This is a genomic window from Spiroplasma endosymbiont of Nephrotoma flavescens (assembly GCF_964030835.1).
GTDB lineage: Bacteria > Bacillota_I > Bacilli_A > Mycoplasmatales > Nriv7 > Nriv7.
In genome coordinates this window covers 576,714-634,384 of record NZ_OZ034982.1, presented here as the reverse complement: position 1 = coordinate 634,384, position 57,671 = coordinate 576,714, and the positions used below count along the sequence as shown (strand labels likewise).

Annotated in this window: 72 protein-coding genes, 1 pseudogene and 1 other annotated feature (2 of these 74 cut by a window edge); of the genes and pseudogenes, 42 read left to right on the top strand and 31 right to left on the bottom strand. The window is 25.9% G+C overall.

Translation table 4 applies throughout. The features are described 5' to 3' along the window. On the bottom strand, positions 1–333 hold the 5' portion of the coding sequence (locus AAHN02_RS03805; RefSeq protein WP_342277351.1) for an IS30 family transposase. 162 nt of this gene lie to the left of the window's left edge; 333 of the gene's 495 nt are visible here — the first part of the coding sequence; its start codon is at positions 331–333; its stop codon lies off the left edge, out of view. A 161-nt stretch (positions 334–494) separates the two neighbouring features. On the opposite strand from AAHN02_RS03805, the gene AAHN02_RS03800 reads away from it, so the two are divergent. The 5 genes from AAHN02_RS03800 to AAHN02_RS03780 all read left to right on the top strand — a co-directional run bounded on the left by AAHN02_RS03800 (position 495) and on the right by AAHN02_RS03780 (position 4,761). Next, the gene (locus AAHN02_RS03800) at positions 495–776 is read left to right on the top strand and encodes a hypothetical protein (protein WP_342190156.1); all 282 of its coding nucleotides are present in this window, start codon (positions 495–497) and stop codon (positions 774–776) included. A 145-nt stretch (positions 777–921) separates the two neighbouring features. Continuing rightward, the gene (locus tag AAHN02_RS03795; protein ID WP_342190155.1) at positions 922–1,554 is read left to right on the top strand and encodes a hypothetical protein; all 633 of its coding nucleotides are present in this window, start codon (positions 922–924) and stop codon (positions 1,552–1,554) included. 18 nt (positions 1,555–1,572) lie between these two features. Next, on the top strand, positions 1,573–2,814 hold the full coding sequence (locus AAHN02_RS03790) for an alkaline phosphatase family protein (RefSeq protein WP_342277350.1): 1,242 nt from the start codon (positions 1,573–1,575) through the stop codon (positions 2,812–2,814). Further along, positions 2,804–3,976 (top strand): hypothetical protein, encoded by a 1,173-nt coding sequence (locus AAHN02_RS03785; protein WP_342277349.1) that lies wholly within the window; start codon positions 2,804–2,806, stop codon positions 3,974–3,976. The genes AAHN02_RS03790 and AAHN02_RS03785 overlap by 11 nt, the downstream gene beginning before the upstream one ends. A 2-nt stretch (positions 3,977–3,978) precedes the next feature. After that, complete coding sequence (locus AAHN02_RS03780) at positions 3,979–4,761, top strand: hypothetical protein (RefSeq protein ID WP_342277348.1); 783 nt, start codon at positions 3,979–3,981, stop codon at positions 4,759–4,761. Positions 4,762–4,828: 67 nt separating this feature from the next. On the opposite strand, the gene AAHN02_RS03775 is transcribed toward AAHN02_RS03780, so the two are convergent. The 8 genes from AAHN02_RS03775 to AAHN02_RS03740 all read right to left on the bottom strand — a co-directional run bounded on the left by AAHN02_RS03775 (position 4,829) and on the right by AAHN02_RS03740 (position 11,606). Further along, positions 4,829–5,773 carry an IS30 family transposase gene (locus AAHN02_RS03775; protein WP_342277347.1) on the bottom strand — a complete coding sequence of 315 codons (945 nt, stop codon included), beginning with the start codon at positions 5,771–5,773 and terminating at the stop codon, positions 4,829–4,831. A 76-nt stretch (positions 5,774–5,849) separates the two neighbouring features. Further along, positions 5,850–6,077: a hypothetical protein gene (locus AAHN02_RS03770; RefSeq protein WP_342277346.1), complete on the bottom strand. Its 228-nt coding sequence runs from the start codon at positions 6,075–6,077 to the stop codon at positions 5,850–5,852. Positions 6,078–6,476: 399 nt separating this feature from the next. Continuing rightward, positions 6,477–6,638, bottom strand: a complete 162-nt coding sequence (locus AAHN02_RS03765; protein WP_342277345.1) for a hypothetical protein — start codon at positions 6,636–6,638, stop codon at positions 6,477–6,479. A gap of 44 nt (positions 6,639–6,682) precedes the next feature. After that, on the bottom strand, positions 6,683–6,859 hold the full coding sequence (locus tag AAHN02_RS03760; RefSeq protein ID WP_342277344.1) for a hypothetical protein: 177 nt from the start codon (positions 6,857–6,859) through the stop codon (positions 6,683–6,685). A 2-nt stretch (positions 6,860–6,861) separates the two neighbouring features. Beyond that, positions 6,862–7,188 (bottom strand): hypothetical protein, encoded by a 327-nt coding sequence (locus AAHN02_RS03755; protein ID WP_342224312.1) that lies wholly within the window; start codon positions 7,186–7,188, stop codon positions 6,862–6,864. A 568-nt stretch (positions 7,189–7,756) separates the two neighbouring features. Continuing rightward, on the bottom strand, positions 7,757–8,920 hold the full coding sequence (gene metK / locus AAHN02_RS03750) for a methionine adenosyltransferase (RefSeq protein ID WP_375315612.1): 1,164 nt from the start codon (positions 8,918–8,920) through the stop codon (positions 7,757–7,759). 407 nt (positions 8,921–9,327) lie between these two features. Next, positions 9,328–10,272 (bottom strand): IS30 family transposase, encoded by a 945-nt coding sequence (locus AAHN02_RS03745; protein ID WP_342277343.1) that lies wholly within the window; start codon positions 10,270–10,272, stop codon positions 9,328–9,330. 170 nt (positions 10,273–10,442) lie between these two features. Next, positions 10,443–11,606: an Mbov_0401 family ICE element transposase-like protein gene (locus AAHN02_RS03740; protein WP_425289508.1), complete on the bottom strand. Its 1,164-nt coding sequence runs from the start codon at positions 11,604–11,606 to the stop codon at positions 10,443–10,445. Between AAHN02_RS03740 and AAHN02_RS03735 the strand changes: the two genes are divergently transcribed. The 3 genes and pseudogenes from AAHN02_RS03735 to AAHN02_RS06420 form a co-directional block, all read left to right on the top strand. Further along, a complete protein-coding gene (locus tag AAHN02_RS03735) occupies positions 11,503–11,967 on the top strand; it encodes a PQQ-binding-like beta-propeller repeat protein (RefSeq protein ID WP_342277341.1) in 465 nt (154 codons plus the stop codon). The two genes, AAHN02_RS03740 and AAHN02_RS03735, sit on opposite strands and share 104 nt — an antisense overlap. An 18-nt stretch (positions 11,968–11,985) precedes the next feature. Then, positions 11,986–13,398, top strand: coding sequence for an ETX/MTX2 family pore-forming toxin (locus tag AAHN02_RS03730; RefSeq protein ID WP_342277340.1), 1,413 nt, complete (start codon positions 11,986–11,988; stop codon positions 13,396–13,398). 371 nt (positions 13,399–13,769) lie between these two features. Beyond that, positions 13,770–13,934: pseudogene (locus AAHN02_RS06420) on the top strand (IS256 family transposase); the annotation flags it as partial. Between the two features lie 43 nt (positions 13,935–13,977). Here the strand turns inward: AAHN02_RS06420 and AAHN02_RS03725 are convergent. The 8 genes from AAHN02_RS03725 to AAHN02_RS03690 all read right to left on the bottom strand — a co-directional run bounded on the left by AAHN02_RS03725 (position 13,978) and on the right by AAHN02_RS03690 (position 18,825). Beyond that, positions 13,978–14,367: a hypothetical protein gene (locus AAHN02_RS03725; protein WP_342277339.1), complete on the bottom strand. Its 390-nt coding sequence runs from the start codon at positions 14,365–14,367 to the stop codon at positions 13,978–13,980. A 136-nt stretch (positions 14,368–14,503) separates the two neighbouring features. Further along, the gene (locus AAHN02_RS03720) at positions 14,504–14,695 is read right to left on the bottom strand and encodes a hypothetical protein (RefSeq protein WP_342277338.1); all 192 of its coding nucleotides are present in this window, start codon (positions 14,693–14,695) and stop codon (positions 14,504–14,506) included. Positions 14,696–14,702: 7 nt separating this feature from the next. After that, the gene (locus tag AAHN02_RS03715; RefSeq protein WP_342277337.1) at positions 14,703–16,352 is read right to left on the bottom strand and encodes a hypothetical protein; all 1,650 of its coding nucleotides are present in this window, start codon (positions 16,350–16,352) and stop codon (positions 14,703–14,705) included. 271 nt (positions 16,353–16,623) lie between these two features. Then, positions 16,624–17,016 carry a hypothetical protein gene (locus AAHN02_RS03710; RefSeq protein WP_342277336.1) on the bottom strand — a complete coding sequence of 131 codons (393 nt, stop codon included), beginning with the start codon at positions 17,014–17,016 and terminating at the stop codon, positions 16,624–16,626. Positions 17,017–17,038: 22 nt separating this feature from the next. Continuing rightward, complete coding sequence (locus tag AAHN02_RS03705) at positions 17,039–17,287, bottom strand: hypothetical protein (RefSeq protein WP_215826579.1); 249 nt, start codon at positions 17,285–17,287, stop codon at positions 17,039–17,041. A 2-nt stretch (positions 17,288–17,289) separates the two neighbouring features. Continuing rightward, positions 17,290–17,574: a hypothetical protein gene (locus AAHN02_RS03700; protein ID WP_342277335.1), complete on the bottom strand. Its 285-nt coding sequence runs from the start codon at positions 17,572–17,574 to the stop codon at positions 17,290–17,292. 6 nt (positions 17,575–17,580) lie between these two features. Continuing rightward, positions 17,581–18,564 carry a hypothetical protein gene (locus tag AAHN02_RS03695; protein WP_342277334.1) on the bottom strand — a complete coding sequence of 328 codons (984 nt, stop codon included), beginning with the start codon at positions 18,562–18,564 and terminating at the stop codon, positions 17,581–17,583. A gap of 24 nt (positions 18,565–18,588) precedes the next feature. Continuing rightward, positions 18,589–18,825 (bottom strand): hypothetical protein, encoded by a 237-nt coding sequence (locus AAHN02_RS03690; RefSeq protein ID WP_342277333.1) that lies wholly within the window; start codon positions 18,823–18,825, stop codon positions 18,589–18,591. Positions 18,826–19,154: 329 nt separating this feature from the next. Here AAHN02_RS03690 and AAHN02_RS03685 point away from each other — a divergent pair, with 329 nt between their 5' ends. From AAHN02_RS03685 to AAHN02_RS03655, 7 genes are all read left to right on the top strand, one after another. After that, complete coding sequence (locus AAHN02_RS03685; protein WP_342277332.1) at positions 19,155–20,099, top strand: IS30 family transposase; 945 nt, start codon at positions 19,155–19,157, stop codon at positions 20,097–20,099. After that, positions 20,100–20,693: a hypothetical protein gene (locus tag AAHN02_RS03680; protein ID WP_342277331.1), complete on the top strand. Its 594-nt coding sequence runs from the start codon at positions 20,100–20,102 to the stop codon at positions 20,691–20,693. Between the two features lie 86 nt (positions 20,694–20,779). Then, entirely contained in the window at positions 20,780–21,232 is a 453-nt protein-coding gene (locus tag AAHN02_RS03675) for a transcription antitermination protein NusB (protein WP_342277330.1), read from the top strand. Beyond that, positions 21,201–21,938, top strand: a complete 738-nt coding sequence (locus AAHN02_RS03670) for a hypothetical protein (protein ID WP_342277329.1) — start codon at positions 21,201–21,203, stop codon at positions 21,936–21,938. The genes AAHN02_RS03675 and AAHN02_RS03670 overlap by 32 nt, the downstream gene beginning before the upstream one ends. Positions 21,939–21,951: 13 nt before the next feature. Further along, complete coding sequence (locus AAHN02_RS03665) at positions 21,952–22,767, top strand: TlyA family RNA methyltransferase (protein ID WP_342277328.1); 816 nt, start codon at positions 21,952–21,954, stop codon at positions 22,765–22,767. A gap of 61 nt (positions 22,768–22,828) precedes the next feature. Next, positions 22,829–24,043 carry a DNA polymerase IV gene (locus AAHN02_RS03660; protein WP_342277327.1) on the top strand — a complete coding sequence of 405 codons (1,215 nt, stop codon included), beginning with the start codon at positions 22,829–22,831 and terminating at the stop codon, positions 24,041–24,043. 132 nt (positions 24,044–24,175) lie between these two features. After that, positions 24,176–25,120 carry an IS30 family transposase gene (locus AAHN02_RS03655; protein WP_342277326.1) on the top strand — a complete coding sequence of 315 codons (945 nt, stop codon included), beginning with the start codon at positions 24,176–24,178 and terminating at the stop codon, positions 25,118–25,120. Here AAHN02_RS03655 and AAHN02_RS03650 read toward each other — a convergent pair. Both AAHN02_RS03650 and AAHN02_RS03645 read right to left on the bottom strand, forming a co-directional pair. Further along, on the bottom strand, positions 25,104–25,925 hold the full coding sequence (locus AAHN02_RS03650) for a hypothetical protein (protein WP_342277325.1): 822 nt from the start codon (positions 25,923–25,925) through the stop codon (positions 25,104–25,106). The two genes, AAHN02_RS03655 and AAHN02_RS03650, sit on opposite strands and share 17 nt — an antisense overlap. A gap of 95 nt (positions 25,926–26,020) precedes the next feature. Then, the gene (locus AAHN02_RS03645) at positions 26,021–26,965 is read right to left on the bottom strand and encodes an IS30 family transposase (protein ID WP_342277324.1); all 945 of its coding nucleotides are present in this window, start codon (positions 26,963–26,965) and stop codon (positions 26,021–26,023) included. A gap of 250 nt (positions 26,966–27,215) precedes the next feature. Between AAHN02_RS03645 and AAHN02_RS03640 the strand changes: the two genes are divergently transcribed. The 3 genes from AAHN02_RS03640 (at position 27,216) to AAHN02_RS03630 (ending at position 29,373) form a co-directional block, all read left to right on the top strand. After that, positions 27,216–28,094, top strand: a complete 879-nt coding sequence (locus tag AAHN02_RS03640) for a deoxyribonuclease IV (RefSeq protein ID WP_342277323.1) — start codon at positions 27,216–27,218, stop codon at positions 28,092–28,094. A 1-nt stretch (position 28,095) separates the two neighbouring features. After that, positions 28,096–28,338 (top strand): hypothetical protein, encoded by a 243-nt coding sequence (locus tag AAHN02_RS03635; protein WP_342277322.1) that lies wholly within the window; start codon positions 28,096–28,098, stop codon positions 28,336–28,338. A gap of 90 nt (positions 28,339–28,428) precedes the next feature. Beyond that, positions 28,429–29,373, top strand: coding sequence for an IS30 family transposase (locus tag AAHN02_RS03630; protein WP_342277321.1), 945 nt, complete (start codon positions 28,429–28,431; stop codon positions 29,371–29,373). A gap of 430 nt (positions 29,374–29,803) precedes the next feature. Here the strand turns inward: AAHN02_RS03630 and AAHN02_RS03625 are convergent, their stop codons facing one another. The 11 genes from AAHN02_RS03625 to AAHN02_RS03575 form a co-directional block, all read right to left on the bottom strand. Further along, positions 29,804–30,046 (bottom strand): hypothetical protein, encoded by a 243-nt coding sequence (locus AAHN02_RS03625; protein ID WP_342277320.1) that lies wholly within the window; start codon positions 30,044–30,046, stop codon positions 29,804–29,806. Further along, entirely contained in the window at positions 30,022–30,747 is a 726-nt protein-coding gene (locus tag AAHN02_RS03620) for an IS30 family transposase (RefSeq protein WP_342277319.1), read from the bottom strand. The genes AAHN02_RS03625 and AAHN02_RS03620 overlap by 25 nt, the downstream gene beginning before the upstream one ends. 206 nt (positions 30,748–30,953) lie before the next feature. Next, positions 30,954–32,381 carry a YfcC family protein gene (locus AAHN02_RS03615; RefSeq protein ID WP_342277318.1) on the bottom strand — a complete coding sequence of 476 codons (1,428 nt, stop codon included), beginning with the start codon at positions 32,379–32,381 and terminating at the stop codon, positions 30,954–30,956. A 208-nt stretch (positions 32,382–32,589) separates the two neighbouring features. After that, positions 32,590–32,871: a 50S ribosomal protein L27 gene (gene rpmA / locus AAHN02_RS03610; RefSeq protein WP_338968963.1), complete on the bottom strand. Its 282-nt coding sequence runs from the start codon at positions 32,869–32,871 to the stop codon at positions 32,590–32,592. Positions 32,872–32,879: 8 nt separating this feature from the next. Beyond that, positions 32,880–33,185: a ribosomal-processing cysteine protease Prp gene (locus AAHN02_RS03605; RefSeq protein ID WP_342277317.1), complete on the bottom strand. Its 306-nt coding sequence runs from the start codon at positions 33,183–33,185 to the stop codon at positions 32,880–32,882. Continuing rightward, on the bottom strand, positions 33,172–33,561 hold the full coding sequence (gene rplU / locus AAHN02_RS03600) for a 50S ribosomal protein L21 (protein ID WP_425289497.1): 390 nt from the start codon (positions 33,559–33,561) through the stop codon (positions 33,172–33,174). Before rplU ends, AAHN02_RS03605 begins: the two co-directional genes overlap by 14 nt. A 10-nt stretch (positions 33,562–33,571) precedes the next feature. Next, positions 33,572–33,644, bottom strand: a sequence feature (ribosomal protein L21 leader region). Positions 33,645–34,293: 649 nt separating this feature from the next. Continuing rightward, complete coding sequence (gene dnaJ / locus AAHN02_RS03595; RefSeq protein WP_342277316.1) at positions 34,294–35,421, bottom strand: molecular chaperone DnaJ; 1,128 nt, start codon at positions 35,419–35,421, stop codon at positions 34,294–34,296. 65 nt (positions 35,422–35,486) lie between these two features. Continuing rightward, positions 35,487–37,313 (bottom strand): molecular chaperone DnaK, encoded by a 1,827-nt coding sequence (dnaK, locus tag AAHN02_RS03590; RefSeq protein ID WP_342277315.1) that lies wholly within the window; start codon positions 37,311–37,313, stop codon positions 35,487–35,489. Between the two features lies 1 nt (position 37,314). Further along, positions 37,315–37,908 (bottom strand): nucleotide exchange factor GrpE, encoded by a 594-nt coding sequence (grpE, locus tag AAHN02_RS03585; protein ID WP_342277314.1) that lies wholly within the window; start codon positions 37,906–37,908, stop codon positions 37,315–37,317. Beyond that, positions 37,901–38,953, bottom strand: a complete 1,053-nt coding sequence (gene hrcA / locus AAHN02_RS03580; protein ID WP_342277313.1) for a heat-inducible transcriptional repressor HrcA — start codon at positions 38,951–38,953, stop codon at positions 37,901–37,903. Before hrcA ends, grpE begins: the two co-directional genes overlap by 8 nt. Positions 38,954–39,034: 81 nt before the next feature. Beyond that, a complete protein-coding gene (locus AAHN02_RS03575; protein WP_342262401.1) occupies positions 39,035–41,173 on the bottom strand; it encodes an ATP-dependent Clp protease ATP-binding subunit in 2,139 nt (712 codons plus the stop codon). A 424-nt stretch (positions 41,174–41,597) separates the two neighbouring features. On the opposite strand from AAHN02_RS03575, the gene AAHN02_RS03570 reads away from it, so the two are divergent. From AAHN02_RS03570 to AAHN02_RS06415, 13 genes are all read left to right on the top strand, one after another. Continuing rightward, positions 41,598–41,930, top strand: coding sequence for a hypothetical protein (locus AAHN02_RS03570; protein ID WP_342277312.1), 333 nt, complete (start codon positions 41,598–41,600; stop codon positions 41,928–41,930). Positions 41,931–42,130: 200 nt separating this feature from the next. Continuing rightward, positions 42,131–42,325 carry a hypothetical protein gene (locus tag AAHN02_RS03565; RefSeq protein WP_342277311.1) on the top strand — a complete coding sequence of 65 codons (195 nt, stop codon included), beginning with the start codon at positions 42,131–42,133 and terminating at the stop codon, positions 42,323–42,325. Positions 42,326–42,355: 30 nt separating this feature from the next. Further along, positions 42,356–42,568: a hypothetical protein gene (locus AAHN02_RS03560; RefSeq protein ID WP_215825617.1), complete on the top strand. Its 213-nt coding sequence runs from the start codon at positions 42,356–42,358 to the stop codon at positions 42,566–42,568. Between the two features lie 233 nt (positions 42,569–42,801). After that, the gene (locus AAHN02_RS03555) at positions 42,802–43,032 is read left to right on the top strand and encodes a hypothetical protein (RefSeq protein ID WP_342277310.1); all 231 of its coding nucleotides are present in this window, start codon (positions 42,802–42,804) and stop codon (positions 43,030–43,032) included. A 15-nt stretch (positions 43,033–43,047) separates the two neighbouring features. Beyond that, positions 43,048–43,284, top strand: coding sequence for a hypothetical protein (locus AAHN02_RS03550; protein WP_342277309.1), 237 nt, complete (start codon positions 43,048–43,050; stop codon positions 43,282–43,284). 31 nt (positions 43,285–43,315) lie between these two features. Next, entirely contained in the window at positions 43,316–44,305 is a 990-nt protein-coding gene (locus tag AAHN02_RS03545; RefSeq protein WP_342277308.1) for a hypothetical protein, read from the top strand. Positions 44,306–44,319: 14 nt separating this feature from the next. Next, the gene (locus AAHN02_RS03540) at positions 44,320–44,646 is read left to right on the top strand and encodes a hypothetical protein (protein ID WP_339024256.1); all 327 of its coding nucleotides are present in this window, start codon (positions 44,320–44,322) and stop codon (positions 44,644–44,646) included. A 9-nt stretch (positions 44,647–44,655) separates the two neighbouring features. After that, a complete protein-coding gene (locus tag AAHN02_RS03535; RefSeq protein ID WP_342277307.1) occupies positions 44,656–44,910 on the top strand; it encodes a hypothetical protein in 255 nt (84 codons plus the stop codon). Positions 44,911–44,939: 29 nt separating this feature from the next. Continuing rightward, positions 44,940–45,323, top strand: coding sequence for a hypothetical protein (locus AAHN02_RS03530; protein ID WP_342277306.1), 384 nt, complete (start codon positions 44,940–44,942; stop codon positions 45,321–45,323). Then, on the top strand, positions 45,316–47,226 hold the full coding sequence (locus AAHN02_RS03525) for a hypothetical protein (RefSeq protein ID WP_342277305.1): 1,911 nt from the start codon (positions 45,316–45,318) through the stop codon (positions 47,224–47,226). The genes AAHN02_RS03530 and AAHN02_RS03525 overlap by 8 nt, the downstream gene beginning before the upstream one ends. A 53-nt stretch (positions 47,227–47,279) precedes the next feature. After that, on the top strand, positions 47,280–47,732 hold the full coding sequence (locus AAHN02_RS03520; RefSeq protein ID WP_342277304.1) for a hypothetical protein: 453 nt from the start codon (positions 47,280–47,282) through the stop codon (positions 47,730–47,732). A 73-nt stretch (positions 47,733–47,805) separates the two neighbouring features. Beyond that, positions 47,806–48,606 (top strand): IS481 family transposase, encoded by an 801-nt coding sequence (locus AAHN02_RS03515; RefSeq protein WP_342277303.1) that lies wholly within the window; start codon positions 47,806–47,808, stop codon positions 48,604–48,606. After that, positions 48,548–48,901: an integrase core domain-containing protein gene (locus tag AAHN02_RS06415; RefSeq protein WP_425289507.1), complete on the top strand. Its 354-nt coding sequence runs from the start codon at positions 48,548–48,550 to the stop codon at positions 48,899–48,901. Before AAHN02_RS03515 ends, AAHN02_RS06415 begins: the two co-directional genes overlap by 59 nt. Before the next feature lie 94 nt (positions 48,902–48,995). Here the strand turns inward: AAHN02_RS06415 and AAHN02_RS03510 are convergent, their stop codons facing one another. After that, the gene (locus tag AAHN02_RS03510; protein WP_342277302.1) at positions 48,996–51,101 is read right to left on the bottom strand and encodes an ETX/MTX2 family pore-forming toxin; all 2,106 of its coding nucleotides are present in this window, start codon (positions 51,099–51,101) and stop codon (positions 48,996–48,998) included. A 532-nt stretch (positions 51,102–51,633) separates the two neighbouring features. Between AAHN02_RS03510 and AAHN02_RS03505 the strand changes: the two genes are divergently transcribed. From AAHN02_RS03505 to AAHN02_RS03455, 11 genes are all read left to right on the top strand, one after another. Then, the gene (locus AAHN02_RS03505) at positions 51,634–51,933 is read left to right on the top strand and encodes a hypothetical protein (protein ID WP_342277301.1); all 300 of its coding nucleotides are present in this window, start codon (positions 51,634–51,636) and stop codon (positions 51,931–51,933) included. Positions 51,934–52,066: 133 nt separating this feature from the next. Continuing rightward, positions 52,067–52,903, top strand: a complete 837-nt coding sequence (locus AAHN02_RS03500; RefSeq protein WP_342277300.1) for a rolling circle replication-associated protein — start codon at positions 52,067–52,069, stop codon at positions 52,901–52,903. A gap of 94 nt (positions 52,904–52,997) precedes the next feature. After that, the gene (locus AAHN02_RS03495) at positions 52,998–53,273 is read left to right on the top strand and encodes a hypothetical protein (protein WP_342277299.1); all 276 of its coding nucleotides are present in this window, start codon (positions 52,998–53,000) and stop codon (positions 53,271–53,273) included. A 13-nt stretch (positions 53,274–53,286) separates the two neighbouring features. Then, the gene (locus AAHN02_RS03490) at positions 53,287–53,499 is read left to right on the top strand and encodes a hypothetical protein (protein ID WP_338966947.1); all 213 of its coding nucleotides are present in this window, start codon (positions 53,287–53,289) and stop codon (positions 53,497–53,499) included. Positions 53,500–53,841: 342 nt separating this feature from the next. Further along, positions 53,842–54,786 (top strand): IS30 family transposase, encoded by a 945-nt coding sequence (locus AAHN02_RS03485; protein ID WP_342277298.1) that lies wholly within the window; start codon positions 53,842–53,844, stop codon positions 54,784–54,786. Between the two features lie 193 nt (positions 54,787–54,979). Beyond that, positions 54,980–55,216, top strand: coding sequence for a hypothetical protein (locus tag AAHN02_RS03480; RefSeq protein WP_338967750.1), 237 nt, complete (start codon positions 54,980–54,982; stop codon positions 55,214–55,216). 147 nt (positions 55,217–55,363) lie between these two features. Beyond that, positions 55,364–56,233, top strand: coding sequence for a hypothetical protein (locus AAHN02_RS03475; RefSeq protein WP_342277297.1), 870 nt, complete (start codon positions 55,364–55,366; stop codon positions 56,231–56,233). 13 nt (positions 56,234–56,246) lie between these two features. After that, the gene (locus AAHN02_RS03470) at positions 56,247–56,483 is read left to right on the top strand and encodes a hypothetical protein (protein ID WP_342277296.1); all 237 of its coding nucleotides are present in this window, start codon (positions 56,247–56,249) and stop codon (positions 56,481–56,483) included. A gap of 99 nt (positions 56,484–56,582) precedes the next feature. Then, positions 56,583–56,828, top strand: coding sequence for a hypothetical protein (locus AAHN02_RS03465; protein WP_342277295.1), 246 nt, complete (start codon positions 56,583–56,585; stop codon positions 56,826–56,828). 105 nt (positions 56,829–56,933) lie between these two features. Next, positions 56,934–57,218, top strand: a complete 285-nt coding sequence (locus tag AAHN02_RS03460) for a hypothetical protein (protein WP_342277294.1) — start codon at positions 56,934–56,936, stop codon at positions 57,216–57,218. A gap of 23 nt (positions 57,219–57,241) precedes the next feature. Next, positions 57,242–57,671, top strand: partial view of a hypothetical protein gene (locus tag AAHN02_RS03455; protein ID WP_342277293.1) — the 5' portion only. It continues 32 nt past the right edge of the window; the window shows 430 of its 462 coding nt (coding positions 1–430); it begins with the start codon at positions 57,242–57,244; its stop codon lies off the right edge, out of view.

Genomic DNA, 57,671 nt, shown 5'->3' with positions numbered 1-57,671 from the left:
TTTAAAACTAATAATTCATTCTTGATGAAAATTTTTAATTCTGCCATAAATTTGTTCAGGCGATCAACCTAATAATAATTTTTGTTGTACATATTTTACTAATTCTCTATTTTTAAATTTATGAAAATAAACATGTAATTGTTTTCTATTTTCTGCTTTATTTTGTGCAATTAATGAAAAATAATGATTATTATCTTTATTTCTATTAACTTCTCGATTAATAGTACTAATACTTCGATTAAGATTTTTAGCTATTTCACTAATTTTTACTTTAAATTTCAATTGATTCTCAATATAAATTCTTTCATCTATGCCAAGATGTTTGTATCCCATATAAAAACTCCTTAAATTTACTTTTTCTAAAATAAACTTAACATCATGAAATTTTTATATGAAATCTTTTGCAATTTTATTTACTTGCACTTACAAGTATAATTCAGCATTTTCTAGAAAATAAATCAGTTATTAGAATTTTAAAATAGGAGATAGACAGAATGAGAGGCAAAAGATTTATTAAAAGTTTTATTAATATTTTAGGAATTACAATCATTATTAATTTAATTTTATTATTAGTAAATAAATCTTCATTAGGAGAAATGGCATCAAAAATAACTGTCGGAACCACTCAAAATGAAAAATTTAGTTATGCTGGTTGATCAATGGTTCAGTGATTAATAAATTTTACTATTATTGGTTTTATTATTACAATTTATTTTTGAGCAACGCAACAACCATCAATGGCAGAAAGGTTTAGCGGGTTAAAACAAAAAGGTTAAAAGTAGAAAACATATATTTTAAATACCTGATAAGCAAACTATCAGGCATTTTTATGATTTAATATTTTTAAAGAAGGATTTCTTTATTGAAAATTAGCAAAATAATTTGTATAATATAATTTATAAATGAAAGAGGGATTTAATATTGAAAAAAGGATATTGAAGTTTAACAATCGCAAGAATTTTATTATTGTTAGCTTTGATTTTTATTATTATTCAATATATAATCTCATTAAGCTATGTTCAAAATAAAATTAATGATATTTTTACCAATGCTTTAGATAGCAGTAATTTGCAACAACATGTATTGGCAGAATTTAAACCAATACAAGATTTTTTTCCTTTAATTATTATTGTAGCATTATGTTTAAGTTTAAGTTTATGAATAATTGTTATTACTAGTATTTTATTTATTAACAAAAAGGGTATTTGTTTTTATGGACCATTTGTCTTATTGTTTTTAGTAATATTAAAAATAATATTATTAATAATGATAACATTTTATAACGAAATTATTGTTGATGATTTAAATTTTTTTGCTCAAAGTCATAAGTGAAAGTTAACAATTATTAAAAATCAATTTCAAAGAATCTTACAATTTAATATTAATGATATTTTTAACATTATTAGCATTATTTTATTATTATGTAGTACTACAATACTGTTATGAATATTTATTTTTAAAAAACAAGAATATTCATTTTTACTTTTTAAAAATAAGCAAGAGTTATTTTCTTATCTTAAAATAAATTATAAGCAATTATCAATTATTTCATAGAAATGGATTACAATACAAATGAAATTTCAAAAAACAATATTTTTTTATATTATTATAATGATGCTAACAACATTAATATTGTTTTTTATTATTTTAGTTAATTTAAATAAACCAACAATATTTTATAATAATTTAAATTTAAATAAACCGGTTGATAATGTTATTCTTGTTGGTGTTGATGGTGTATCTTCTGCTAATGTATTTAAAAATAAATATCCTAATTTCCAAAAAATTATTAATAAAGGAATTTATAGTAAAACAGCATTAAATAATGGAACAATTCATTCGGATTCTAATTGGTCTTCGGTCTTAACTGCTACTAGTGATGATATTCAAAAAAAACACTGAAATAATCACGAGGTAACCGATTGTAGTCAATATTTGCAACAAGACCAAGATAATTGATGAATTGATAATCATAATTCAAAATGTTATTGAAACCCATTAAAAGTACCACCATTATCAATTATGAAGTATATTGATATGTTTAATACAAAAAATAGTCATAATTCTTCGCAATATTATGGGACTTATGATTTTACAATGGATGTAATCTTAAAAAGTGAATTATATCGCCAATATGCCAGTAGGGCGTGGAACAAGAAAATTGCTGCTAATATTCAAGATAATATTAAGGAAAATATTAATAATTCAAAGAAAAAATATCAAGAGGGTTTTTTTAAACAAGATAAGGTTTTAGATATTTTACAACACACACAACTAGATCGGATGAGTATATATAATTCTTTGCCTGGGTCATACGATCGGTTAGTAAAAATAGATCAAGCAGCTATTAACTTATTTTTAAATGATACTAAGGATAAAAAGTTAGGTCCGTTATCATTTCTATATTTAGCTAGTACTGATTTATTAGCACACGCTAAATATGGTAATAGCGGTTATTATGACCAGTATTTGCTTAGTAATGTTGATATGTGACTAGAAAATATATTAAATGCTTTAAAAAGGGCAGAATATGATAATTACTTATTAATTTTTGTTTCTGATCACGGACATATTGGTAAGAATCATACTTTTTATGCACCATTAGAATTACAAATTCCTTTTATAAGGTATCATCCTCATAATAGAAAAAATGGCATATTGGGATATCAAATTAGTAATATGGATCTAACACCAATAATTGCCAGTGCTTTAGGATTACCAATATTAAAAACTTATAAAAATATTTTAGGTGAAATTCAACCTTGATGAAATTATCAAAGTAGAATATTGGATGTATTTCAAGATGAAAAATAATAAAGTAATTTTACAAATAGGATTTATTACAACAACAATTTTATATTTATTTTTACAAACTAATCTTTTTTTTGCTAGTTTTATGATTGATTTTGAAGAATATTTGTTAGTTCTTAAAAATATTTTTTTAACTTTAAATGTAATGCTTTTAGGATATTTTAGTATTAGTTTTAAATGAACTAAAAAGCAAGCACATTGAATATGATTTTTTATTATTTCACTAATGATTATGATGGCGTTGCTAATGGTAGTAATTAATTTTATTGGTGTTTATGGTCATTGAATAGGATTACCAGAACAATATTTAGCAATAATGGATTTTTTAAGTTATTTAACATATGAACGCGGAAGTATTTATGTAACATTACTTTTTATGGTTTGTTATTTAATTCGTCTCGTATTATTTAAAGGAAATATCATTAGAAAAACTAAAATGATTACTATTACGCTTATAACATTATTAGTAGTTGTTTTAGTAATAGTTATTGCTTTATCGATTACTGTTCTTATATATGACTGCCAATACATTTCTAAAATTGGAATATATCAACGAAGCAATTTCTTTTATAGTTTAGAAGAACCTACTGTTATTGCAGGAATATTTTTTCTTTGTGCTTTTATGATTGGTTTATGTTTTCATTATTTTCAAGGTTCATTTTATTTAAAAAAACTTGCACATAATTATTTATTAATGTGACAGTTAATGGTAGTTTTTTTAGTTATTATTATTTATTTTACTAGTCAATTAATATTTTATAGTCATAGTACTATTGGTATAAATTATTTATTAATTAGTTTTCTGTTATTAACAGTTTTAAGTACTTTAGAAACTAATTCGCAAAATAAAATTGGATTAAAAAGTAATAATATATTTAATACCACAATAATAATGATGCCATGTGGCATCGCTTTAACTTATATTTTAGATTTTAGTCGTGATTCTCGTGCAATTTTTTTTATTTCTTTAATTTCTGCTATTTATTCACATTGATTTTTATTATTACTATGAACTTTGGGGCATTTAATAATAATTTATTTTATTTGTTTTATAATTAAAAAAATTTCATTTTATTTATTTATTAAATTATCCAATAGATTAAAACTTTATCCAATAATAATTGGTGCCAATATTAATCAAAAAGAGAAGGAGAGAAAAATTTAAAAATGTTAACCAGTGTTCATAATTATCCTAAATGGTATCAAAACTACCATTTCTATGTTCAATTATCATTTTTTATAGTTTCTTTAGGAAGTTTATCGTGACATTATTGATTTTTAGTTTTCAATGAAGCATTAATAAATCCTGAATATTCTTCTGATGTTTTAGCATGAGATTTTTTTGGTTATTGAAGTATGCAATCAACAGTAATTGTATTATTTTATAGTTTATTAAATATCATTTATTATTTAAAACCTAATATTGCTTTACAATGGGTGACTAATTTTCATATTCGTAATTTTACTAATATATTTTTAGTAATTGCAATAATTTCTTATTATGTAGCTATTATTATTGGTCCACCACCAATTAACGACTTAACAAAAAAATTTGCTTATCGTAATTACTGAATTCCCACTCATATTCAACATTTTTGTTTACCAATTTTAATGTTAGTATACTCATTATTTGCACCATCATCATATATTTCATTATCAAAATACTTAAAGAAAAATCTTTATCTTTATTATCTATACCCAATGTTTTATGGTTTTTTTGTATTATTACGAGGTCATATTAAAATCATAACCGAACAAGGCAATAATGATTATGATTGAACTCGTTATTATCCATATTTCTTTTTTAATGTGCAACAAACTTCTCCTAATGGGTGACTAGTCTTTTTTATTGCTTATATTATTTTCTTTTTAGTATTTTTAATTTTAGGAAGTATATTTATATATATAAATAATCTTCTTGTATTACGAAGACAAGATTATCCGCAATAGGGGAGTAATAAATAAAAATGTCTTAAAATTTTAAGACATTTTTGCCAAATTGTAAAGTTAAGTGCAACTAAATTATTTTTCTAACCAAATATTCGATTGGCGAAAGATAATTTAGTATTTTTCTTGGTCTTTGGTTTAAAGACAATATAAATTTATGAACTGCATTTTTAGTAGTGTTTGAAATATTAAATTTTTTAGGAAATTTTTCTCTAATTAAACCATTAGTATTTTCATTAGTACCTCTTTGTCAAGGTGAATATGCATCAGCAAAATAAATTTTCACATTTAAATTTTTTTCAAGTTGTTGTCAATTAGCAAATTCTTTACCCCTATCAAATGTTATAGTCTTAACAAGATTATTTGGAAGAATTGATAAATAATGACTAATATTTTTGTTAATAACTTTAGTAGTTCTATTTTCAACTAATATTGCTAAAGTAAATCTTGATGTTCTTTCAACTAAAGTTATTAAACATGATTTACTTTTACCTCGTGATGATACTACAGTATCACCTTCTCAATGGCCAAGAGTTATGCGATTATTAACATTTCGTTCTTTAATGGATTTACCATTAAATTTACCCCGATTTTCTTGAGATTTTCGTTTCTTACCTTTTCTTCTTAAATTTTTACTAGTAACCTTTTCAAGTAATCCAGAATAAATTCAATTGTAAATTGTTTTAAAACTAATAATTCATTCTTGATGAAAATTTTTAATTCTGCCATAAATTTGTTCAGGCGATCAACCTAATAATAATTTTTGTTGTACATATTTTACTAATTCTCTATTTTTAAATTTATGAAAATAAACATGTAATTGTTTTCTATTTTCTGCTTTATTTTGTGCAATTAATGAAAAATAATGATTATTATCTTTATTTCTATTAACTTCTCGATTAATAGTACTAATACTTCGATTAAGATTTTTAGCTATTTCACTAATTTTTACTTTAAATTTCAATTGATTCTCAATATAAATTCTTTCATCTATGCCAAGATGTTTGTATCCCATATAAAAACTCCTTAAATTTACTTTTTCTAAAATAAACTTAGCATCATGAAATTTTTATATGAAATCTTTTGCAATTTTATTTACTTGCACTTACAAGTATAATTCAGCAAATAAAGAATATTGCCAAAATAAATGGAAAAATAAATATTCAGTAATCAGCAAAGAAGTTACCGACTTGTGGCATATTAACAGCAATAATTTCTCACATTTTAGTAAACGCTGTTATAATTGCATTTCATAATTTAGTCATCGCATCGCTAGCTGTTATTTTTGCTGGTGCATCCACTAAGAAAGTTCCAATCATATAATCACCCCCTTTCTCTTTAAAACATTCATCATTTATATTCAAAGTTTTTCTTAAATTTGTTAAAACCACGGTTAACCTTAACACGATTGTATTTTTCCTAATTAATTTTGAATTTCTTTGGGAATGCATCACAATGTAACTTCTCGACATTACTTTTATTTCTATCTAAATACTGATATGGTTTTTCAAAGTAACATTAGAATAAATCACACCATAATCGCTGTTAAAAATCAAAAAGCAATGTTTGCTATTAAAAGTCAAAGTGGTGCTTCGGTTAAATCAATTTCTTCACCACCACTAATATGAGCCGGAATAGTTGTAATTTGAATAAATAAATCTCAGAAAGTTTGTTTAATTTGTTCTCAAATTAAATTCTTTTAAATTTACTGTCATTTTTTATCTACCAAAAATCATTTTTATTGGTAAATACATAATTGAAATTAATGCGAAAAGAAAAGTGATGATAATAATTAATCCGGCAATAAACGCAACTTGTGCAGGCATTTTTTCTATCGGAATAAACAGTTCTAAGAATTCCATGATAATTTTTCAAAACATTATTTTTTATCCGCGTTATTTTCTTTTGAATTAGGAGCTTTAACTTATTCCTCAAAGCGGGCAATAAATACTTTTTCGTCTTTCGTGAAATTACCAGTATTATTTTTAATGGCATTTTTATATTTAATTCTAATTTTTATTTTGGCATAAATTTTATAAGCAAAATATGCCAATAGCATGATGCTGATAATAATAAATATTATTCCAATCGCAATATTCATTTTTAAACTCCTTTAAAATAGTTATAATTTATATCTTTTTTGTTGTTTTCTTTTTCGGCAATGAAGAAGCTTAATAATTCTTGTCCCTTAATTAATTTGGTTTCATTTTCTTTTTGATTAATTGAAATTACTTGATATTTATTATCTTTTATTATTCCGATGCAAATAGAATTTTCATATTTTCCTTTATAAACAAATCGCTTTGGAAACCAAATACCGATTTGTTCATTAAATCACGGAATTTTTGGTGCTTTAATAAGCATTGCGTTTTGTGTTTCTTTTAAAAGATATTTCTTAGTATTTAAGAAAATGTTTTCAATGTTTTTCATAGTAAGTTACCTTTCTTATAGATAAACTAAGTTATATTAACTAAGTTAGTTAACTTAGTTTTTTAAACACTTATATATCGCAGATTTAAGTGTTTAACAAGCTTTGTTATTAAATTTTGTTTTTTAATTAGATAAAGATTTTAATAATTTTAAACTTAGCATACCCCTATATAGAAATTTCTACACTTTAATATCCGCATCCTACCCTTGGAACTAATTTAATAGCGTGTATATTTTTAGGAAATCCACCCATTCATTTTTTTATTGCAAAACGAAACAAATTGCTATAGCTAATAGGGTGTTATCTATCAACTGGTAAACTTCTTTCGGTTATGGCGACCACCCACAATTTATCGTGCTTTAATACATACCAACATTATTAATTCACTTGTATTTAATTTTCAAAGAACAAAATTTTAACACCTCATAAAATAAAAAGACAATCACTGCTGACTGTCTTAATACTTATTCAAATATTTTCCTACCTAACAAAACTTTATGCGTCCATAAAAAAATATTAGAAAATAATTTAAATTTCAAAAATGAGAATAACTAGTTATTCTCATTTTTACTTATCTTTAACATAATCTTTTAATTGTTCTAAATAATCCAATTTTTCTCAACTAAAATTATCATCTTTACCAAAATGACCATAAACGGCAGTTTTTTGATAAATCGGTTGCATTAACTGCAAACAATCAATCATTCCTTGCATCGAAAAATCAAAAACAGCACTAATAGCACCACTAATTATATTAAGAGCAATCTTTTCAGTATTAAATGTTTCAACATAAATAGCAATCGGATCTTTCATACCAATAGCATATGCCAATTGAATTTCACATTTATCAGCCCAATTTAAAGCAACAATATGTTTAGCGACTTTTCTTGCCATATAAGCAGCGGCCCGATCAACCTTAGTAGCATCTTTACCAGAAAAGGCACCACCACCACTACGAGCATATCCACCATAAGTATCCACAATAATTTTTCTTCCTGTTAATCCCGTATCGCCATAAGGTCCACCAACAACAAATCTTCCTGTCGGATTAATCAAAAATTTAAAATCAAAATTTAAATTATATTTCTTAGCAATAACTAACATAATTTTTTGATGAATATATGTTTTAAATTCACTTTCATTATAATCAGGATGATGTTGAATTGACATTAAAATCGTATCAATTTTAGGTTGTAACCAATCAGTATAATCAATCGTTACTTGTGATTTCATATCAGGACGAGCATCTTTAAATTGTTGATTTTTTCTTAAAGAAGAAGCCAAATGTACTAAATCATGGGCAATTTGAATGGCTAACGGCATATAAGTTTTAGTTTCATTAGTAGCATAACCAAAAATAATTCCTTGATCACCTGCTGCTAATTGATGATTATGTTCCACACCACGAATAATATCTTGTGACTGACTATGAATTAATACTTGAATATGACAAGTATTACCATTAATACCAATTTTTTCATCAATATAACCAATATCACAAATAACTTTTCTAGCAATCGCTTCATAATTTACAATTGCTAATGATTTAATTTCGCCACCAATAATAACCATATTAGTAGTAATAAACACTTCACAAGCTAGTCTTGTTCGCGGGTCTTGTTTTAAACAAGCATCCAAAATAGCATCAGCTATTTGATCACAAATCTTATCAGGATGTCCCTCACTAACAGATTCACTAGTAAATAATATTTTTCTCATGCTTTCCTCCATTAATATTTATTTAAATAATATAAAACCTTCTTTTTAGTTAAAGAAGGTTTTATATTTTAGATATAATCCTTCCCTTATTGTTGGTATTTACCCTGCTAGAAGCACCTTCTTTTAAAAATAAAAGGGTTGCTACTGGTTAAAACTAGCATATCCAGTTCAGAATAAGTGAATGAAAATTTTAAATTGTTCCTAAAAATATTAACATTAATCACTTAAAAATGCAAATCACTTAAAAATAATGGTCGCGTTTAGTTTTCTTAGGTATTGCTTTGAAGAAGTAAAACAATCAGCTAATTATATTATTTAATTATTAAACTAACCCTGCCTTTCTTGTTATTGTCATTTTTATTCATTACCATTTTATCATATTAATAATTTTTCACGCCAAATTGTAAAGTTAAGTGCAACTAAATTATTTTTCTAACCAAATATTCGATTGGCGAAAGATAATTTAGTATTTTTCTTGGTCTTTGGTTTAAAGACAATATAAATTTATGAACTGCATTTTTAGTAGTATTTGAAAAATTAAATTTTTTAGGAAATTTTTCTCTAATTAAACCATTAGTATTTTCATTAGTACCTCTTTGTCAAGGTGAATATGCATCAGCAAAATAAATTTTCACATTTAAATTTTTTTCAAGTTGTTGTCAATTAGCAAATTCTTTACCCCTATCAAATGTTATAGTCTTAACAAGATTATTTGGAAGAATTGATAAATAATGACTAATATTTTTGTTAATAACTTTAGTAGTTCTATTTTCAACTAATATTGCTAAAGTAAATCTTGATGTTCTTTCAACTAAAGTTATTAAACATGATTTACTTTTACCTCGTGATGATACTACAGTATCACTTTCTCAATGGCCAAGAGTTATGCGATTATTAACATTTCGTTCTTTAATGGATTTACCATTAAATTTACCCCGATTTTCTTGAGATTTTCGTTTCTTACCTTTTCTTCTTAAATTTTTACTAGTAACCTTTTCAAGTAATCCAGAATAAATTCAATTGTAAATTGTTTTAAAACTAATAATTCATTCTTGATGAAAATTTTTAATTCTGCCATAAATTTGTTCAGGCGATCAACCTAATAATAATTTTTGTTGTACATATTTTACTAATTCTCTATTTTTAAATTTATGAAAATAAACATGTAATTGTTTTCTATTTTCTGCTTTATTTTGTGCAATTAATGAAAAATAATGATTATTATCTTTATTTCTATTAACTTCTCGATTAATAGTACTAATACTTCGATTAAGATTTTTAGCTATTTCACTAATTTTTACTTTAAATTTCAATTGATTCTCAATATAAATTCTTTCATCTATGCCAAGATGTTTGTATCCCATATAAAAACTCCTTAAATTTACTTTTTCTAAAATAAACTTAGCATCATGAAATTTTTATATGAAATCTTTTGCAATTTTATTTACTTGCACTTACAAGTATAATTCAGCCACAATAAAAATTATTAATATTATTAAATTTTCACTAATATATATTAATTTTATATTTTTACTTACTTAAATCTATTATATTTATTTGTTACAGCATTACCTTTATAATTAATTCAACTATCATCATTTTTATTATTATATTTATTTCATAATGAATTTTTATATATTTCTTTTCTGATTTCTATTTCTGAATTAATATTTTCATTAATATAATGTAATACATTTAATTTGTTTAAATTTGCCATTCTTAAATGTAATAAGTTATTTAAATTCTTATGATTATATATTTTTGCCCCATACCCTAATTGTTGTTTTACTAAATGCGATACATCACTCTCGATGCTACAACCGATATTTCATTCTAAATTTTGATTATGAATGCCGTGCTTATTATTACTGAAATAATTACTCGCCCTCCTTAAATTTGTTTTAATATCTTTATTTAATTCATTTTTAGCGGCATTACGAATGTTTTTTATCAATTCTTGATGATTTCCATTTTTATATAATTCAATTCAACTATTTAGTGTTACTTTGCGATTTTCAAAAATAATATTAAATGCCGTTTGTTTTAATTTTTTAATAGCGTGATACCCATCTAAAATATATCTAACATTACCAAAACTATTGGCAATTTCTCTAATTCAAGTAGCACCGTCACCACAAACAATTATTTTGTCATAATTAATATTCACATAATGTTTTTGTAATTCTCTAATTAATAAGTCACGATAATCCATAGTATTTATTCGTTTACCAACTTTTAACATTAGAAAATGACCTCGTTTGTTTTCTAATTCTCTACGAGCATTTTTGTAATTTTTTTCTTTATGCCCGGTATGAAAAGTAACTAAACGAATTCTTTGGTCTTGTTTAACTTTCTGATCTAATGTCGCTAAAAATGTCTCATCTAGTTGAATATATAAATCCTTATTTTTAACATCAATTCTAGTTTTAGTTTCTTTTTCTGCGAGTTGAAAATATTCGGCAATATCGTATTTATTTAAAATATTTGAAATACTACCTTTTGAAATATAACAATGATTTAGAGCATCTAAAACATCGCGATAGCGTTTGCCATCACCCAAAAGACTTAAAACTTTAAATTGGACATCAAAATAAATGCGTTGTTTGGGCAATAAACCAATTTCTTTATCTAGTAAACATACATATTCAAATTTACCTGATTTTTGATTTCAATATTTATATCGGCGTCGTTTAAAAATAACTTCAGCAAAAAAAGAAGTTAATTATTCACAAACAAATGATTTAGAAAAATTAATTAGAAGTAAAAGAGAAAATATTCAAAAATTAGAAAAACAAAAAATTGTTATTAGAACAAACGGCGAGGTTATTTCTTCAGGAATAGTGTTCAACAACAAACTGTATTTTGGTTCAAATGATGGTAAAGTTTATGAATATGATCCAGTAACACAACAAAAAGTTGTCATTACAACAAACGGCGTAGTTCTTTCTTCAGGAATAGTGTTCAACAACAAACTGTATTTTGGTTCAGATGATCGGAAAGTTTATGAATATGATCCAGTAACAAACCAACAAAAAGTTGTCATTACAACAAACGGCTAGGTTCATTCTTCAGGAATAGTGTTCAACAACAAACTGTATTTTGGTTCAGATGATCGGAAAGTTTATGAATATGATCCAGTAACACAACAACAAAAAGTTGTTATTACAACAAGCGGCGTGGTTCGTTCTTCAGGAATAGTGTTCAACAACAAACTGTATTTTGGTTCATGAGATAATAATGTTTATGAATATGATCCAGTAACAAACCAACAAAAAGTTGTCATTACAACAAACGACTGGGTTACTTCTTCAGGAATAGTGTTCAACAACAAACTGTATTTTGGTTCAAATGATCATAGTGTTTATGAATATCATCTTACTAAAATATTAAGTAATATTATTACTATTAATAATTTAAAAACAATTAACAACAACAGTGATGAAGTAATTTTAAATGAATTAAATTATTTAAATCCAGAATTGGATACTTCAAAATTAGAAGTAACTAATAAAACAAATATATCAGCTATAATTAGAGCGAAAGCAGATAGTGACAAATATTTTGGTGAAAAGAAAATATACTATGTTATAAATAATCAGCAAAATAAAATTATTAATTTAAACGAACTAATTAAAAAAGGGATATTTTTAAGTTATCGAGATAAAAATCAAGGAATTACTATAAAAGAAATTAAAAATATTAATTCAGATAATTTAATATATTCAAATGTAACAGCAACAAAAAATATTGAACCAACATACACTAAAAATAGTAAAAACATCTGTTTTGGGACAACCACATTATTTCATAATTTACCTCAAAAACAGAATATGCAAACACCAAATTGTAAATATACAAAAGAAACAACTATAAGTACTCAAATTACAACAGGTTTAAGCAAAACTGAAAGTGAAGAGAAAAGTTCAGAACAAAGTTCAAGTTCAGATATGAAACATAATTGAAATTTTGAACTTGGTGTAAGTATGACGGCTGAAGCTAATTTTTGACCTCTTGCTACTGCATTAACAACTATTGATACAAAATTGGGTGTTGGAGGAGAATATGGTTCTTCCAAAACAAATACATCTTCAGAAACAAAGACTTTAAGTAATACATTTGATTTATCAAACAGTAAAACAGAAGAAGAAAAAACATCTTTAGAAGTAGAATTGCCTTCACAAGAAATTGAAGTTAACCCAAATCAAAAAATTAAGGTTACTGCTTCGTTAGATGAAGTTTTAGCACAAGTAACATTAAAATTAACACAAAATATTTATGGTGAAATTACTTCACAAATAACAAATACAAGCAATGAAGAAAAATCATTTGAAATTTCAATTAAAGAAATTATGCAAAAATTAAAAGAATATAATCTTTTGCCACAAGAAATTGCTATAAATAATAATGATAGTATAACTTTTAATGGGGCTGCAAATAGGTCATTAAAACAAGGATTTGATGCTAACATTGAGTTTCATAAAGTAAAATAATACGAAAAAAATATTGGAAATATTATATAATCAATCACTTTAATTGTAACAAATACAATAAGTTTAATCTCTTGTAAAAATAAAAAATATTCAAACCAGTAATTAATTAAAATTACTGGTTTTTATTTAATGGTTTTGTCATTATAACCAACACCGAAGCCGATTGACTAGGAATAGAATAAATTTTTTAACATTATTAATTAAAAGAGAAAAATATTTCTTATATGTGTTATGTACAACAACCTAACTTCAAATTTAATATATTTGTTAATTATTTAAATTAAGATTAAAAATATTTTTACTAAAGCAGTATTTAAGTTTAAATACTGCTTTTTTATTTTGTTAAAATAGAAAAAAATAAAAGTTGCTTAGTTATTAAGAATAAAAAGATTTTTCCTAATCACTCATCAGTTTTTAAAATATTTTATTTATTATTTCAAAATATGGTTAAAAAATGAACGATGCCAATTCAAAATCGGGGTAGTGCGATTTCACATTTAATGATAAAAGTTGAAAACAGAATGAATTTAAGTTAATTACTTAGAGATGCAGTTAATTATACAATCCCCATTTTACAGTTTAATTATTTTTTAATTCTGCTTTAAAAGATAGTATTTTTATTGGAGTAGTAATTGTTTCATTAGCAATTTTAACATGAATATTTGAGGCAATAAATTCTGTTTTATCAAAAATCTTGTCATTTTTTATTTTAATTTTTAATCTTTTAAGCTCGTTTCATACTATATCATTTTTCTCAAAATGTAAACTTTTTAAACCACAATTAGGTCTTCAATTTTCTTCACAACTACTAGTTCCATCATATTTTAATCACTTTGGAATATTAATAACTTCTTCTTCTTTAGTACTATAAAAATTTATTGTATATTTATCGTTATATTTATATGTAATTTGAATTTTAACATTTGATAAATTTAATTCGTTAATTATTAGCGATTCATCCGGTGACAATTGTTTTTTTTGTTTGAACAAGCAGTTACGGGTAATATTGTTAATCCTAAAATAGCCATTATACTTAAAATTTTCATTTTTTAACTCCTTTATTTTATTTTTTCAATATATTATATATATATATATATATATATAATTATACAAAAATTCTTAATATCATTAGAAAAATGGCAAAACCGATTAAAAACTGAAATGTGTAATAAAAAGCTGGCACTGTTTTAAAAACTGGAAAAATAGCAGTTGAAAAGTTAACTGTTGCTTTCGCAATAATTGCTAACGGTCGTAAAATGGTAATGACTTGTGAAGCGGTCAGAATTCAGTTTAGCATTTTGATACTAGCTATTTTGAATCGCACAGCCAATATCGTTAAATGTGGGTATTCATCGCCCAGAATATTTACAATTTGCCGGCGGAATTAAGTCGTCTCATTCACTGTTATTTGAACCATCGGGAATAAACGCTGTGGAATTTAAAACATTAAAGTCATAAATTTTAAAATTATAGTTATAGGTATTACCTTTGTGATAAAGCGGAAAAGTTAAGGTAAAAATGTTAATACCATAGCGAATATCAATATCGGTATTTAGATAATTAATACTGTTGGCGGTTTTGTTGGTTGGTAAAGTGATGAGTTTATTATCATAAGATTTAAGGACATTAAATTCAATTTGATAGATACTGTTATTATTTTTAATAGCATTAAAATTATCTTGGTGCGTTTTTTTATCAAAAGTAAAGAAATAACTTCGTAGTAATAATTCCGAATTACCAGCAACATTGATTAAATATTTTTTGGGATAAAAGGTAATTAACGAGCGATAAAAGAAACCGATTTGAATAAAGTAATCCTTATTGTAATTATCTACTCCCTTAAAATCAATTTCAGTATGAGTTTTTTCGTCCATGTCAAAAGTAGCATAAAATAAGCTGGCAAAAAAGTTACCAAGAATTTCGTAAATTTCATCAAAAGTATTTTTATAATTATTACTGTTAATACTAGGAATATTGTTTTTAAAATAAAGGTAAATGTCATTTCGTAAATCGGGGTCATAGCGTAGAAAACTAAATTTAACATTAAGATAATTTAATGTTCCGAAAAGGTACTTAATTAGGTAATAATCGTTAGTGCTTTTGGTGTCATATTTTCATATTTCACTTTCACCGTGTAATAATTGTAAATAGTCATTACCTGCGATTAAGGTTTTATTAAAAGCTTTAATTTTTAAAATATTTTTATTAATTTCATCTTCACTGCTGGAAGTTTTATGATAAAAATAGCTTTCATTTTTAAAACCGTGGTTTTTAATGGTAACTTCTTTGTAATAACCTTTTTCTAAGGTGCCAATAAAATTAAATACTGGTGTTCAATAAAGATAAGAATAATTAAATTTGTCAAAATCACCACGATGAATCATTAAATAGTCAAGATTATCAATGATATTTGTATAATTATGGTTTCCATCAAATTTGGTGGTTGTTTCTGGCAAATCAATATCAGTTGTCGGTTTGGTTTGTGTTTCTGCTTTAAAAGATAGTATTTTTATTGGAGTAGTAATTGTTTTGTTAGCAACTTTAACATGAGTATTTGAGGCAATAAATTCTGTTTTATCAAACGTTTTGTCATTTTTTATTGTAATTTTTAATCTTTTAAGCTCGTTTCATACTATATCATTTTTCTCAAAATTTAAACTTTTTAAACCACAATTAGGTCTTCAATTTTCTACACAGCTACTAGTTCCATCATATTTTAATCACTTTGGAATATTAATAATTTCTTCTTTTTTGGTGTTATAAAAATCTATTTCATATTTATCGTTATAGTTATATGTAATTTTAATTTTAACATTTGATAAATTTAACACATAAGTTTCTTCACTTTCTCTTTTATTTCTAATTAGTTGTGTTTTTGTTTCGTCATTGTTAATATTTTGGGGAATCGTAAAAATGTTATTAAAACTAATAATTATCACAGTAAATATTTTCATAAACATTTTTATCACTCCTTTTTAAAATATTTTATTTTTCATTGTTCTTTTGGTTTTAATCTTTTTTAATACAAAACGAATTAAACAGTTCACTATTTGTGTTATGGTTACTCATACTAATGAATAACCTATAATCATTAACTTACCAATTGTTCCAAAATTTTTAATAAATTGTTGCAAATTTTCAATATCTGTATGTAATAATAAAACTATACTTAAAGATATGAATATAATGTAATTAAGTATTATTCATCAATATTTTTTTAAAGAATTAATGAGTTTGTTTGATTTCATTTTTCAAGGCTCTTTTTGCTTTAATTTTTTGAATAATCAAGTGGATTAATTTTTCAAATTTAAGTGCAAAATATATTGCTCCGCCTCATCAAAAAACAAATATTCCTGCTAGCATAATACCATTATTGAATTTACCAAAGAATTTAACCATTTCTTTGTTCATAAAATCATTAAATTCGTTACTTGTTCCGGTTATTCATTTAGTATCGCTTACTGTTAATGCACAAATTAATAAGCTTATAAAGATGAAAATGGTACTTAATGCTATTTTTAACCATTGCTTTTTAAAAGAATTTTTAATTCTTAATTTTAATGGCGTTTTTTCTTTTAAATTATCTTTTTTAAATAATTTTCCTAAAAGTTTTTTCATTTTAACTCTCCTTTCATATTTTTTATCGTCCTTTAATCACAATAAATAAAGCAATCAGTACACAAGTAACACCAAGAATGGTAAAAATTGGGTGTTGCGAAAATGTTCGTGCCATTGGTTTAAATAGTTCTAAAATTGTTAAATTGCTAGTAATAAACTTTTGGAAATTCGCAAGGCCTTCGCTAATATAGTTAGTTAAAGTTTCAAAATGACTACCAGCCAATAATCCAAGAACAGTTATTAAGATAAAAATAATAATTAGTTTAAACATCGTTAGTTACCTTGGTTTGTTTTTATTGGTTTTATTTGTTTTTTAGCTTTTCCTCACGCACTTAACCGCCCTTTATTTTTAACCGCGTATTGGCGTTGTTTTTCCAAATTAACTTGTTGACTACCAAATCCAAGAATAATTGCCATAAGAAATTCTACAGCCAGCGTTAAGAATAGAGGAAATATTAATTGAATATTCGTTCCAGGCACTTCTAAACCTCAAATTAAGTCAAAAACTTTATAAAGCATTTGAGCGAGAAAGTCGGCCATTTTTGCGAGATTTTCCATTTTTTATTATTCCTTTTCTTTCATTTTTCTTAAAAATTTGCTAAATTTATCCATTTTTAAGTATTCTAAGTCTTCTAAATCAATTGCGGTGTCATTATAGTATTTATCTTCATAGTCAGGATTTACTTTTGCATTTAAGTAATCTCTTAAAAACGCTAGGTAAAAAGAATTGTAAGTGTTTAATATTGGTAGCGGAATTTTTAGTTTAAAAAAATAAATATCAAGTTCAGGAATATCACGATATTTAATGCAACGCCCCCTTTTGCTATTTTTAGCATCAATTAAAGTGTTTCGTCAGCGTTCATATTCTTCAATGCTTGTAAAGGTACCATAGATGACTTTTAAGTAGGGGCGAAAAATATTAACTGGTTTTTTGCGAATGCCCACAATCACATTGTTGGCAATATCACGAACTTTAACTCATATATGTTTATCTCTTTGACCACTAGCCAGCACAATATGACCGAAATGGCGTGCCAGAGCAAAATACTCTTGAATACCGCTTTCTTCATTTTTGGTATTATTTTTTTCTCAATCAGTTCCTTCTAAAAATAAATTGGTTTCATCTCATAGCAGTAAGGTCTTATCTGGCAATACCGGATAATCAAAGTCTAACAAACCCATATGCCCTAAACTTAATTTTTGGGTTTCTAGTAATGGAAAGGTTGCGGCGATATGATACTTCTTCTTTTTTAGTAATTTTGATGCGTATACTAGAAAAGCGGTTTTTCCAGTTCCTAATGAACCAATCACAATGTTTAATGGTGAGTTTTTTAAGAAATTAATAACTTTGTTAATTTGTTTTAAATTACCGATTTTAAAAAGGAAAATCAAAATACAACCTGCTAAAAATAAATAGCTCACAATGTTTTTAAAATAACCGTTGTAAATGTATCAAATTGCTCCGCAATGTCATAAAATTAAAAATGAGGTGCGATTTAATTCAATAAAATGGTTATTTTTTTTTATTATTCATTTGCAAAATTTCATCTTGCACCTCACTTTATTTTTTTGTTAGCGGACTGCGCCAAGTAATTTTTCAAACATTTTAAAGCAAATAAAGAATATTGCTAAAATAAATGGAAAAATGAAGATTCAGTAGTCAGCAAAGAAGTTACCGACTTGCGGCATATTAACAGAAATAATTTCTCACATTTTAGTAAATGCTGTTATAATTGCATTTCACAATTTAGTCATCGCATCACTAGCTGTTATTTTTGCTGGTGCCTCGGCTAAGAAAGTTCCAATCATATAATCACCCCCTTTCTTCTTAAGGCATTCGTCATTTGTCTTTATCTAAATACTGATATGGTTTTTCAAAGTAACATTAGAATAAATCAGGCCATAATCGCTGTTAATAATCAAAAAGCAATGTTTGCCATTAAAAGTCAAAGTGTTTCTTGGGGGTTAAATCAATTTCTTTACCACCAGTAATATGAGCCGGAATGGTTGTAATTTGAATGCTGAATTATGCTGAATTATACTTGTAAGTGCAAGTAAATAAAATTGCAAAAGATTTCATATAAAAATTTCATGATGCTAAGTTTATTTTAGAAAAAGTAAATTTAAGGAGTTTTTATATGGGATACAAACATCTTGGTATAGATGAAAGAATTTATATTGAGAATCAATTGAAATTTAAAGTAAAAATTAGTGAAATAGCTAAAAATCTTAATCGAAGTATTAGTACTATTAATCGAGAAGTTAATAGAAATAAAGATAATAATCATTATTTTTCATTAATTGCACAAAATAAAGCAGAAAATAGAAAACAATTACATGTTTATTTTCATAAATTTAAAAATAGAGAATTAGTAAAATATGTACAACAAAAATTATTATTAGGTTGATCGTCTGAACAAATTTATGGCAGAATTAAAAATTTTCATCAAGAATGAATTATTAGTTTTAAAACAATTTACAATTGAATTTATTCTGGATTACTTGAAAAGGTTACTAGTAAAAATTTAAGAAGAAAAGGTAAGAAACGAAAATCTCAAGAAAATCGGGGTAAATTTAATGGTAAATCCATTAAAGAACGAAATATTAATAATCGCATAACTCTTGGCCATTGAGAAGGTGATACTGTAGTATCATCACGAGGTAAAAGTAAATCATGTTTAATAACTTTAGTTGAAAGAACATCAAGATTTACTTTAGCAATATTAGTTGAAAATAGAACTACTAAAGTTATTAACAAAAATATTAGTCATTATTTATCAATTCTTCCAAATAATCTTGTTAAGACTATAACATTTGATAGGGGTAAAGAATTTGCTAATTGACAACAACTTGAAAAAAATTTAAATGTGAAAATTTATTTTGCTGATACATATTCACCTTGACAAAGAGGTACTAATGAAAATACTAATGGTTTAATTAGAGAAAAATTTCCTAAAAAATTTAATTTTTCAAACACTACTAAAAATGCAGTTCATAAATTTATATTGTCTTTAAACCAAAGACCAAAAAAAATACTAAATTATCTTTCGCCAATCGAATATTTGGTTAGAAAAATAATTTAGTTGCACTTAACTTTACAATTTGGCAGTACAATTTTTCATGAACTTTCAAGTAAAAAAGTTTCTGGTAAAAATAAATGATTGCATCCTGATATTGTTGGCGTTCATTTTCCATTTAATGATTTTAGTAAAAAAACTTTAAAGTTACAAAAGGAATATTTAGGATCTTTGAAAACAAAGTTTTATTCATTTGAATTAAAAAAAGAATTAAGTTTTGCTAATCTTCGTGAATCTTATTTTCAAGCAGTATCAAATTCATCTTGAGCCAATGAAGGGTATTTAGTAGCCTTAAAAATTTCTGAAAGTAATGACTTTATTAATGAATTAAAAAGACTTAATGATGCTTTTAATATTGGTGTTATTAAGCTAAATCCTAATAATATTAAGCAAAGTATTATTTTATTTCCAGCAAAAGAAAAAGAAACTCTTGATTGAGCAACAATTGATCGCTTAGTTACTGAAAATTCTGATTTTAAAGATTTTGTTAGAATTGTTATTCAATCATTACAAGCAAATACCATTGTTGGTAATTTTGATAAGGTACTAACAGATGCCGAATATGAAAATTATATTAATGAAAAACATATTAAAGAATAATAAAATATTTGAATTAAGCATATTTTCTATTTAATAGAAAATATGCTTTCTTTTATGCTAAAATTAGTAATAACGGTGGTAAAGATATGGAAAAAAATTCACAGCATAATATAAGAGAAAGCATAATTTTTTTTATCTATCAACAACAATTATTAAATTATGACTTAGAAACAATTATTAAAGAAATTAAAGAAAATGAAGAAGATTTTAATACGGAGATTACTAATAATTTAATCCATCTTTTCGAACAACGAGAAATTATAATTAAAATTATTAATAAGTACTTAAAAGTAGGGTGACATTTTTCTAAATTATCTAATTTAGAGCAAGGGATTTTATTGTGAGCAACTTATGAATTACTGATTTTAAAAGAAAATTCAGCAATTATTATTAATGAAGCAGTTCTTATTACTAAAAAGTATTTCATCAATAGTGAATATAAATATATTAATGGCATTTTGCAAAGTATTGCTGATAATGAGAAAAAAACTAACAAGGATGACAACTATGGAAAATGAATTATTGAAGAAATCTATTAAATTAGCAAAGAAAACATTAATTAAAACCATAAAACAAACCAATAATCCAGAAATTATCCAAGATGGTTTGTATATTTTAAATGTTGTTACTAAACATAGTATTTTTATGCAAGCATTAGGTCTATTAATTGTTAATGAAAAATTAAGTCCCGAGTTATTTATTCGTCATTTAATTTCTTGCAAAGCTATAGTTTGTAGTCAAATTTATCTTTTTGATTTAGAAATTAAAAAAATTAAAAATCTGAAAGTAATTAATGAATTTTTTCAAAACTTAGCAGTTAGTTCTGCAATTAAATCACCAATTGAATTACAATTACAAGATACCTATAATAGTAAAATTAAAAATATTGACGAGTTAAAAGGTTTAGAATTAATAAGAAATGAAAAATTTTATCTTCTCGCCCATCTGATTGGTAATTCATTTGAATCGGTAGCAATTTTTAATCACAAAGAAAATAACAAAACTTATTATTATAATTTTGGTTTTTATTTAGCATTATATTTTTTATTTCATCGTGAAACCTTAGCCCGAAAAGCTAAAATTCCTTCTTTATTAGACCAATTACCAACACAAAATCTTTTAATTGTAAAGCTTAATATTATGGAAAAATATATTAATGCTATTGCTACAATATATCCTTTAGAATTTAACGAATTTATTATCCTCAATAACAAATCAATAAACAAAATGAAAAATTTATCGTAAGTGAAGAACAACAATGAAAAAAATCCGATTAGATATATTATTAGTTCAAAAAGAATTATTTCATTCTCGAACTGAAGCTCAAAGTGCCATTATTAATCATCAAGTACTTGTAAATGAGGAATTAATTATTAAGTCAGGAACTTTAGTTGCCCTTAACAGTATTATTAGAATAAAAAAACAAGATAATCAATTTGTTTCTCGTGGGGGATATAAATTAAGTAAAGCTCTTAAAGCGTTTAATATCAATTTAGAAAATCTTGTATGTTTAGATATCGGTTCTTCTACGGGTGGTTTTACTGATTGTATGTTACAAAATCAAGCAAAATTGGTTTATAGTTTAGATGTCGGTACTAATCAATTAGCTTGAAAATTACGAATTCACCCCCAAGTAATTGTTATGGAAAGCACTAATTTTCGTTATGTTAAGAAAGAAATGTTTAAAAAAAATATTAGTTTTTGTGCTATTGATGTTGCCTTTATTTCATTAACAAAAATTATTCCGGTTTTAACAGAAATTTTAATGCCCCAAGGTCAATTAGTTTGTTTAATTAAACCACAATTTGAAAGTAGGAAAACGCAAATTGAAAAGGGGGGCGTTGTTAAAAACCCCATAGTGCATTATCAAGTATTAAATAATTTAATTGCTTTTTTTAAAGAATATGGTTTTTCTTTACAAGGTTTAATTTATAGTCCAATTGTTGGCCACAAGAAAGGAAATATTGAATATTTAGCTCATTTATCTTTCAATAACCTTTTACAAAGCAAAGAAATTAATGTTATAAAATTAGTAGATGATGCTTTTAATACCCTTAAAAATCCCACCAAATAGATTTTATATTAACTAAAAAGGATAAGTTAAAAGATGAAAGTAATATTTTATATTGATATGAATGCTTTTTTTTGCTAGTTGTCATCAAGTTATTGATCCAAGGATTGTTTCCAAACCTATTGTTGTTAGTAGTCAATCCAGAAGAGCAATTGTTGCTTCAGCTAACTATGAAGCGAGAAAATATAATATTAAAACTGCCATGCCCTTATATCAAGCAAAAGCGTTATGTCCGACATTAATTTGTATTAACATCAATCGTAAACTTTATATTGAGTATTCACATAAAATTTTCAATTTATTAGTAAATAATTTTACCAATAAAGTAGAAATAACTTCGATTGATGAATACTGTTTAGACGCAACTAATATTTATCTTCAATACAATAATGCATTTGAATGCGCTAAAGCAATCCAAAACAATATTTTAAATTCATTAAATTTACCTTGTAGTATTGGAATTTCTTATAACAAATTTTTAGCTAAAATGGCATCAAAAGTTAATAAACCATTAGGAATATTTATTTTTAAACCTCATAATATCAAAACTAAACTATGACCACTAGATATTAAAGAACTATCTGGTATCGGCAAAAAAACAACTGAAAAATTAAAAAATATTAATATTAATACTATTGGTGACTTTGCAAATAGCACTAATAACTGAGCTTTACAAGAAATAATAGGGAAAGGTTATTTTGTTCTTCAACAAATAGCTCTTGGAAAAACATCAAACATTAATGATCAGATTAATTTTCAAGAGCAAAAATCAATTAGTCATGATTTAACATTTGAATATGATACTGAAAATATTGATGAAATTAAACAATATTTATTAGATTTAACTTGCAAAGTTGTTAGTCGTGCTAAAAGTAATTCATTAGTAGGGAAGATAATTACTTTCGCTTTCAAAACTAATCGTACTCAGTGAACATCTAAACGAATTTCATTAACTGATTATACCAATGATATTGATACCATTTATTCCTCGGTTTTATATTTATTTGAAACCATTTGAAACTATCATTCAATTCGTGCCATTAGAATTAATTTAGGAAAAACAGTTAATCAATATGACTTAAATATCCAACTTGAATTATTTAATCCCGCATTATCATCCGAGAAAAAATCACAAATGACCGTACAAGAGACAATAATTAAAAAAATAAATAGACAATGAAAACAAGAAATTAGTATGACTGGTAAAAAATATTTAGACAAAATTTATTCTAAAAACAATAATAGCTATGCTACTAAAAATAAAACTAAAAAAATATAAATAATAATATAATTAATAATAAATGCTGAATTATACTTGTAAGTGCAAGTAAATAAAATTGCAAAAGATTTCATATAAAAATTTCATGATGCTAAGTTTATTTTAGAAAAAGTAAATTTAAGGAGTTTTTATATGGGATACAAACATCTTGGCATAGATGAAAGAATTTATATTGAGAATCAATTGAAATTTAAAGTAAAAATTAGTGAAATAGCTAAAAATCTTAATCGAAGTATTAGTACTATTAATCGAGAAGTTAATAGAAATAAAGATAATAATCATTATTTTTCATTAATTGCACAAAATAAAGCAGAAAATAGAAAACAATTACATGGTTATTTTCATAAATTTAAAAATAGAGAATTAGTAAAATATGTACAACAAAAATTATTATTAGGTTGATCGCCTGAACAAATTTATGGCAGAATTAAAAATTTTCATCAAGAATGAATTATTAGTTTTAAAACAATTTACAATTGAATTTATTCTGGATTACTTGAAAAGGTTACTAGTAAAAATTTAAGAAGAAAAGGTAAGAAACGAAAATCTCAAGAAAATTGGGGTAAATTTAATGGTAAATCCATTAAAGAACGAAATGTTAATAATCGCATAACTCTTGGCCATTGAGAAGGTGATACTGTAGTATCATCACGAGGTAAAAGTAAATCATGTTTAATAACTTTAGTTGAAAGAACATCAAGATTTACTTTAGCAATATTAGTTGAAAATAGAACTACTAAAGTTATTAACAAAAATATTAGTCATTATTTATCAATTCTTCCAAATAATCTTGTTAAGACTATAACATTTGATAGGGGTAAAGAATTTGCTAATTGACAACAACTTGAAAAAAATTTAAATGTGAAAATTTATTTTGCTGATGCATATTCACCTTGACAAAGAGGTACTAATGAAAATACTAATGGTTTAATTAGAGAAAAATTTCCTAAAAAATTTAATTTTTCAAACACTACTAAAAATGCAGTTCATAAATTTATATTGTCTTTAAACCAAAGACCAAGAAAAATACTAAATTATCTTTCGCCAATCGAATATTTGGTTAGAAAAATAATTTAGTTGCACTTAACTTTACAATTTGGCATGCTTTAATTTTCAAAACATTTTCATTTATTTTATCTTCATTGCTAGAAGTTTTATGATAAAAATAGCTTTCGTTTTTAAAACCGTGGTTTTTAATGATAAATTCTTTGTAATAGCCTTTTTCTAAGGTGTCAACAAAATTAAATATTGGTGTTCAATAAAGATAAGAATAATTAAATTTGTCAAAATCACCGCGATGAATCATTAAGTAATCAAGGTTATCAATAACATTGTTATAGTTATGGTTGCCGTCAAAATTAGTTATTGTTGTGGGCAATTCAATATCTGTAGATGGTCTTATTTGACCTTCAATTTTTGTTATTAGTTGTGTCCAATTGGGATTTTTTAATATTGTTACTTTTAGATTAACGATTTCCTTTTTTTGAATATTACCGTTTTCAATTTCTTCATACTTGATATTAAAGTTGAGTTTTGTAAGTTCATCAAGAATATTTTCGTTTTTTGCGTGGTAATTATCTATTATGCTATGTATTGTCTTTTCGTTAATTGGCGATATTGTATCAATTTTTATTCAGTTTGGCATGTTTATTGGTCATTGTTGTGTATGTATATATAAATCCCATTTTATATCAGTAGTAGGTTTTTTTCATCTATTTTTTACTAAGTAAACAAATCCTTTTTTTAAGTTTAATTCATAAGCTTCATTGCTTTCTCTTTTATTTCTAATTATTGATTGTGTTGTTATTTCGTCATTGTTAATGTTTGGAAGAATAGTAAAAATGTTATTGAAACTAATAATTAACACGGTAAATATTTTCATAAACATTTTTATCACTCCTTTTTAAAATATTTTATTTTTCATTATTCTTTTAGTTTTAATCTTTTTTAATAGCCAAATTGTAAAGTTAAGTGCAACTAAATTATTTTTCTAACCAAATATTCGATTGGCGAAAGATAATTTAGTATTTTTTTTGGTCTTTGGTTTAAAGACAATATAAATTTATGAACTGCATTTTTAGTAGTGTTTGAAAAATTAAATTTTTTAGGAAATTTTTCTCTAATTAAACCATTAGTATTTTCATTAGTACCTCTTTGTCAAGGTGAATATGCATCAGCAAAATAAATTTTCACATTTAAATTTTTTTCAAGTTGTTGTCAATTAGCAAATTCTTTACCCCTATCAAATGTTATAGTCTTAACAAGATTATTTGGAAGAATTGATAAATAATGACTAATATTTTTGTTAATAACTTTAGTAGTTCTATTTTCAACTAATATTGCTAAAGTAAATCTTGATGTTCTTTCAACTAAAGTTATTAAACATGATTTACTTTTACCTCGTGATGATACTACAGTATCATCTTCTCAATGGCCAAGAGTTATGCGATTATTAACATTTCGTTCTTTAATGGATTTACCATTAAATTTACCCCGATTTTTTTGAGATTTTCGTTTCTTACCTTTTCTTCTTAAATTTTTACTAGTAACCTTTTCAAGTAATCCAGAATAAATTCAATTGTAAATTGTTTTAAAACTAATAATTCATTCTTGATGAAAATTTTTAATTCTGCCATAAATTTGTTCAGGCGATCAACCTAATAATAATTTTTGTTGTACATATTTTACTAATTCTCTATTTTTAAATTTATGAAAATAAACATGTAATTGTTTTCTATGTTCTGCTTTATTTTGTGCAATTAATGAAAAATAATGATTATTATCTTTATTTCTATTAACTTCTCGATTAATAGTACTAATACTTCGATTAAGATTTTTAGCTATTTCACTAATTTTTACTTTAAATTTCAATTGATTCTCAATATAAATTCTTTCATCTATGCCAAGATGTTTGTATCCCATATAAAAACTCCTTAAATTTACTTTTTCTAAAATAAACTTAGCATCATGAAATTTTTATATGAAATCTTTTGCAATTTTATTTACTTGCACTTACAAGTATAATTCAGCAGTTAAAAAAGTTATTCAAAAATATCGTAAGAAAAGTTTTAAGAAGTAAGGTTATTCGCCTTACTTCTTATTTTATGTAAAATAAGAAAATAATTTATAGTATAATTTGCATATAACTTAAAATATAAAGGTGATTATGTTGATGAAAAATAAATTAATATTAGGTTGTCATGTATCAATGAAAAGTCCTGATTATCTAGTAGGAGCATTAAATGAGGCTATTAGTTATGGAGCTAATGCTATGATGTTTTATACAGGAGCTCCTCAAAATACAAGAAGAAAGCCCTTAGACCAGTTAAAAATTGATGAATTTAAACAAGGATTAGACAACCATAATTTAGATATTAATAATGTTATTATTCATGCACCCTATATTATTAATTTAGCTAATAGTATTAATCCTAATACTTATATGCTAGCTAAGGAGTTTTTAAAAACAGAAATTAATCGTTCTTTAGCAATTGGTGCTAAATATATCTTATTGCATCCTGGAAGTAGTGTTGGTGCTGATGCTAGTATTGGTTTACAATATATTATTGATGGATTAAATGAAGTATTGGAGCCTAATCAAAATATTAAAATTGCTTTAGAAACAATGTCAGGTAAAGGTAGTGAATTAGGAATTAATTTTTTGCAATTACAAACAATTATTCGGGGGGTTAAATATTCGCATTTAGTTGGTGTTTGTTGAGATACTTGTCATTTGAATGATGCGGGTTATGATTTAGTTAATAATTTAGAACAAGTTATTGAAGAATTTGATAAGATAATTGGATTGGATAAATTATTTGTTATTCATCTTAATGATTCTAAAAATATTAAAGGTTCCCATAAAGACCGCCATGAGAATATTGGTTATGGTAATTTAGGGTTTGATAGTTTGTGTAGTATTCTTTATCATCCTAAATTTGTTAATATAATTAAAATTTTAGAAACTCCTTGAAATAATTCTGAACCACCATATAAGGAAGAAATTATAATGCTTAAAAATAAGCAATTTAATAATTTTTTAAATCGTTAAAATGATTGCGATGATATGTTATGGGTGTGGTTCAGAATTACAATCTAATAATAATTTACAAGCTGGTTACATTGCAAAACTTCAAGATAATTCTCATTTTTATTGTTGGCGATGTTTTCGGATTAAGCATTATAATGAATTAGTAAATGTTAATAATGTTAATTATAATTATGATGATTTATTTATGAAGATTAAAAATAATGATGGGGTAGTTTTTTATGTTATTGCTGAATTATACTTGTAAGTGCAAGTAAATAAAATTGCAAAAGATTTCATATAAAAATTTCATGATGCTAAGTTTATTTTAGAAAAAGTAAATTTAAGGAGTTTTTATATGGGATACAAACATCTTGGCATAGATGAAAGAATTTATATTGAGAATCAATTGAAATTTAAAGTAAAAATTAGTGAAATAGCTAAAAATCTTAATCGAAGTATTAGTACTATTAATCGAGAAGTTAATAGAAATAAAGATAATAATCATTATTTTTCATTAATTGCACAAAATAAAGCAGAAAATAGAAAACAATTACATGTTTATTTTCATAAATTTAAAAATAGAGAATTAGTAAAATATGTACAACAAAAATTATTATTAGGTTGATCGCCTGAACAAATTTATGGCAGAATTAAAAATTTTCATCAAGAATGAATTATTAGTTTTAAAACAATTTACAATTGAATTTATTCTGGATTACTTGAAAAGGTTGCTAGTAAAAATTTAAGAAGAAAAGGTAAGAAACGAAAATCTCAAGAAAATCGGGGTAAATTTAATGGTAAATCCATTAAAGAACGAAATGTTAATAATCGCATAACTCTTGGCCATTGAGAAGGTGATACTGTAGTATCATCACGAGGTAAAAGTAAATCATGTTTAATAACTTTAGTTGAAAGAACATCAAGATTTACTTTAGCAATATTAGTTGAAAATAGAACTACTAAAGTTATTAACAAAAATATTAGTCATTATTTATCAATTCTTCCAAATAATCTTGTTAAGACTATAACATTTGATAGGGATAAAGAATTTGCTAATTGACAACAACTTGAAAAAAATTTAAATGTGAAAATTTATTTTGCTGATGCATATTCACCTTGACAAAGAGGTACTAATGAAAATACTAATGGTTTAATTAGAGAAAAATTTCCTAAAAAATTTAATTTTTCAAACACTACTAAAAATGCAGTTCATAAATTTATATTGTCTTTAAACCAAAGACCAAGAAAAATACTAAATTATCTTTCGCCAATCGAATATTTGGTTAGAAAAATAATTTAGTTGCGGGCACATAAAGTTTTGTTAGGTGGGTAAAGATTTGAATAATTTTGAAAGAAAAGCAACTAAAAATTTATTACCTTTTTACTTGAAAAATAATTAATAAAACAAAATATTTAATATTAACAAACATATTCTTAATAAAAGGTTATAAAAACTAAGCAAAATGCTTATAAAAACAACATTAAAATAATTTTTTACAACAAAAATCATACATAAGAAATATATACTTAATTTGCATATTGAAATAATTTATAGTAAATGACTATTTTTTCTTTTTTAAAAAATACCTAAGAAAACTAAACGCGACCAATTAATAATTTTTCATTGTGTAAAAATTCAATAATATGATAAAATAGTAATGAATAAAAATGACAACAACAAGAAAGGCAGGGTTAGTTTAGTAATTGCCAAATTGTAAAGTTAAGTGCAACTAAATTATTTTTCTAACCAAATATTCGATTGGCGAAAGATAATTTAGTATTTTTCTTGGTCTTTGGTTTAAAGACAATATAAATTTATGAACTGCATTTTTAGTAGTGTTTGAAAAATTAAATTTTTTAGGAAATTTTTCTCTAATTAAACCATTAGTATTTTCATTAGTACCTCTTTGTCAAGGTGAATATGCATCAGCAAAATAAATTTTCACATTTAAATTTTTTCAAGTTGTTGTCAATTAGCAAATTCTTTACCCCTATCAAATGTTATAGTCTTAACAAGATTATTTGGAAGAATTGATAAATAATGACTAATATTTTTGTTAATAACTTTAGTAGTTCTATTTTCAACTAATATTGCTAAAGTAAATCTTGATGTTCTTTCAACTAAAGTTATTAAACATGATTTACTTTTACCTCGTGATGATACTACAGTATCACCTTCTCAATGGCCAAGAGTTATGCGATTATTAACATTTCGTTCTTTAATGGATTTACCATTAAATTTACCCCGATTTTCTTGAGATTTTCGTTTCTTACCTTTTCTTCTTAAATTTTTACTAGTAACCTTTTCAAGTAATCCAGAATAAATTCAATTGTAAATTGTTTTAAAACTAATAATTCATTCTTGATGAAAATTTTTAATTCTGCCATAAATTTGTTCAGGCGATCAACCTAATAATAATTTTTGTTGTACATATTTTACTAATTCTCTATTTTTAAATTTATGAAAATAAACATGTAATTGTTTTCTATTTTCTGCTTTATTTTGTGCAATTAATGAAAAATAATGATTATTATCTTTATTTCTATTAACTTCTCGATTAATAGTACTAATACTTCGATTAAGATTTTTAGCTATTTCACTAATTTTTACTTTAAATTTCAATTGATTCTCAATATAAATTCTTTCATCTATGCCAAGATGTTTGTATCCCATATAAAAACTCCTTAAATTTACTTTTTCTAAAATAAACTTAGCATCATGAAATTTTTATATGAAATCTTTTGCAATTTTATTTACTTGCACTTACAACTATAATTCAGCATAACTTAAAAAAATTCTAAATAAAATAAAAAAAGAATAATTAAATAATTATTCTTTTAAGTTTTAATATACCCAACTTTCTGGCATTAAAATGTTGGTTATCCAATTAATGAACCAATTACTAAAAATACTATTGATAATACCATAATAACTATTAACAAAGGTCAAAGTCCTTTTAATAATGAACCATATGAAATATGTGAGAGAGCAATAGCTCCCATAACAACACCAGAAGTTGGGGTTACTAAATTAACAATTCCTGATGCTAAACTAAAACTAGTAATTGCTCCTGATGTTAAACCGACACCTAATGCAGGAGCAATAATACTAAAAACTGCTGTTGCAAAACCACTAGCAGAAGGAATTAAAAATGATAAGGGAACAAATAAAAAATATAAAATTAAAGGAATAGCTCATTGTGGTAAATTAACAATACTATTTTTAATTCCCGCAATCATAATTTCTTGCATTCCTGTGCGTTGTAAAATTACTGTAATTCCACCAGCTAATGCAATTACTAAACAAACAGATAAAATAGCAGAGCTTCCTTGTAAAATATCATTAACTAACATTTGTTCTGATTTTCAATTAACAAAACCAATAATAATTGTCGCAATTAAAAAGAACGAAGAAACTTCTAATAAACCACCTACACCAACTCCCGGAATAAATTTGGTTATATATGGCACTTCAGTATTAATTGTTTTCCCAAATTCTTTAAAAATACTAATACCAAATTCACTTCAAGCAATTAAATAAAAAATCATTACTACAAATGCTAAAGCAAACAGGATTAATGAAACAATTCTTCGCTTTGTTAATGGCACTTCTAAAATTGATTTTTTAAAAATTTTTTGATGTTCACTATGCATTGAAAAAACAACTGAATTATGGTTATCTTTTTTAACACGATAAGCATAAAGCATTACAAAACCAATCGCCACCGTTGTCATCACAATTCAAATTATAACTCTTCAAACTATTCCTGTAGTTACTGCTAACTTACCAACAATTCCACCATCTATTGCAGCCTGAACAGCAGTACCAATTAAAAATGGATTAATAATTGAACCTAAAACACCAATCCCAGCTCCTAACAAAATAATTAATAATCCCGTAAAAGCATCAAATCCCGCAGCTAAAATAATTGGTAAAATTAAAGCATAAAATCCTAATGTCTCTTCTGCCATCCCATATGTTGTTCCTGAAACGGAAAAGAAAATCATTAAAATAGGAATTAACCACAACTCCTTATTTTTTAAATTAGAAATTAACTTGCCAATCAAAGCATCTAAAGCTTGAGTTTTCATCATCACATTAACAAAAGCCCCTAAAATTAATACAAAGATAATAATTGATGCCCGACCTTTATTAGTAAAACTTTCCATCGGAACTCAAAAAATATCAATAATTCCTGCTGGCGTTTTAGCAACCGCCGGAATTCAAGATAAAAAAACTAAAATAATAATAATTAAAAATAAAATGGTAAATGCCGTTGGCATTTTAAATTTAAATCACTTTTTCATATCGCTAATCAACCATTGCCACTAACAAAACTCATCTAATAATATTAATTTCTAAGAATTTTCCCAGTTCAAAGCTAAATTGATATTTACTATCCTTCATAATTTGTATCCCTTTCTAATTTCACATATTTGCATATATTTTAGCACAAAAAAACAACAAGAATTAACTTGTTGCTTCTCATAATATTTAATTTAACAAAGAAAAAGACTATTTTTTATAAACTGAAACTTTCGTTCTCTTTTTACCATAGCGTTCATATTTAACAACACCGTTAATTAAAGAAAACAAAGTATCATCGCCACCACGACCAACACTATTTCCAGGATGAATCTTAGTTCCCCGTTGACGATAAATAATCATCCCCGTCTTCGCTAATTGTCCATCACTTAACTTAGTACCTAATCGTTTAGAATGTGATTCACGACCATTACGACTAGAACCAACACCTTTTTTAGAAGCAAAGAATTGAATATCTAACTTAAATCTCATCATAATAATTATATCTCCTTAATTTCTATATTTTGTGGATATTGCTCAGCAATAGTTTGTAACTGATAAACCATTGTATTCAACACAATTTGATTAACAGCTTCCACTTCTAAAACCTTAATAATAATATCATCCTTAACCGAAATACTAATACTATCTTGACACTGCCGATCTAATGCATTTAAAGTTCCAAAAACAACAGCACTAATCGCACTACAAACAATATCTTGACCCTTTGCTTTAAAACCAGAATGACCACTAACAATTACTTGATAATAATTATTTTGCTGTCTTTGAATCTTAACCCGAATCATTATTACTATCACTAATTTCTGCTGTCGGTACCGCTTTTGACTTAGTTTCAACAACTTTAGAAACCTTTTTTGCTCCATCTAATAAAATATCAATAATTTTTACTTGTGTATATGGTTGACGATGACCATACTTAGTTTTACTATTTTTTTTCGGTTTATAAGTAAAAACCACAATCTTTTTTTCTTTACCTTGTTTAATTATTTGACCAACAACCTTAGCATTTGGTACAAGCGGTCGACCAATGTTACCATCAATCATTAAAACCTTATCAAACTCAACAACATCGCCAGCATCACCAACGATTTTTTCAATTCAAATTACTTGTTCCTTTTCAACACTTAGTTGCTTGCCACCAGTTAAAATAATAGCAGACATATATACATACCCTCCAGCTTAGACTCGCCAATTTAGGTGAGATTAAACTACTTATAACCTATTTCGTGCGGTTGAAACCGTTTAAAGTTATCACAAATTAATATTGCAATACTTACAACATTAATAATTATAACCTAAAATAAATATTTTCGGTAGCAAAATATTTAAATTGGTCGCGTTTAGTTTTCTTAGGTATTGCTTTGAAGAAGTAAAACAATCAGCTAATTATATTATTTAATTACTAAACTAACCCTGCCTTTCTTGTTGTTGTCATTTTTATTCATTACTATTTTATCATATTATTGAATTTTTACACAATGAAAAATTATTAATTTTATTAAATTTTAACTATTTGGTCGCGTTTAGTTTTCTTAGGTATTTTTTAAAAAAGAAAAAATAGTCATTTACTATAAATTATTTCAATATGCAAATTAAGTATATTTTCTTATGTATGATTTTTGTTGTAAAAAATTATTTTAATGTTGTTTTTATAAGCATTTTACTTAGTTTTTATAACCTTTTATTAAAAATATGTTTGTTAATATTAAATATTTTGTTTTATTAATTATTTTTCAAGTAAAAAGGTAATAAATTTTTAGTTGCTTTTCTTTCAAAATTATTCAAATCTTTACCCACCTAACAAAACTTTATGCGCCCGTAAATAAATAATCTCGGTGCGATTATTTTCAGCACAAATATTAAAAAATATCGTTAATCAACGATATTTTTTAACTATTTAAATTTTTTAATAAATTCATTGTTAGGATTAAAATCTAATTCATCACTTAACTGTTGTAAAATCTTTTCTTGCTGTTTTGAAAGATGCTTTGGAAAAGCAATTTCTATTTTAACAAAAATATCACCGCGTTTTTTACTATTTAAAGGATGATAACTTCCCATTTTAGGAATCGTAAAAACAGCATTATTTTTAGTTTTAGGAGGAATTTTAAATTCTACTGTTTTCTCAAATGTTGGAACTTTAATGATTGTCCCTAACATTGCATCAATAAAAGATATTGGAATCGTAATTAATAAATCTAAATCATCACGCTGAAAAAAAGCATGCTTTTGAACTTCAATTTCAATATAAACATCTCCACGAGATTGTCCTTTAAGTCCATAATGACCCTTTTCTTGAACACGCACTTTTTGTCCAGAAAAAATTCCTTTGGGGACATCAAGACTAATGGTTTCTTGTTTAGTAATAAACTTTTTACCTTTACATTGTAAACATTTATTTTTAATAATTTCACCAATTCCGTGACAAGAATGACAAGGTCTTTCTTGTCTAATAATTCCTAACATTGTTCTTTGCTCAGTAACTTCAATCCCCCGACCATTACAATTTGAACATTTTACAACATCTCCTGATGTTTTAGCACCTGTTTGATGACATTCATCACAAGGAAAATTAACATTAACTTTAAACTGAATCGTTGTTCCCAAAATTGCATCTTTTAAACTAATAGTTTCGCGATAAAAGATATCTTCACCCTTATGTGCTTGTGAATGTCGTTGTCGCGTTCTTTGACCACCACCAAAAATATCGCCAAAGAAATCACCAAAAACACTACCAATATCACCAAACATATCTTCAAAATTACCAAAACCTTGACCACCACTAAACATATTTGGGTCAGCACTGCCATATTGATCATACATTTGTCGTTTTTGAGAATCAGACAATACTTCATACGCTTCATTAATTTCTTGAATTTTAGCTTCAGCATCACTTTGTTTATATACATCAGGATGATATTGCTTAGCTAACTTACGATAAGCGCGTTTAATATCATCATTGTTCGCATTACGCGATAAACCTAATATTTTATAAAAGTCTCGCTTGTTTTTAGTGCTCATTTTTTAACCCTACCTTGCTCATAAAATAATTCTTACTACACACTGTAGTAAGAATCATTCCTAATTTACTTCTTCTCATCACTAGATTCATTAGATTCAGCATCAATAACATCATCTTTTTTATCATTATTTTCTTGTTCATTAATTTCTGGAGCTTCAGAATTAGCTTGTTGTTGCATAAACTGTGCTACTTGCATCATCATTTGTTCCAAGTCAGTCATTTTTTTCTCTAAACCAACATAATCTTCTTCTTTAATTAGTTTTTCAATTTCTGCTTTCATATCATTCATCGCTGTTTTTTGTTCTTCAGTCACTTTTTCTTTGCCTTCTTCAATTCCTCGTTCAATATCATGTAAATAAGTTTGGGCTTTATTTACTAACTCAACATTTTTACGACGAGCTTCATCAGCTTCTTTATTAGCTTCTGCTTCTTCAACCATTCTTTTAATATCTGTTTCACTTAAACCTTCATCAGATTTAATTGTAATTGATTGTTCTTTATTATTTTTCAAGTCTTTAGCTTTAACCGCAACAATACCATTAACATCAATTGAAAATGTTACTTCAATTTGTGGTACTCCTCTTGGTGCCTTATCAATTCCTGATAATTGAAAACGACCTAAAGTCTTATTATCACTAGCCATTGGTCTTTCACCTTGTAAAACATGAATATCCACAGCCGGTTGATTATCATCAGCAGTAGAAAATACTTGTGACTTTGATGTTGGAATTGTTGTATTTCTTGGAATTAAAGGTGTCATTACACCGCCTAAAGTTTCAATTCCTAATGACAATGGGGTTACATCTAACAATAAAATATCTTTAACATCACCAGTAATAATTCCACCTTGAATAGCAGCTCCCAAAGCAACAACTTCATCAGGATTAATACTACGATTAGGTTCTTTCCCTAATATTTTTTTAACTGCTTCTTGAACAGCTGGAATTCTTGTTGAACCACCCACCAATAAAACTTGATCTAAATCACTAGCTTTTAATTTGGCATCATTTAATGCATTTTCAATAGGTTTTAAAGTTCGTTCAACTAATAATCTTGTCATTTTATCAAATGCTGCTCGTGTTAAGGTTTTTTGTAAATGTACTGGTCCTGATTCATTAGCTGAAATAAATGATAATGAAATTGTTGCTTGTAAACTACCAGATAATTCTTTTTTAGCTTGTTCTGAAGCTTCTTTTACTCGTTGCATTGCCAATTTATCTTTTGATAAATCAATACCAGTTTCTTTTTTAAAGTCAGCAACTAATCAGTCAGTAATTATTTGATCAAAATCATCACCACCTAATTTATTATCACCTGATGTTGCTAACACTTGAAAAACGCCATCAGCTAATTCCAAAATTGAAACATCAAAAGTTCCGCCTCCTAAATCATAAACTAATATTTTTTGCTCTTTATTCACTTTATCAATACCATATGCTAACGCCGCTGCTGTTGGTTCATTAATAATTCGTTCAACTTCAAAACCAGCAATTTTACCAGCATTTTCTGTTGCTTGTCTTTGCGCATTATTAAAATATGCTGGAACCGTAATTACTGCTTTAGTAATTTTTTCACCAAGTTTCTTTTCTGAAAAATCACGCACATAACTTAAAATTTTTGCTGAAATTTCTTCTGGTGTATAGTCTTTACCATTAATATTAATTTTTTCGTCAGTTCCCATTTTACTTTTAATTGAAAAAATAGTATTAATATTCGCTACTGCTTGGTGTTTTGCACTATTTCCAACAAGAATTTCTTCATTTTTAAATGCTACTACCGACGGTGCCGTTCTGGCTCCATCTGGAGTTTCAATTACTCTTGGTTCAGCACCATCCATAAATGCCACACAAGTATTTGTTGTTCCTAAATCTATTCCAATAATTTTTGCCATTTTATTTTTCCTCTTTCATTTCAATATTTTCTTGATTTTCTTCATTATTATTAATCATCTTTTCCTTTGCTACCTGTACGGTGGCAACTCGTAAAACCCGATTATATAAATGATATCCTTTTTGTAAAATTTTAGTAATTTCATTTGGTTGATATTTATCACTTTCAACTTGTTCAATTGCATAATGCAAATGACTATTAAACATATCACCAACTTTAACATCAATCTCAGTAACACCTTCATTAGTTAAAATTACTTTTAATTGATTAATCATCATTTCAAAACCTTGAAGAAAATTTTTAACATCAGCACCAACATTTTTTACATTTAATGCTCGTTCAAAATTATCCATAATTGGTAATAATTGCACAATCATTGCTTGCGAACGATACTTTCTAACTTCTTTGAGGTCATTATCGTATTGTTTTCTTGCATTATCTCAATCAGCTAAAGCACGAATTTTATCATTCTCAGTTGTTTCTAATAACATTTTTAAATTTGTAATTTCTAATTGTAATTTGATAATATCATCCGTTGTTCCACTAACATCATTTAAATTTTGATTATCAAGTTCTTTTTGTTTATCATTATTCATAATATCTCTTATCCTTTTCTCTTAAAAACTCATCTTTAATTTTGCGTGATATTCAATTTAATAATTCTGACATCTTATCATAATTAATCCGCTTAGGGCCAATTACCGCTAACTGTCAAATTTGCTTATTACCAGTATGATAATCAGTACTAATAACAGCAATATCATCTGTTTGTTTTCCTAGTTCATTGCCAATAAGAATATGAATATTTTCTTGATTATATTCTTGCTGTTCTTTTTCTGTTTTTATAAACTGTTTTCAAGGCGAATAATCTTCAATAAATCGGACAATTTCTTTAATTTTATTAACATCATTAAATTCAGGATTATCTAACATATATTGAAGACCATGTGTTGAATATTCACGCTTTTTAAAACTAACTAAAGTATTAATAAATGACTGTAAAATATATTCATGTTTCAAAACTTGTTTTTCCAATATTGGTTGTAAAGCTTGCATTTTTTCTTTAATATCTTCTAATTTTGTACCAATTAAACGACTATTAAATAATTCAATCGCTAAAACTAAATCTTGCAAGGTGACATCTTTAATATTAAAAGTCTTATTAACAACATGTCCCTTTTCACTAATAAAAATTGCAACTGCATTTTCTTCACTAATAGGCACTAATTCAATTTTTTTCAAACAATCTTCTTGCGAATTAGAACCAATAACTACTGTAATCAAATTAGTCATCGCACTTAATATTTCAGCTGTTTGTTCAATAATATCTTCAATAGCTAATTGCCGATTAGCAAAAATATTTTCTAATTGTTGCTTAATATCATTATAACCATTACGAACATCCATTAAATTATCAACATAATAGCGATAACCAAGTGATGCTGGTATCCGACCACTAGAAACATGAGTTTTTTCTAATAATCCTGTCTCTTCTAAAAACGCACACTCACTACGAATTGTCGCTGAAGAATAAGGTAACTTATACTTTTCAATTAAGATTTTACTTGATACTGGTTGCGCACTTTGAATATATTCATCAATAATAAACTTCAATATTTCTTTTTGTCTTATCGTTAACATAATTTCATTCCTACTTTTAGCACTTAATCTTGTTTACTGCCAATAATAAAATTATATAACAATTACTAGAAAAATCAATCATTAATTTAACTTTTCCTTACTAGCAATGATAATTTTATCATTCTTAACAGTTAACGAATAAATACGATTTTCTTTAATATGGTCTTCAATAATTGACTTAGCAAGTAAATTTTCAATATGCTTTTGAATATATCGCTTAATTGGTCGGGCACCAAATTGCTGATCATAACCCTCTTTAAGAATTTTTTCTTTAACCTTATTATCAAAAACTAATTTAATATCTTTAGTCATTTCTAAGCGATCATTCAATAATGCTAACTCTTTATCAATAATTTCTTTAATAATCTTTTCCGATAATGAATTAAAAATAACAATTTCATCAATCCGATTAACTAATTCTGGACGAAATGTTGTTTTTAATTTTTGCATTACCAATGCTTTACTGTCTTCTCTTGGTGATAATAAAAATTCCGAACCAAGATTGGAAGTCATAATAATAATTGTATTTTTAAAATCAATTATTTTACCATGCCGATCACTAACTATTCCTTCATCTAAAATTTGTAATAAGATATTAAAAATATCACTATGTGCCTTTTCAATCTCATCAAATAAAATAATACTATATGGATTTCTGCGAACTTTTTCTGTTAATTGTCCACCTTGCAAATAACCCACATAACCCGGAGGGGCCCCAAGTAAATTACTTACCGAATGTTTTTCCATATATTCTGACATATCTAGTCTAATAATATTTTTTTCTGAACCAAATAAATATTCTCCAAGGGCACGAGCTACTTCAGTTTTTCCAACTCCAGTAGGACCTAAAAAAATAAATGAACCAATTGGTCGATTTGGATCTTTAATCCCACTTCTTGCTCTAATAATTGCATCACTTACTAACTGTAAAACTTCATCTTGACCTTTAACTCTAATTCGTAAATGCTTAGTTAAATTAAGTAACTTATGTTTTTCACTTTCAACGAGGCGACTAACAGGAATCCCCGTTCATCTTTCAACAATATTAGCAACATCTTGTTCAGTAACATCTTCTTTTAATAATGCATTAATTTTTGTTTTATTAATAATCTCATCCAATTTTTTTTCTAATTTTGGTAATAAACCATATTGAATTTCACCAGCACGGTTAAAGTTACCTTTTAATTGTGTTTGTTCCAATTCTGTTTTTAATTGTTCTACTTGTAATCTAGTATTTTTAATTTCATCTAATTGTGCTTTTTCTTCATTCCAAACTAATTCTAAAGAATTTTCCTTCACTTTCAATTTTTCTAATTCTGCAATTAATTCATCTAATCGTTGCTTTGACTTATGATCTTTTTCCTTTAATAAAGCCGCCTTTTCAATTTCCAATTGCATTACTTTTCGCTTCACATCATCAAGCGGAGCAGGAATTGAACCAATTTCTGTTTTAATGTTGGCACACGCTTCATCAATTAAATCAATTGCCTTATCAGGTAAAAATCGATCACTAATATATTTATTAGCTAAATTAGCAGCTGCAACAATAGCATTATCATGAATTCGCACACCATGATATGATTCATAACGATCTTTTAAACCGCGTAAAATTGAAATTGTATCATCAACAGTTGGTTCTTTAATAAGAACTCTTTGAAATCTTCGTTCTAAAGCACCATCTTTTTCAATATATTCGCGATATTCATCCAATGTTGTTGCTCCCACACATCGCAGTTCACCACGAGCTAACATTGGTTTTAAAATATTTGAAGCATCAATTGCTCCCTGAGTTTTACCCATTCCCACAATTAAATGCAATTCATCAATAAACAAAATAATTTCTCCAGCTGAGGCTTTAACTTTGTTAATAACTGCCTTTAATCGCTCTTCAAATTCACCTTGAAATTTAGCACCGGCAATTATTGATGACATATCCAGTTCATAAATAATTTTATTTTTTAAATTACTAGGAACATCACCCTTAACAATTCTTTGTGCCAATCCTTCAATAATAGCTGTTTTCCCAACTCCGGGTTCACCAATAAGTACTGGATTATTTTTTTGTTTTCGCGATAAAATTTCAATAATTCGTCGGGTTTCATCATCACGACCAATTATTGGATCAGTTTTGCCTTCAATATGCATCTCATTTAAATTACGAGCAAATTTTTCTAAAATCTTAGGATCATTGCTGTAATTAGGTATTTCATTAATTTGCATATTTATCAAACCTCCCCATTTATTTTAGCAGTCTACATACTAGAATGCTGATAAAATAATTATAGTATATTATTTTGGCAGTGTCAATAGTAGATTGCTAATTTTTTGTAGAAACCATATACATATGACAAGATTTTGGTTTCTACAAACTTGCTGTTAATTAATAAATAAATAAATACGAGCTCATTTATTTATTACAAGAAATATAAGGTTAAATTAATATTTATTATTTTTAATTATGCTTTGTATTTTTTTGTGTCTTGTTGTTGATAAACTAAGTTTTTTAGTAAACGAAGTTTACTAACAAGTTATGTTAATTTAGTTTAAAGAAAGAGTTTAAAGAGAAATATATTGAACTAAGTTAAAAGACTAAGTTAAATATAACTAAGTTAATATAACTAAATATTGTAAGGGTGGTATGTATATGAGAAATATTGAAAATATTTTTTTAAATACTGAAAAATATCTTTTGAAAGAAACGCAAAATGCAGTACTTATTAAAGCACCAGCAATTCCCTGATTGTATGAACCTACTGGTATTTGGTTTTCAAAACGATTTGTTTATAAAGGAAAATATGAGAATTCTATTTGTATCGGAATAATTAAAGATTGTGAGTATCAGTTGGTTTTAGTTAATAATAAGAAAGGTCAAGAATCTAGTTTGATTTTAGGTCATGAGTTGTTAGGTTTTTTTGTTGCGGAGAAAGAGATTGCTAAAAAGGATGTAAGTTTTAATTATTTTAAAAATTCATTTTAAAGGTGTTTTAAGGCATTTTAAGAATAGAGGTAAAGAAAAAAAAATAGTTTAAAAAAATTTAGGTTGGTTTTTAAGGTGTTTAAACGGTGCGGAAAGCGTATGCTCCGCCCGTTAATTATCAATGTTAGTTTGAGTTATTTAACTAAGTTATTGCATTTTTTGATTTAATGTAGTAAAAAAATAATTTTGGAGTTTAAAAAATGAAAATGTGAGTTAATGTGGATGAGCCCGGTAAAGATTATTGTCAAGAGTTTATATATTTTATTAATAAAAAAACCGGATTAGAAGAAAAATTTTGAGCGTCTAAATCTGCAGCTGAATCTGTTAGAACTGATTTAGTTGGTGATAATTGACTTTGTGTTGATTTTGTTGAACATAATTATTTAAAAAAATAAATTAATTAAAAAATTAAGGAGAAAAGAAAAATGAGTATTTTCGGATTAGTGTTTTTTACGATTTTAACATTATTACTAGCATACTATATTGCGGTTAATATTTATCGGTTTTTTAAAGATAAAAAGAAATATGGTAGCGAGGCAAAACAGTTGCCAAAAGATTTTACTTATTCACAACGAATATTTATTGCAAAGTTTAAACGAAATTTGTTAGAACAAGATGAAAAAGAAATTAAAAAGTAGGTTTAGAAAATGTTTAAAAAGTTTAAGCGAAATTTATTAGAACAAGACGAAAAAGAAATTAAAAAGTAGGTTTAGAAAATGTTTAAAAAAATAATTATTGAGTTAATTGAATTAATTTATCCAACTGCCGATTTACCACCTCAAGTTGTATTTTTGTTTTCAATTTTAATAATTGTAATGCTGTTCTCGGCCATTATTTTTCTACTCTTTTGACCTTTTAAGCGGTAATTATTATGTTTTTAGTTGCTTGAAAAGATTTAGATTGAGAAATGACAAAATTGTATTTTTGAGATTTATTTATTCAAATTAAAATTATTCCGGCGTGAGTTTCTGGCAAAGAAATTGATTTAACTCAAGAACTACTTTGACTTTTAATAGCGAATATTGCCTTTTGAATGATATTGGTATTCATTATCTTATTTATGGTTATTTTATTTTATAAGGTTAAATCATATTTTGTTTAGAAAGGGGGTGATTATATGATTGGAACTTTCTTGGCCGATGTACCACCAAAGATTACTGGTGAACAAGCGGTTACTAACTTATGAAAAGCATTAATTACAGCGTTCGGTAATATTTGAACTGACATTATTGGCGGTAATATGCCAAATGTCGTTAATTTTTTTGCGACATATTGAGTTTTCTTGCTTGGCGTGATTATTGGTTTATTTTTAATCGCTTTCAAAATGTTTGAAAAATTAATGCCTGGCAGATAGTAATAAAAATAAAGAAAGTGTGATTTAAGCGATGTTACTATTTAAAAAAATAAATTTAAGATTATATGATTTTGTCGCTTTAAATCGCACTTTATTTATTATTGCGTGATTTTATGGTGCGATTTTGCATTATTATAATCCCCAAAGTTGACGAATGTTATTTGATATTATTTATTTATTAATTGCTTTGTATATTTTGTATACTAAAATTTCTCATTTCTTTGCACGGCGTAGTTTTATTAATTTCTTATTAAATTCACCTTTAAATTTAGTCATTGGTGCCTTAGGGACTGGAAAAACCGCTTTAATGGTTTTAGCTTCTTATTTATTAAGTGGTTGAAAAACGATTTCTACTTTTCCGATTACGGATAAACAAATGCTTTCATTAGGGCATATGTCTTTATTAGATTATAATTATCCGATATTAGAAGAAAAGCATTTGCTGTTATGAGATGAAACTAACTTATTTTTAGAAGGAACTGACTATAAAGAAAATGATAGAGTAACTCAAGGTTTACAAGAATATTTTGCTTCGGCTCGACAATTTACCCACATCGTATTAGCAAGCGGACAACGAGCTGAACATATATGAGTTAAAGTTCGTGATATTGCCAATAATGTAATTGTGGGAATTCGTAAAAAACCCGTTAATATTTTTCGCCCCTATTTACAAGTTATTTATGGCACTTTTAAATCGGTAAGCGAATACGAACAATGACGATTAACTCTGATTAATGCTAAAAATGATAAAAAAGGTCGCAAAATCAAGTATCGTAGCATTCCGGAATTAGACATTTATTTCTTTAAATTGAAAGTTCCGATGTCAATTTTAAACCTTTATGATAATAAATATTTATCATTCTTGCGTGAATTAAGTAATCGTGCTTTGAATGATAATTATCAGCATAAATTTTGAAATGATAATGTAATGGATATTGAAGCATTAGAATATTTAAAAATGGAGAAATTTAGCAAGATACTTACTAAGTTAAAAAATAATCTAAAGAAGAAAAATAAGTAAAGGAGTTTAAAAAAATGGAAAACTTAGAAAAAATGGCTAGTTTAATTGGCGATATGTTTTATAAAGTTTTTGATTTAATTTGAACTTTAACCATTCCCGGAACAGATATTCGCATTATTATTTTTCCACTAATTATGCTTGTGATAAATCTTGTAATTGGTGGCATTTTAGGTATTCATATTGAACGACCAAAAGTTGGTTTTCGTAAAAAATATCGAAAATCAGTTGCTAATTGAGGAACTAAGAAACAATCATCTAGTGGTCCAATTAAGAAATTTAGTAGTAATAGTCCTAAAAATAGACCGTGAGTCGACCAACATGGACGGCGAATAAAAAGGTAGGTTTAGAAAATGTTTAAATTAATAATATTATTTATTCTTGTTGCTGTTTTTTCTATTTTTGCTTTAGGTGATTTTTTAGGTTTATGAGCCTATGTGCGTGAGGGTTTAGAATATTTTAATAAAGTTTTATCAAAAAATATTAAAATTTTAGATTTGTTTAAACCAATGATAAGGTTATTTTCCCAACATCCGATTTTCCAAATTTTAGGAACGATTTGTATTTTATCAACAATATATTTAATTTTAAGAGGACCTACTGAATAAAAAAATATTTTAAAAGGAGTTATTAAAAAATGAAAAAGTTAAAGAAAATATTAAGTATTAAATGATTTAAAAGCGTTTTAGGTTTTATGCATTTTTTTATTATATTTAATACTGTTATGGTTATAATTTGAGTATTTTTAACAAGAATTAGAACTAATACAGATGAGTTTTTTAAAGATTTTATATTGTTTGATTTTCAAAATGTATTTCTTAAAGTGTATTTTTGATTATTAATCGTTTATTTGTTAATAACTGCTATTAAGTTATTTATTAGGGGTTATTACTTTAATAAAGTTTTTAGAAAGCATCAAATGCAAGTTGCTAATTGTGAATGTCCGCAACATCAACATTATAAATTTTCTGATGCTGTTAAAGCAATAAAAAAGAGTTTTAAGGCGTGATGAGATGGATAAAATTATTTCTTGATTTTATATTATAATGTTTATTGGTTTGGTACCCCTAGGGGCGTTCTTTGATACAAAACAATCACCAAAACCTAATATGGAACAATTCTTTATGAAACGAGAAAAACGAGCTACAAACCCTAGTCAATGTGGTGAAAGTTGCGAATTAGAGTTTTCCAAGATTGATAAAAGTGCTTGAATAATTAGTGGTTACGGCGGGGGGTCATATCATTTAGAAATTGATGCTACTAATTTAAAGCTTTCGAGTGATTTTGATATTCAAATAGGTAATGGCGATTTTGTTCAAAGACCAGCCCTTCAATTATTTGTTGACAAAGATAGTGCTGGTTATAATCAAATTAATAACTTTTATCTTTCTAATGGTTCTTATAAGCCCAAGCCTTTTAAAGAATTTTATTTTATTGATAATTTAATTAATTTTAAAGTATTTCTTAATAAGAAAGTTCCGCAAGGTCTTAACACGAAAATGTTTCATATCACTTCATTTTCAGCGGAAATGCCTCCTTTACCAGAAAAAGATAACGAGCAACCGTTACCCTTGGAAATAACTAAAAAAGATGGTGAATATCAGTATAATCAGTTTCAAGATAAACTTGATTATTTGATGATACAACGCCGAGATTTTGATAAATTTAATTATAGTTATTTATATTGAGTTCCCGTTTTTAATTTCTTTGACGATAATTTTAAATATATGAGTGAAATTTCAATTAAATTAAATGGTTTTAAACAGAATAGTAAATTTAGTTTAAGTCGCAAAAATTCATATCCACTTGGTTTCATTGAAAAAGTTATTTTTAGAGAACTTTCCTTTTCTAGTTTTGGTGATGTTATTACTATAAAAACTGAGCATGGTAGCATTGTGGGTTGTAATGAGTTTTTAGAAAATGGTAAATCACTTTGAAAATCTGGCTCACAAACAAGTTTTGGAGGAGATTTTATTAATACCTTTTTTGGACAAATTAATTATTATGGTAATACTTTCCATTTTTTACGCTATGATGATAAATTAAAGACTGATTTTAAAGATTTTATGCTCCATTATCAAAAACATTTAACTGTTGATTTTATTAATGGTTTATTTAACAAAATTTATAAAGTTTTAGGTGGTTTTTTCGTACAATTCTTTTATGCAAGTTTTGATATGGATGTTTCTACTTATGTAGAATTAGATTACAAAGGAATGCCACAAATCCCTAAAAATGTTTTACAAATGGGTTTTTTCTACCGTTCCTTAATTACTTTTTATCCCAAACAATATTTAATTAATTTTGGTTCAACAATCGAAAATAGTAAGAATATGATTTTTCGTTCTTATTTCTTTGTTAAAGATAAACAAATTGTCAATGGTTTTAATACTGGTAAAAGTTCTTATCAAATAGATTTTAATGTTTTAAAAGCGTATGATAACCAATTATGAAAAGCTACTAGTAATAAACTTAAACTGCATTTTTATAACGCTAAAGTTGATGTGATGTATGGAATTAATATTTTTACACTGACTTTTCCGCTATATAAAAAGAAAGGTGAAAGCACCGAATATCATTATTCTTTATACGATTTTAACATTTTGAATTCAACGGCTTTTATTGGCGGTGGAATAAGTGGTAATATGGATGATTTAATTCCAACACCCAGCTGTTCTTATTGAGGTTTATTTAGTGCCATATCTTGTGGTATTCAACACGCTTCTGTTAGTGTGTTGAATTGATTACTTGGTATTTCTGGAATTAATCTTTTAATTCGCCCTATTGCAGATATTGCTAAAACAACGATTAATTTTACCAAAACCGCCTTTCCGGTGTTTGAAGTTATCCCGGCATTTCAGATGTTATTTGAATTTGTAGTGCCATTAGCAATCTTATTAATGATATTAAAAAAGTTCTCTTAAATATTGCCAATATTTTTTATAATATAATTCCTTTGAAAGGAGGATTTTTATTTATGCGAAAATTTTTATCAGCTTTAAATTTAGTATGTATACTGTTTATTTTTGGATGTAGTAAAAATAGCAATGATTTAAAAACATATAAATTACAATTTTCTAAAATTGGTAAAAGTGCTTGAATAATTAGTGGTTACGGCGGGGGTTCATATCATTTAGAAATTGATGCTACTGATTTAAAGCTTTCTGGTGATTTTGATATTCAAATAGGTAATGGCGATTTTGTTCAAAGACCAGCCCTTCAATTATTTGTTGACAAAGATAGTGCTGGTTATAATCAAATTAATAACTTTTATCGTTCTAATGGTTCTTATAAGTCCAAGCCTTTTAAAGAATTTTATTTTATTGATAATTTAATTAATTTTAAAGTATTTCTTAATAAGAAAGTTCCGCAAGGTCTTAACACGAAAATGTTTCATATCACTTCATTTTCAGCGGAAATGCCTCATTAATTTAGTAATTTAATAACCATTCTTGAAAATCGTATTTTTGTAATACGATTTTCTTAATTTAAGGAGTTTAAAAATGAAATATATTATTTCTCAAGCAGATTTAGCAGATTTAAAAGCAAAAATCCAAAGTTGACTAAGTGCTAATTGCCGCAATCCTTATTACTATAAAACTAAAAAACGCCTTACTGCCTATTTAAACTTATGTACTTATTTCTATATTGAAGAAACTACTTTAACAAAACTTATTAAAAAATATTTTAAGAATGCAACGAAAACTTTTTATCGTTGGGCACAAAAAATTATGACTGCTTATTATTCTGACAATCTAGATTTGTTATTGTTTAAAACTACAAAACCACAAAATATTAATTATCAATATAGTTTAAATTCTCGCAAAAAAGTATGTGATTTATATTTTGATTACAAAAATCTTCAAGCTGGCGGAATGTGGTCTTTATTTAACAATTTAAAAATCGGTTTTCACGCTGTTAAAAATTCAGAAGTTCCGAAAAATATCAAAACTTTTTATCGTTGAATTAAATCCGACCCTCGTTGAAAAGAATTAAAACAGCAAATCAAACAAACAAAACGCCATTTTAAGCGTTATGAAGTTTCTGATATTGGTCTCTTACAAATGGATGCTAAAATCATTACCCCATCAAATTTTCCGGTTGATAAAAAATATTACATTTATGATTTTATTGACGAAATGACGCGCATAGTATTTGGTTATGTTTATGATAGTTTGGGAACTAACAATGCCATTAATGCGACACGAAGAGCGATGAAAGATTTCGGCGAACTTGGCATAATCATTAAACGCCTTCGTACTGAGCCTTCGTACTGACAACGCTCCAGAATTTACTACTACTAACTGAAGTAATAAAAAATCATACAAAGTAAAAGAAAGGCCTTTTACAACCTTTCTTTCGAGGAACGTAATTGTCCACGAAACCACGCCAATCCGTTCTCCTCAGAGCAATGGAAAGATTGAACGATTTCATCAACATTATACCAAATTATTTTATTCTAAGGATAAAAAACTAAATCAAAATGAACTTCAACATTATTTAAACAAATATTATTACTTTTATAATTTTGAACGCCATCATTCTTCATTAAACACTAAAACTCCATTTCAAACATTACAAAAACTTTTAATAAAATAATTTCTAGAAGTTTAAATAATTATTTTTTACAAAATATTTAATTTATTAGTCTCGTTATGGTTATGAAGCGATTGTTCCTAAAAAACTTAATATTTTATGATTTTTGTTTTACTTCATGAAACTCAATATTACCATCAAATCCTTGTTTTAATGACCTATGCGCACTCCCATTAAAAGTTATACTATCATCATTATTTATGGTAATTTCTTGTGGCAAAAGATTATATTCTTTTAATTTTTGCATAATTTCTTTAATTAAAATTTCAAATGATTTTTCTTCATTGCTTGTATTTGTTATTTGTGAAGTAATGTTACCATAAATATTTTGTGTTAATTTTAATGTTATTTGCCCTAAAACTTCATCTAATGAAGCAGTAACCTTAATCTTTTGATTTGGGTTAACTTCAATTTCTTGTGACGGTAATTCCACTTCTGAAACTTCTTTATATTCATTTGTTTTATTACTTGAAAAATCAAATGTATTACTTAAGGTTTTTGTTTCTGATGATGTATTTGTATTTGAAGAACCGTATTCTCCCCCGATACCTAATTTTTTATCAATAGTTGCTGATACACCTGCAAAAGGTCAAACATTAGCTTCAGCCGTCGTACTTATACCAAGTTCAAAATTTCAATTATGTTTCATATCTGAACTTGAACTTTGTTCTGAACTTTTCTCTTCACCTTCAGTTTTGCTTAAACCTGTTGTAATTTGAGAACTTACGGTTGTTTCTTTTGTATATTTACAATTTGGCGTTTTCATTTTTTGTTTTTCAGGTAAATTATGAAATAATGTGGTTGTCCCAAAACAGATGTTTTTACTATTTTGATTATATATTGGTTCAATACTTTTTGTTGCTGTTACATTTGAATATATCAAATTACCTGAATTAATATTTTTAATTTCTTTTATAGTAATTCCTTGATTTTTATCTCGATAACTTAAAAATATCCCCTTTTTAATTAGTTCGTTTAAATTAATAATTTTATTTTCTTGATTATTTATTATGTATCAAATTTTCTTTTCACCAAAATATTTATCACTATCTTTTCTTGCTTGTATCGTAACAGAAATATTAGTTTTTTCAACTACTTCTAATTGTGAAATATCTAAATTTAGGTTTAAATAATTTAATTCGTTTAAAATGGCATTGTTGTTATTATTAATAATATTTAAATCAGTATTTGTAATAATTTCATTTAAATCTTGTCTAACTTTAAAATTACTACAAAAAACATAACTATCAATACTATATTTATTTGAGTCAGCTTTTACTGCGATTGTTAATTTACCATTTGGAACTTTTTCTTTAACATATATTTGTGTAATGTCTAAATCAGGGTTAGCTTGTTTAGCGGCCGCTAAAATTGTTTCATCATTAATATTATCAACAGGATTTAAACATTTTTTAAAGTCATTAAATAAATCAGGAATCACAAAATAAACAACTACTCATGAACCCGGGCTATATTTCCCGGTTAAATTTACTGTAATTTTTGCAGATTTATTAGTTATATCAGATACAGATAAATGAGAAATATCTATATTAGGATTTTTTATTTTAATAGCATCTAAAATATTAGTTTCTTTACTTTCATAAATTTCACTTAAATTTGTATTTAAAAGTGCTTCGTTTATAATTTGTTTATTTAAATATTTATTTTCATAAAAATTTGTATCTTCTGTTATTATATTTACACTAGTAAACCCCCCGTTTCAATCAATTATAATTCTTATACGTTCGCGTTTACTACATTCTCTTCATTTAGAAATTACTGTACTTCAATTGTTTCATAACCCCTCTGCAAATTTATCAACATAATAATAAGTTACTCTCCTATCTCATTCACCAATATCATTTTTATTATAATAATAATCTTTAAGAATATCTTTAAATTTTTCTTTAAAATTTTCAAAATTATTGCCCACTCTATATTTTTCTATAATAATTTCTTCTCATAAATTAGGTTTAAAATGAAAATACATATTTTCACTAGAAGCCGACAAATCGTTTCCATCACCATCATTTGGACTTCTTTTAACTCTACTTAAAGCTTCTACATTATTTGTTTGTTGATAATTAATTTCATTATTTATTATTTTATTTTCTGGTATTTCTGCTGAGGCGTTCGCCAAGACTATTGGTGTTATGCTCGATAAGCTTGTAATTGTTGTTAACATTGCTAGTAATTTTTTCATATTAATCAAATCCTTTTCGTAAGTTTTTATTAATTAATAAAATTTACAACACCTTTTCCTTTCTCCAAAAATTAATCTACAGCCTCTTTGCCTTGGAATCTAATTATAAACCATTTTAAAAATTTTTTTGCATTATTTTAAATTTATCATCCCTTTTTTAAAAACCCTCTTGTGCTTGTCATAAGTCTGTGGTATATTACAAGATTGCTAATTTTTTGTAGAAACCATATACATATGACAAGATTTTGTTTTCTACAAACTTTTAGGGGGTGTTTTCTTTTGGCAGTAATATTTTGTATTGAATGCGACAACGAAAGTTATGTTGTTGGTAATAAAAATACAGTTGTAATCTGTAATTCTTGCGATGAAAAGGGTTTTTAAATTTTGAAAGGAACGATAGATTATAAAATATGTCGCTGGTGTTTACATCTATTTAGTGATAAACGATATTTGCATATTGCTTGTGAGAAAAAATTTATTAATCATATTAAAAAAATTTTAAAAAATAAAAGTAAAAGGAATTTAAAAAATAATGTTTAAAGTTAAATTAGTTAGTATAAAAAGAAAAATATTTAAAAATAAAGATGGCTCTATGATGTCAGGTTATTCTGCCGAATTTTTGCGTTATGAAAATGACTTATTTGAGCCTACCGGCGAACAAAAGGCTTTATGAATTGATGATAACAATCTAGAACAACAAGAAATTTATAAACTGTTAAAAGAAAATATTAAATCATTTTTTAGTTGCGAATTAACTTTTGAAAAAACCCCCAAAATAGTTAACTTGCAAAAAATTGAATTATCAAAAAATCAAAAAAACTTGTCCAGTTAATTGATAATCACTTCGGTCTGCCTAGCGGTGCGGAAGGCGTATGCCCCTCCCGCTAGCGGGTTAGTCGGCGAAGCCGACTATTACTTGATTAAATAACACAACTGAACGAAAACCTAAAATAGGAGCAAAAAATATGAATTTACAAGCTCAAAATCCGACTGATTTCTATATGAAAACCATTTATTATGGTCAGTACATTCGTAATGTTGTTATGCCTTTAGAACGCATTAAAGCAAATACTCGTAATGTTAGTGGTTTAAAGAATAAAGGCGAACGAGAAACTAAAATATTAAATAGTAATGTGCGTGCTAAATGTAGTGCCGTTAGAAAGGCCTATCATAATTTTTCAGTTAAAGAAATTACATTTTTAACTTTGACTTATAAGTTAAACGAAACAGATGTTAAAAAATGTAAAAAAGAATTAAAAAAATTTTTTAGAAATATAAAATATTATTTTGAAAAAAAGAATAAAGAAATTAAATATTTTTATACATATGAATATCAACAAAGAGGAGCGATACATTTTCATATTTTACTTGATAAAAAAATACCAAATAAATTAGTTCTTAAACACTGACCTTATGGATTAAATAAAAATTTGGTTGTTAAACAAGATACTAATGAAGCAGTTGTTAAATACTGCTCTAAATATATTACTAAAAATGTCTTGAATGAAAAATCATTAAATCAGTATGACTTAAATATCAAGGCTTATCAATTCTCTTACAACTGTCAAAATCCCATCATTAGAAAACAAGTATTTACCGATACTTTGAATAATATTGTTAATCGCACCATAAATTCTGAATTTGTAAAGTACTTAAAATCAGCAGTTAACAAATTTAAAACTAAAATGTGCGGAGTAATCTATGAATTTAAAAATATCAATTATGTAGAATTTGAAAGTGAAAATTATGCTTCGTTAGAAAGTTTAAGGTTTAGAAACCAACTAAGAAAAATGAAACACTAGGAGTTAATAAGTATGTCTCGTAGTTATATTGTTATGCATTCACAGAGAAATTCAAAATTAATTAGGAAAAAATACAGTCGGGTTAAAGTTAATCGTGGTTTTAAAAATAATCACTATAAAACTTGGGGGTTTAAAAATAAAAATATGAGTTAATTTAAAAGATAAAAATTATCATCGAGAATTTATATATTCTATTAATAAAAAAACTGGATTACAACAAAGATTTTGAGCGTGTAGAAATGAAATTTATTTAATTAGAACTGATTTAAATGGCAAAAAGTGAATTTGTGTTCGGGCTTGAATAAAGAAAAATAGTTATGATTGAGATATTCGTGCTTATGATTTGTATACTAAAAAATTAGAAAATTAAGGAGAAAAGAAAAATGAGTATTTTTGGATTAGTGTTTTTTACGATTTTAACATTATTACTAGCATATTATATTGCGGTTAATATTTATCGGTTTTTAAAAGATAAAAAGAAATACGGTAGTGAAGCAAAACAGTTGCCAAAAGATTTTACTTATGCACAACGAATATTTATTGCAAAGTTTAAGCGAAATTTATTAGAACAAGATGAAAAAGAAATTAAAAAGTAGGTTTAGAAAATGTTTAAAAAAATAATTATTGAATTAATTGAATTAATTTATCCAACTGCTGATTTACCACCCCAAGTTGTATTTTTGTTTTCAATTTTAATAATTGTAATGCTCTTCTCAGCAATTATTTTTCTACTCTTTTGACCTTTTAAGCGGTAATTATTATGTTTTTAGTTGCTTGAAAAGATTTAGATTGAGAAATGATAAAATCATATTTTTGAGATTTATTTATTCGCTGAATTATACTTGTAAGTGCAAGTAAATAAAATTGCAAAAGATTTCATATAAAAATTTCATGATGCTAAGTTTATTTTAGAAAAAGTAAATTTAAGGAGTTTTTATATGGGATACAAACATCTTGGCATAGATGAAAGAATTTATATTGAGAATCAATTGAAATTTAAAGTAAAAATTAGTGAAATAGCTAAAAATCTTAATCGAAGTATTAGTACTATTAATCGAGAAGTTAATAGAAATAAAGATAATAATCATTATTTTTCATTAATTGCACAAAATAAAGCAGAAAATAGAAAACAATTACATGTTTATTTTCATAAATTTAAAAATAGAGAATTAGTAAAATATGTACAACAAAAATTATTATTAGGTTGATCGCCTGAACAAATTTATGGCAGAATTAAAAATTTTCATCAAGAATGAATTATTAGTTTTAAAACAATTTACAATTGAATTTATTCTTGATTACTTGAAAAGGTTACTAGTAAAAATTTAAGAAGAAAAGGTAAGAAACGAAAATCTCAAGAAAATCGGGGTAAATTTAATGGTAAATCCATTAAAAAACGAAATGTTAATAATCGCATAACTCTTGGCCATTGAGAAGGTGATACTGTAGTATCATCACGAGGTAAAAGTAAATCATGTTTAATAACTTTAGTTGAAAGAACATCAAGATTTACTTTAGCAATATTAGTTGAAAATAGAACTACTAAAGTTATTAACAAAAATATTAGTCATTATTTATCAATTCTTCCAAATAATCTTGTTAAGACTATAACATTTGATAGGGGTAAAGAATTTGCTAATTGACAACAACTTGAAAAAAATTTAAATGTGAAAATTTATTTTGCTGATGCATATTCACCTTGACAAAGAGGTACTAATGAAAATACTAATGGTTTAATTAGAGAAAAATTTCCTAAAAAATTTAATTTTTCAAACACTACTAAAAATGCAGTTCATAAATTTATATTGTCTTTAAACCAAAGACCAAGAAAAATACTAAATTATCTTTCGCCAATCGAATATTTGGTTAGAAAAATAATTTAGTTGCACTTAACTTTACAATTTGGCATTTATTCCGGTGTGAGTTTCTGGTAAAGAAATTGATTTAACCAAAGAACTACTTTGACTTTTAATAGCCAATATTGCCTTTTGAATGGTATTAGTATTCATTATCTTATTTATGGTTATTTTATTTTATAAGGTTAAATCATATTTTGTTTAGAAAGGGGGTGATTATATGATTGGAACTTTCTTGGCCGATGCACCAGCAAAAATTACTGGTGAACAAGCGGTTACTAACTTATGAAAAGCATTAATTACAGCGTTCGGTAATATTTGAACTGATATTATTGGTGGCAATATGCCAAATGTCGTTAATTTTTTTGCTACATATTGAGTTTTCTTGCTTGGCGTGATTATTGGTTTATTTTTAATCGCTTTCAAAATGTTTGAAAAATTAATGCCCGGCAGATAGTAATAAAAATAAAGAAAGTGTGATTTAAGTGATGCTATTGTTTAAAAAAATAAATTTAAGACTATATGATTTTGTGGCTTTAAATCGCACTTTATTTATTATTGCGTGATTCTATGGTGCGATTTTGCATTATTATAATCCCCAAAGTTGACGAATGTTATTTGATATTATTTATTAATTGCTTTGTATATTTTATATACTAAAATTTCTCATTTCTTTGCTCGTCGAAGTTTTATTAATTTCTTATTAAATTCACCTTTAAATTTAGTAATTGGTGCTTTAGGAACTGGAAAAACCGCTTTAATGGTTTTAGCTTCTTACTTATTAAGTGGTTGAAAAACGATTTCTACTTTTCCGATTACAGATAAACAAATGCTTTCATTAGGGCATATGTCTTTATTAGATTATAATTATCCGATATTAGAAGAAAAGCATTTGCTGTTATGAGATGAAACTAATTTATTTTTAGAAGGAACTGACTATAAAGAAAATGATAGGGTAACTCAAGGTTTACAAGAATATTTCGCTTCAGCACGGCAATTTACTCATATCGTATTAGCAAGCGGACAACGAGCCGAACATATATGAGTTAAAGTTCGTGATATTGCGAATTCAATAATTGTTGGCATTAGAAAAAAACCAGTTAGTATCTTTCGTCCTTATTTACAAGTTATTTATGGTACTTTTAAATCGGTAAGCGAATACGAACAATGACGTTTAACTCTGATTAATGCTAAAAATGATAAAAAAGGTCGCAAAATCAAGTATCGTAGTATTCCAGAATTAGACATTTATTTCTTTAAATTGAAAATTCCGATGTCAATTTTAAACCTTTACGATAATAAATATTTATCATTCTTGCGTGAATTAAGTAATCGTGCTTTGAATGATAATTATCAACATAAATTTTGAAATGATAATGTAATGGATATTGAAGCATTAGAATATTTAAAAATGGAAAAATTCAGTAAGATACTTACTAAGTTAAAAAATAATCTGAAGAAGAAAAACAAGTAAAGGAGTTTAAAAAATGGAAAACTTAGAAAAAATGGCTAGTTTGATTGGCGATATGTTTTATAAAGTTTTTGATTTAATTTGAACTTTAACCATTCCTGGAACAGATATGCGCATTATTATTTTTCCACTAATTATGCTTGTGATAAATCTTGTAATTGGTGGTATTTTAGGTATTCATATTGAACGACTAAAAGTTGGTTTTCGTAAAAAATATCGAAAATCAGTTGCTAATTGAGGAACTAAGAAATAATCATCTACTGGTCCAATTAAAAAATTTAGTGGTAATAGTTCTAAAAATAGACCGTGAGTTAACCAACACGGGCGGCGAATAAAAAGGTAGGTTTTTAAAATGTTTAAATTAATAATTTTATTTATTCTTGTTGCTGTTTTTTCTATTTTTGCTTTAAATGACTTTTTAAGTTTATGAGCCTATGTGCGTGAGAGTTTAGAATATTTTAATAAAGTTCTATCAAATAATATTAAAATTTTAGATTTGTTTAAACCAATGATAAGGTTATTTTCCCAACATCCGATTTTCCAAATTTTAGGAACTATTTGCATTTTATCAACAATATATTTAATTTTAAGGAGTTAAAAAATGAAAAAGTTAAAGAAAATATTACGTATTAAATGATTTAAAAGTGTTTTAGGTTTTATACATTTTTTTATTATACTTCATAGTTTTATCGTTATAATTTGAGTGTTTTTAACAAGAATTATAACTAATACAGATGAGTTTTTTAAAGATTTTATATTGTTTGATTTTCAAAATGTATTTTTTAAGGTGTATTTTTGATTATTAATGGTTTATTTGTTAATGACAGTTGTTAAGTTAATTATTAAGCGTTTTTATTTTAATAAAGTAGTTAGAAAACATCAAAAAGAAGTTATTAATATTTCTGAATGTCCATTATATTATGAATATAAATTCTCTCATTCTTTTAAAGCAATAAAAGAGAGTTTTAAGTCGTGATGAGATGCATAAGATTATTTCTTGATTTATTTATAATGTTTATTGGTTTGGTGCCATTAGGGGTGTTCTTTGATACAAAACAACCACCAAAACCTAATATGGAACAATCCTTTATGAAACGACAAAAACGAACCACAAATCCTAGTCAATGTGGAAATAGTTGTAAATTAGAGTTTTTTAATATTTATAATAGTTTTTTAATTCCTAGCAAAATTGGCGGTGGGGCTAAAATTAAATTTCAAGATAACATCGATTTACCGCTTGAAATTAAAAAAACTCGCATTTTTAGTTTATCTCTTGGTAATAAAAATAAAGATTGAATTAATTTTTATAAAAATAATGGTGTTAAAAAAACTTACGATGATTTTAGTTATTTAGATTCAGATTTTGGTTATGAGATTTCTGAGATAATTAATGTTAAGATAACATTTACTAAATCAATAGGATTATCTTATAGTATAACTT